57 protein-coding genes and 1 tRNA gene (2 of these 58 only partly in view) are annotated in these 57,671 nt (G+C 33.0%); 7 read left to right on the forward strand and 51 right to left on the reverse strand.

Going from position 1 to position 57,671, the window contains the following annotated elements; all coding sequences use genetic code 11:
- The 12 genes from AC23MC_RS00725 to xrtF all read right to left on the reverse strand — a co-directional run.
- Positions 1 to 724, reverse strand: partial view of a fibrobacter succinogenes major paralogous domain-containing protein gene (locus AC23MC_RS00725; protein ID WP_487566462.1) — the 5' portion only. It extends 32 nt beyond the left edge of the window; 724 of the gene's 756 nt are visible here — the first part of the coding sequence; the start codon lies at positions 722 to 724; its stop codon lies beyond the left edge, outside the window.
- A gap of 379 nt (positions 725 to 1,103) precedes the next feature.
- Entirely contained in the window at positions 1,104 to 1,823 is a 720-nt protein-coding gene (locus tag AC23MC_RS00730) for a hypothetical protein (RefSeq protein ID WP_487566461.1), read from the reverse strand.
- 15 nt (positions 1,824 to 1,838) lie between these two features.
- Complete coding sequence (locus tag AC23MC_RS00735; RefSeq protein ID WP_487566460.1) at positions 1,839 to 3,242, reverse strand: peptidoglycan DD-metalloendopeptidase family protein; 1,404 nt, start codon at positions 3,240 to 3,242, stop codon at positions 1,839 to 1,841.
- Between the two features lie 14 nt (positions 3,243 to 3,256).
- Complete coding sequence (locus tag AC23MC_RS00740) at positions 3,257 to 4,786, reverse strand: T9SS type A sorting domain-containing protein (RefSeq protein WP_487566459.1); 1,530 nt, start codon at positions 4,784 to 4,786, stop codon at positions 3,257 to 3,259.
- A 130-nt stretch (positions 4,787 to 4,916) separates the two neighbouring features.
- Positions 4,917 to 5,681, reverse strand: coding sequence for a DUF2490 domain-containing protein (locus tag AC23MC_RS00745; protein ID WP_487566458.1), 765 nt, complete (start codon positions 5,679 to 5,681; stop codon positions 4,917 to 4,919).
- A 107-nt stretch (positions 5,682 to 5,788) separates the two neighbouring features.
- Positions 5,789 to 6,133, reverse strand: a complete 345-nt coding sequence (locus AC23MC_RS00750) for a heavy-metal-associated domain-containing protein (RefSeq protein ID WP_487566457.1) — start codon at positions 6,131 to 6,133, stop codon at positions 5,789 to 5,791.
- A gap of 48 nt (positions 6,134 to 6,181) precedes the next feature.
- Positions 6,182 to 8,416, reverse strand: a complete 2,235-nt coding sequence (locus AC23MC_RS00755) for a TonB-dependent receptor (protein WP_487566456.1) — start codon at positions 8,414 to 8,416, stop codon at positions 6,182 to 6,184.
- Positions 8,417 to 8,478: 62 nt separating this feature from the next.
- The gene (locus tag AC23MC_RS00760) at positions 8,479 to 8,895 is read right to left on the reverse strand and encodes an HYC_CC_PP family protein (protein WP_487566455.1); all 417 of its coding nucleotides are present in this window, start codon (positions 8,893 to 8,895) and stop codon (positions 8,479 to 8,481) included.
- A 54-nt stretch (positions 8,896 to 8,949) separates the two neighbouring features.
- Positions 8,950 to 10,305: an MBL fold metallo-hydrolase RNA specificity domain-containing protein gene (locus tag AC23MC_RS00765; protein WP_487566454.1), complete on the reverse strand. Its 1,356-nt coding sequence runs from the start codon at positions 10,303 to 10,305 to the stop codon at positions 8,950 to 8,952.
- Between the two features lie 4 nt (positions 10,306 to 10,309).
- Positions 10,310 to 11,143, reverse strand: a complete 834-nt coding sequence (locus AC23MC_RS00770) for a restriction endonuclease (protein WP_487566453.1) — start codon at positions 11,141 to 11,143, stop codon at positions 10,310 to 10,312.
- Positions 11,144 to 11,182: 39 nt separating this feature from the next.
- Complete coding sequence (locus AC23MC_RS00775) at positions 11,183 to 11,626, reverse strand: exosortase F system-associated membrane protein (RefSeq protein ID WP_487566452.1); 444 nt, start codon at positions 11,624 to 11,626, stop codon at positions 11,183 to 11,185.
- Entirely contained in the window at positions 11,604 to 12,158 is a 555-nt protein-coding gene (xrtF, locus tag AC23MC_RS00780) for an exosortase family protein XrtF (protein ID WP_487566451.1), read from the reverse strand. The genes AC23MC_RS00775 and xrtF overlap by 23 nt, the downstream gene beginning before the upstream one ends.
- A gap of 71 nt (positions 12,159 to 12,229) precedes the next feature.
- Here xrtF and AC23MC_RS00785 point away from each other — a divergent pair, with 71 nt between their 5' ends.
- The 6 genes from AC23MC_RS00785 to rpe all read left to right on the forward strand — a co-directional run bounded on the left by AC23MC_RS00785 (position 12,230) and on the right by rpe (position 19,828).
- The gene (locus AC23MC_RS00785; RefSeq protein WP_487566450.1) at positions 12,230 to 12,685 is read left to right on the forward strand and encodes a GAF domain-containing protein; all 456 of its coding nucleotides are present in this window, start codon (positions 12,230 to 12,232) and stop codon (positions 12,683 to 12,685) included.
- 92 nt (positions 12,686 to 12,777) lie between these two features.
- Positions 12,778 to 13,047, forward strand: a complete 270-nt coding sequence (rpsO, locus tag AC23MC_RS00790) for a 30S ribosomal protein S15 (protein WP_487566449.1) — start codon at positions 12,778 to 12,780, stop codon at positions 13,045 to 13,047.
- A 167-nt stretch (positions 13,048 to 13,214) separates the two neighbouring features.
- On the forward strand, positions 13,215 to 15,377 hold the full coding sequence (locus tag AC23MC_RS00795; protein ID WP_487566448.1) for a polyribonucleotide nucleotidyltransferase: 2,163 nt from the start codon (positions 13,215 to 13,217) through the stop codon (positions 15,375 to 15,377).
- Between the two features lie 138 nt (positions 15,378 to 15,515).
- On the forward strand, positions 15,516 to 17,933 hold the full coding sequence (locus tag AC23MC_RS00800; RefSeq protein WP_487566447.1) for a TonB-dependent receptor domain-containing protein: 2,418 nt from the start codon (positions 15,516 to 15,518) through the stop codon (positions 17,931 to 17,933).
- A 78-nt stretch (positions 17,934 to 18,011) separates the two neighbouring features.
- Positions 18,012 to 18,875: a sigma-70 family RNA polymerase sigma factor gene (locus AC23MC_RS00805; protein WP_026711939.1), complete on the forward strand. Its 864-nt coding sequence runs from the start codon at positions 18,012 to 18,014 to the stop codon at positions 18,873 to 18,875.
- Positions 18,876 to 19,159: 284 nt separating this feature from the next.
- Complete coding sequence (gene rpe, locus AC23MC_RS00810) at positions 19,160 to 19,828, forward strand: ribulose-phosphate 3-epimerase (RefSeq protein WP_487566446.1); 669 nt, start codon at positions 19,160 to 19,162, stop codon at positions 19,826 to 19,828.
- Here the strand turns inward: rpe and AC23MC_RS00815 are convergent.
- From AC23MC_RS00815 to flxA, 35 genes are all read right to left on the reverse strand, one after another.
- On the reverse strand, positions 19,825 to 20,244 hold the full coding sequence (locus AC23MC_RS00815) for a CBS domain-containing protein (protein WP_487566445.1): 420 nt from the start codon (positions 20,242 to 20,244) through the stop codon (positions 19,825 to 19,827). The genes rpe and AC23MC_RS00815 overlap by 4 nt on opposite strands.
- Positions 20,245 to 20,344: 100 nt before the next feature.
- Positions 20,345 to 21,148 (reverse strand): zinc-dependent peptidase, encoded by an 804-nt coding sequence (locus AC23MC_RS00820; protein WP_487566444.1) that lies wholly within the window; start codon positions 21,146 to 21,148, stop codon positions 20,345 to 20,347.
- Between the two features lie 33 nt (positions 21,149 to 21,181).
- Positions 21,182 to 22,474 carry a flexirubin biosynthesis putative acyl-CoA ligase FlxY gene (flxY, locus tag AC23MC_RS00825; protein WP_487566443.1) on the reverse strand — a complete coding sequence of 431 codons (1,293 nt, stop codon included), beginning with the start codon at positions 22,472 to 22,474 and terminating at the stop codon, positions 21,182 to 21,184.
- Between the two features lie 5 nt (positions 22,475 to 22,479).
- Positions 22,480 to 24,135: a C45 family autoproteolytic acyltransferase/hydrolase gene (locus tag AC23MC_RS00830; RefSeq protein ID WP_487566442.1), complete on the reverse strand. Its 1,656-nt coding sequence runs from the start codon at positions 24,133 to 24,135 to the stop codon at positions 22,480 to 22,482.
- Complete coding sequence (locus AC23MC_RS00835; RefSeq protein WP_487566441.1) at positions 24,132 to 25,658, reverse strand: phytoene desaturase family protein; 1,527 nt, start codon at positions 25,656 to 25,658, stop codon at positions 24,132 to 24,134. The genes AC23MC_RS00830 and AC23MC_RS00835 overlap by 4 nt, the downstream gene beginning before the upstream one ends.
- Positions 25,659 to 25,660: 2 nt before the next feature.
- Positions 25,661 to 29,332: a 1-acyl-sn-glycerol-3-phosphate acyltransferase gene (locus AC23MC_RS00840; RefSeq protein ID WP_487566440.1), complete on the reverse strand. Its 3,672-nt coding sequence runs from the start codon at positions 29,330 to 29,332 to the stop codon at positions 25,661 to 25,663.
- Between the two features lie 8 nt (positions 29,333 to 29,340).
- Complete coding sequence (locus tag AC23MC_RS00845) at positions 29,341 to 30,513, reverse strand: DUF2062 domain-containing protein (RefSeq protein WP_487566439.1); 1,173 nt, start codon at positions 30,511 to 30,513, stop codon at positions 29,341 to 29,343.
- A gap of 10 nt (positions 30,514 to 30,523) precedes the next feature.
- Complete coding sequence (locus tag AC23MC_RS00850) at positions 30,524 to 31,009, reverse strand: hypothetical protein (RefSeq protein ID WP_487566438.1); 486 nt, start codon at positions 31,007 to 31,009, stop codon at positions 30,524 to 30,526.
- Position 31,010: 1 nt separating this feature from the next.
- Positions 31,011 to 31,382 (reverse strand): ApeI family dehydratase, encoded by a 372-nt coding sequence (locus AC23MC_RS00855; RefSeq protein WP_487566437.1) that lies wholly within the window; start codon positions 31,380 to 31,382, stop codon positions 31,011 to 31,013.
- A 30-nt stretch (positions 31,383 to 31,412) separates the two neighbouring features.
- Positions 31,413 to 31,997, reverse strand: a complete 585-nt coding sequence (locus AC23MC_RS00860) for an outer membrane beta-barrel protein (protein WP_487566436.1) — start codon at positions 31,995 to 31,997, stop codon at positions 31,413 to 31,415.
- A 19-nt stretch (positions 31,998 to 32,016) separates the two neighbouring features.
- The gene (locus AC23MC_RS00865; RefSeq protein ID WP_487566435.1) at positions 32,017 to 32,631 is read right to left on the reverse strand and encodes an outer membrane beta-barrel protein; all 615 of its coding nucleotides are present in this window, start codon (positions 32,629 to 32,631) and stop codon (positions 32,017 to 32,019) included.
- A 7-nt stretch (positions 32,632 to 32,638) separates the two neighbouring features.
- Positions 32,639 to 33,271, reverse strand: coding sequence for a flexirubin biosynthesis protein LolB2 (gene lolB2 / locus AC23MC_RS00870; RefSeq protein ID WP_487566434.1), 633 nt, complete (start codon positions 33,269 to 33,271; stop codon positions 32,639 to 32,641).
- On the reverse strand, positions 33,237 to 33,863 hold the full coding sequence (gene lolA2 / locus AC23MC_RS00875) for a flexirubin biosynthesis/transport protein LolA2 (RefSeq protein ID WP_487566433.1): 627 nt from the start codon (positions 33,861 to 33,863) through the stop codon (positions 33,237 to 33,239). The genes lolB2 and lolA2 overlap by 35 nt, the downstream gene beginning before the upstream one ends.
- Positions 33,853 to 34,629 (reverse strand): polysaccharide deacetylase family protein, encoded by a 777-nt coding sequence (locus AC23MC_RS00880; protein ID WP_487566432.1) that lies wholly within the window; start codon positions 34,627 to 34,629, stop codon positions 33,853 to 33,855. The genes lolA2 and AC23MC_RS00880 overlap by 11 nt, the downstream gene beginning before the upstream one ends.
- The gene (locus AC23MC_RS00885) at positions 34,623 to 35,684 is read right to left on the reverse strand and encodes a beta-ketoacyl synthase N-terminal-like domain-containing protein (RefSeq protein ID WP_487566431.1); all 1,062 of its coding nucleotides are present in this window, start codon (positions 35,682 to 35,684) and stop codon (positions 34,623 to 34,625) included. Before AC23MC_RS00885 ends, AC23MC_RS00880 begins: the two co-directional genes overlap by 7 nt.
- On the reverse strand, positions 35,681 to 36,880 hold the full coding sequence (locus AC23MC_RS00890; protein WP_487566430.1) for a beta-ketoacyl-[acyl-carrier-protein] synthase family protein: 1,200 nt from the start codon (positions 36,878 to 36,880) through the stop codon (positions 35,681 to 35,683). The genes AC23MC_RS00885 and AC23MC_RS00890 overlap by 4 nt, the downstream gene beginning before the upstream one ends.
- Positions 36,881 to 36,890: 10 nt before the next feature.
- A complete protein-coding gene (locus tag AC23MC_RS00895) occupies positions 36,891 to 37,172 on the reverse strand; it encodes a phosphopantetheine-binding protein (protein ID WP_291092231.1) in 282 nt (93 codons plus the stop codon).
- Positions 37,172 to 37,732: a 3-oxoacyl-ACP synthase gene (locus AC23MC_RS00900; RefSeq protein ID WP_487566429.1), complete on the reverse strand. Its 561-nt coding sequence runs from the start codon at positions 37,730 to 37,732 to the stop codon at positions 37,172 to 37,174. Before AC23MC_RS00900 ends, AC23MC_RS00895 begins: the two co-directional genes overlap by 1 nt.
- Position 37,733: 1 nt before the next feature.
- Positions 37,734 to 38,888, reverse strand: coding sequence for a beta-ketoacyl synthase N-terminal-like domain-containing protein (locus AC23MC_RS00905; RefSeq protein ID WP_487566428.1), 1,155 nt, complete (start codon positions 38,886 to 38,888; stop codon positions 37,734 to 37,736).
- Between the two features lie 6 nt (positions 38,889 to 38,894).
- Positions 38,895 to 39,344: an acyl-CoA thioesterase gene (locus AC23MC_RS00910; protein ID WP_248435443.1), complete on the reverse strand. Its 450-nt coding sequence runs from the start codon at positions 39,342 to 39,344 to the stop codon at positions 38,895 to 38,897.
- Positions 39,319 to 40,605, reverse strand: coding sequence for an ABC transporter permease (locus tag AC23MC_RS00915; protein ID WP_487566427.1), 1,287 nt, complete (start codon positions 40,603 to 40,605; stop codon positions 39,319 to 39,321). The genes AC23MC_RS00910 and AC23MC_RS00915 overlap by 26 nt, the downstream gene beginning before the upstream one ends.
- Positions 40,595 to 41,350: an ABC transporter ATP-binding protein gene (locus AC23MC_RS00920; protein WP_487566426.1), complete on the reverse strand. Its 756-nt coding sequence runs from the start codon at positions 41,348 to 41,350 to the stop codon at positions 40,595 to 40,597. The genes AC23MC_RS00915 and AC23MC_RS00920 overlap by 11 nt, the downstream gene beginning before the upstream one ends.
- Before the next feature lie 6 nt (positions 41,351 to 41,356).
- On the reverse strand, positions 41,357 to 42,352 hold the full coding sequence (gene darH, locus AC23MC_RS00925; RefSeq protein ID WP_487566425.1) for a BtrH-related acyltransferase DarH: 996 nt from the start codon (positions 42,350 to 42,352) through the stop codon (positions 41,357 to 41,359).
- The gene (gene DarG, locus AC23MC_RS00930; protein ID WP_487566424.1) at positions 42,352 to 42,756 is read right to left on the reverse strand and encodes a flexirubin biosynthesis protein DarG; all 405 of its coding nucleotides are present in this window, start codon (positions 42,754 to 42,756) and stop codon (positions 42,352 to 42,354) included. Before DarG ends, darH begins: the two co-directional genes overlap by 1 nt.
- Entirely contained in the window at positions 42,756 to 43,217 is a 462-nt protein-coding gene (locus tag AC23MC_RS00935; protein ID WP_487566423.1) for a hotdog family protein, read from the reverse strand. Before AC23MC_RS00935 ends, DarG begins: the two co-directional genes overlap by 1 nt.
- 3 nt (positions 43,218 to 43,220) lie before the next feature.
- Entirely contained in the window at positions 43,221 to 43,658 is a 438-nt protein-coding gene (locus AC23MC_RS00940) for a hotdog family protein (protein WP_487566422.1), read from the reverse strand.
- Entirely contained in the window at positions 43,659 to 44,792 is a 1,134-nt protein-coding gene (gene darB, locus AC23MC_RS00945) for a dialkylresorcinol biosynthesis protein DarB (RefSeq protein ID WP_487566421.1), read from the reverse strand.
- Between the two features lie 16 nt (positions 44,793 to 44,808).
- Positions 44,809 to 45,711: an NADPH-dependent FMN reductase family protein gene (locus AC23MC_RS00950; protein WP_487566420.1), complete on the reverse strand. Its 903-nt coding sequence runs from the start codon at positions 45,709 to 45,711 to the stop codon at positions 44,809 to 44,811.
- Between the two features lie 58 nt (positions 45,712 to 45,769).
- Complete coding sequence (locus AC23MC_RS00955; RefSeq protein WP_487566419.1) at positions 45,770 to 47,419, reverse strand: phytoene desaturase family protein; 1,650 nt, start codon at positions 47,417 to 47,419, stop codon at positions 45,770 to 45,772.
- A gap of 48 nt (positions 47,420 to 47,467) precedes the next feature.
- Complete coding sequence (locus AC23MC_RS00960) at positions 47,468 to 48,352, reverse strand: lysophospholipid acyltransferase family protein (RefSeq protein ID WP_487566418.1); 885 nt, start codon at positions 48,350 to 48,352, stop codon at positions 47,468 to 47,470.
- Between the two features lie 5 nt (positions 48,353 to 48,357).
- Positions 48,358 to 48,615 carry an acyl carrier protein gene (locus AC23MC_RS00965; protein ID WP_248435461.1) on the reverse strand — a complete coding sequence of 86 codons (258 nt, stop codon included), beginning with the start codon at positions 48,613 to 48,615 and terminating at the stop codon, positions 48,358 to 48,360.
- Positions 48,616 to 48,624: 9 nt separating this feature from the next.
- Complete coding sequence (locus AC23MC_RS00970) at positions 48,625 to 49,845, reverse strand: beta-ketoacyl-[acyl-carrier-protein] synthase family protein (protein ID WP_487566417.1); 1,221 nt, start codon at positions 49,843 to 49,845, stop codon at positions 48,625 to 48,627.
- Between the two features lie 11 nt (positions 49,846 to 49,856).
- Positions 49,857 to 50,588 carry a flexirubin biosynthesis SDR family reductase FlxB gene (flxB, locus tag AC23MC_RS00975; RefSeq protein ID WP_487566416.1) on the reverse strand — a complete coding sequence of 244 codons (732 nt, stop codon included), beginning with the start codon at positions 50,586 to 50,588 and terminating at the stop codon, positions 49,857 to 49,859.
- Positions 50,589 to 50,615: 27 nt separating this feature from the next.
- A complete protein-coding gene (locus tag AC23MC_RS00980) occupies positions 50,616 to 51,725 on the reverse strand; it encodes a WG repeat-containing protein (RefSeq protein WP_487566415.1) in 1,110 nt (369 codons plus the stop codon).
- A 28-nt stretch (positions 51,726 to 51,753) separates the two neighbouring features.
- The gene (gene flxA / locus AC23MC_RS00985) at positions 51,754 to 53,274 is read right to left on the reverse strand and encodes a flexirubin biosynthesis tyrosine ammonia-lyase FlxA (protein ID WP_487566414.1); all 1,521 of its coding nucleotides are present in this window, start codon (positions 53,272 to 53,274) and stop codon (positions 51,754 to 51,756) included.
- A gap of 113 nt (positions 53,275 to 53,387) precedes the next feature.
- Between flxA and AC23MC_RS00990 the strand changes: the two genes are divergently transcribed.
- Entirely contained in the window at positions 53,388 to 54,626 is a 1,239-nt protein-coding gene (locus AC23MC_RS00990) for an NAD(P)/FAD-dependent oxidoreductase (protein ID WP_487566413.1), read from the forward strand.
- Positions 54,627 to 54,699: 73 nt separating this feature from the next.
- Here AC23MC_RS00990 and AC23MC_RS00995 read toward each other — a convergent pair whose 3' ends face one another.
- The 4 genes from AC23MC_RS00995 to ftsZ all read right to left on the reverse strand — a co-directional run.
- Positions 54,700 to 55,305 carry a hypothetical protein gene (locus AC23MC_RS00995; protein ID WP_487566412.1) on the reverse strand — a complete coding sequence of 202 codons (606 nt, stop codon included), beginning with the start codon at positions 55,303 to 55,305 and terminating at the stop codon, positions 54,700 to 54,702.
- A 417-nt stretch (positions 55,306 to 55,722) separates the two neighbouring features.
- Positions 55,723 to 55,796: transfer RNA gene (locus AC23MC_RS01000), tRNA-Arg, on the reverse strand.
- A 37-nt stretch (positions 55,797 to 55,833) separates the two neighbouring features.
- Positions 55,834 to 56,283, reverse strand: coding sequence for a GatB/YqeY domain-containing protein (locus AC23MC_RS01005; protein WP_487566411.1), 450 nt, complete (start codon positions 56,281 to 56,283; stop codon positions 55,834 to 55,836).
- Between the two features lie 117 nt (positions 56,284 to 56,400).
- Positions 56,401 to 57,671, reverse strand: partial view of a cell division protein FtsZ gene (ftsZ, locus tag AC23MC_RS01010; protein ID WP_487566410.1) — the 3' portion only. It continues 661 nt past the right edge of the window; 1,271 of the gene's 1,932 nt are visible here — the last part of the coding sequence; the start codon falls outside the window, past its right edge; its stop codon occupies positions 56,401 to 56,403.

Here is a 57,671-nt window from a genome sequence, read left to right on the forward strand (position 1 = left end):
CGGTAAGATAACTACTATCGTAAGAAGCTTGAACTAAATCATCATTATTATTATACAAATAACGTGAGTATGAAAAATTTAAAACATCATAAGTACTGCTCCACCACATACCTCGCTCTTCAAAAGAAACAAATGTCCCTGTACTACTACTTCGAGCACCACCAGGCAATGCTGTAAAACCAGTTTCATTAGTTGCTCCTTCATTATAAGTTTTCCAATGTTGTACACCACCTTCTTTTAATTTTCCTCCGGCAATATCATTTCCTCCTAGATAATTTGCAAGTGTTGTCCATTCTGCATCACTTGGCATATGCCAACCGGTTGGAGCAAGTTTATTTAAATCGACGGCATACCAATTGTATAATCGTCCGTAGGTTGCTATTTTTACTGCATCGGTAGTATTATTATAATTGCAATAAGCTCCTGTTGTTAAATCGGTCCATTCTTCATTATCGATAACATGATCAATAGCCGACCCATCGTTATACTTTGTGGTTCTAAGATTTTCTGCCATCCAAGTTTGTGTACCAATAGTAACTGTCTTGTAAATATTCCCATCTTGATCAGTCATTGTTCCATAAGTAATGGATGAATTAAAATTAGCTGTGGTTTTTCCGTTTAAAGAGTCGCTATCTATATCACTACTTGAATCACTGTCACTACTGCATGAATTCAAAAACACAAATAAAACAAACGATATAAATAAATTGAATATTAATTTCATATTTTTTTTCTTTTAAAGGTTATTAAGCAAAAGTAATATCACATAAAAAGACAAAAGGGTTAATTTTTTACTTTTTGAAATAATCCGAACCAATTTTAAATAAAAAAAACGCCTCAAAAAATTGAGACGTTTTTTACAATTCTGCTACTATCTTTTTTTTAATAATTTTACAGTATTAACTTTAACTCAAAGCTAAAATTGTTTTGAAGCATCACATAAAACTCTTAATAGTCCTTCACGATAAATGGAGATAATTTAAGAAAACAATGCTAAATTGACTAAAAAGTTAATCATTAAATAAACTTTTAATTTGAATACCAACAAAAAAAGGTTCGATAGTTATCGAACCTTTTTTAATTAACTAACTCTCCATCTTAAATTATGTATGTGCTAACCTTGGATCATCAAATAAATCATTCACTTGATTTGGGTTCGTATGATCTAAACTACCCAAATCAACACGTTCTATTACTTTGTTTCCTAGTTCGTTTTCGGTATAGGTATTAAAAAAATAAAGCATATTTCCAACTACTTCATAAGTACTTGTTTCGCCATCAGCTTCGTTAGCATCTAGATTATCAGCAATGTATTGATTAACTCCGCTGTATTCAACTTCATTTGTTACTAAATTAATATGATGCACTATCGCACCATCGTATATAGTAATTGAAGTAAAATAATCTGCCCATGTAAAAACATTACTACCTGAAGAAACACAAGTAATCTTTAATCCGTTGGGATGAAGTATAGTTCGGTTTAATCCTAGTCTATCTTTAATATGTTTACCATTAAGGTTTTCATGACTGCCATATAAATAACTGTTATCCGTTTCATCACTTCCCCAAAATTGAATTGTAAAATCATTTGAAAATGTTGAAGCATCAGTATAAGTCACAACGCCATGTGAATTAATCTTAATTGTAACACCCGAAGCAGAAACATATTCGTACAATCCACATTCTTCTGCTGCTGACAATCCATTTCCAACAGAAATTAATTGACATTCTTCTACTTCGGTACTATCGTCATCATTACTACAACTAAATAACATTAAGCAAAAGCAAATACTTATATATTTAAAAAAATAATTTGTTTTCATATTTATTGGTTTAAGTTAATTTTTTACAATTTTTATTGTCTTCGATTGGTTATTCTCTGATTCTAAAACTAGAAAGTACATTCCTTTTGAAATGTTTAGAAGATTTATAGTTTCAATTCCTTCGGAAAAATTTTGTTGATTATAAATTATTTTTCCTAACATATCTACAATTGTTGCTTTTTTGATAATTTGTTCAGATGAAATAGTCAATTTGTCATTAAACGGATTTGGATATACTGAAACTGAATTTAAATCATTATCATCAACACTTAAGTTTCCAATAGTAAACGGATGAACAACGGTTTGTCCTTGATACGTAACTTCCCACTTCCATTCTCCTTGAATTGTAAAGTTATTATTATTCCAATACCAATAAGCACTATTATAATTTTGAGTAAGATTAAAATTCCAACTCTCAAATATTGTATTATCAGGTCTTCTGATTTTAAGGTTTAAAACAGTACCTGCTAATTGATCTCTTAAGAACACTGTAAAATAGACCATTTGTCCAGGATTAAATTGATTGCTTTCGTTAGTAATTTCTGCTTGAGGACAAGCAGGAAAAACTGGAGGTGCAGTATGCGTTAAAGCTGCATTTACATTTGGATTATTATAAGGTTTTTGATTTTGCCATTTTGTTGAAGTGTTTAAACTATTACAATTTCCTGCATAAGGATCGATTAATTGTGTTAATGTAGCATTACTATACACTTCAAAGTGCAAATGTGGTCCGGTTGAATTGCCTGAACTACCAACTATTCCTAAATATTCACCTTCTTCCACAAAATCGCCAATCTGTTTTGTAGTTACAGAACCGTTCTTCATGTGACCATACCAAGCTATACTACCATCGGCATGTTGTATATAAACTGCATTCCAAACATTATTATTAAATTGACAACTTCTGTCAAATTCATCATCTCCTTTATTGATAATTTGACCTGCTGCTGCTGCCACAATTTCAGCTTTATTGTTGTCCATTTGATGCCAAGAAAAAGGCCATAAAAAAATATCAACTCCTGCATGATTATATCCTGCCGCAGTATCGTAGGTTCGCGTTCCACAATTGTAGTCTAACAACTGATTTGGATAAGCCGAATTATGATCTACATAGCCAGAGATTCCCCAAACATCATTATAGGTTACACCTGTTGCTTTTTGAACTGGCCAATTGAATAAAACACTTGATCCACGATTTTCAGAATTATCAGAATATAATAATTTGTTTTCACTTTTTAATTTTTCAATATTAAAGCGAAGTTCTTGCTTAATCAATTCTCTTTGAGTATCTGTCAGACAAGTTGTTTTATTTTCTAATTTGAATTCTCCTCCATTTACTGTTTCCGAAGTTTTTTGAGAAAACAAATTCAAATTAAATAATAAGATTGTACCGATTATAAATGTAATTTTATTATCCATATTCTTTATTTTTTTTAGTTAATTATAATTTTTTTAGATACAATAGTACCTTCTGTTGTTTTCCCTTTTAGTAGATAATTCCCTTTTTGTAAATCATTAACTTCTATAAAATCAATCATTTCAAGTGTCGATTTAACTCTTCTTCCTAAATAATCATAAATCTCAACATTCTTCAACAATTCTGAAAAATGGATTTTATGATTAGATGGATTAGGGTACAAACCAATAGTTGAATTAAATTCAGGAATACCTAAAGCATCACTTTCTAGCTTAACAACATAATAATCATAAAGACCATTTGTGGTTACATTATCTGTTGCAAAAGTACTACCGGCAATAATATAACCACCATCTGTTGTTTGTTGAATTGCACTAGAGCTATCTGCGTTAATTCTACCAACACATTTTTGCCATAATAGATTGCCTAAATCATCAATTTTAACAATCCAAACATCAGCAAAACCATTAGCATTAGCTCCAGAGACATCTCCATTGTTACCATTAACTTCTCCAGTTAACACATAATTACCATCTGATGTTTTTGCTATTGACCGTCCGATATCGCTATAAGAACTACCAAAACATTTTTGCCAAATAATGTTGCCTGATGTATTTATTTTAACCACCCAAATATCCTGACCTCCATTGCTTCCGCTAACATCATTATTATTTGAACCCGCTGTACCCACAAAAATATAATTCCCATCATTTGTAGTAATTATTTTTTGTCCAGAATCTGCAGAAGTTCCACCATAACATTTACTCCACTCAACTGTTCCGCTTGAATTAAGTTTAACAACCAAAACATCATTATTACCATGATTACCAACAGCATTATTATCAACTGAATTTGTATACCCTACAACAATACAACCTCCATCAGCTGTTGTTAGAACATCTCGAATAGCATCTGTTCCTGTTCCTCCTAAACACTTTTGCCATAATAACTCTCCATTCTCGTCAAGTTTTATTACCCAACCATCAGTTACACCGCCAAAATTTCCACTTACATCGTTATTGATAGAAGCTGTAGCACCAACAACATAATACCCATTATCAGAAGCTTGTTTAACGCCATAAGCCCATTCATAGGAAGTTCCTCCATAACACTTTTGCCAAAGTATGGTTCCTGTGGCATTAAATTTTACAACCCAAAAATCATTACTCCCATTTCCTCCGCTTACATCATTATTATTCGATGAAGCTGAACCTGCAAAGACATAATTTCCATCATTCGTAGAAATAATTGAAAAACCTTGCTCTGATCCTGTTCCTCCAAAACATTTTTGCCAAAGTAAATCTCCTGAGCTATCCAATTTTATCAACCAAGCATCATCACTAGTGCTGTGATTACCGCTAACGTCTATATTATTTGAAGGCGTTTGTCCAATAACAAAAAAACCATTATCAGAAGTTTGTAGAACTGCATTGGCATATTCTGAAGCTGTTCCTCCAAAATTGTTTTGCCATTCTATGTTTGGAGCTTGAGCATTTGTATTTAAAGTAAAACACAATGTGAAAATAGTAAGTAATAATTTTTTCATAATTAGTTTGATTAAAATTGACATTACAAATCAAACTTTTATAAAATAAAAAAGATACCAAATATTTACATTTTCAAAATATCCGAACATGTTTACTATTCAGAAATTAATTCAGGTTCTTATTTTTTTACTATGGCTTTGTCCAATCAAAATTAGTGATATAAGTTAGCCTAACTGTTGGACTACTTTCTAAAAGTGTGTTGGAAAAATTCCAAATATGTTGATGAATGTAATTGAGTTGAATTTGATGGTTTTTATTAAAATTATAGCCCAAACCACCTATGATTCGATTCTGATTTAAGAATGTTTTACCCGCATTAGAACCTATATTCAGAAAAATTTCATCTCCTAAAACTGCAAATAATTTTGTAGATTCTTCCTTTTTCAACAATGGATAATTTAATAAAATCATATACCGCAGTCTGTTTCTGTAATCGTAATCATCAATAGAATATTCTCCATCATTATTTAACTTAGCAATACCAACAAATCGAAACTCATCTCGCAAACGATGGGTAATTTTTAAATCCTTTTTAGTGTGCAGAAAAGTTCCTTGAATCCAAACATGATCCTCGGGAATACTAGTTCTATTCATGGCCGGATTTCCATATGAATAGGTATTGTAATGACTGTAGCCAATTGTTCCCATAAACCGCTTAGTGAACTGATAATCTACCGATGGACGCACAAAATATTGTTGCTTCTCTGAAACCCCATTAGCATAACGCATCGTTGCTTCAAAAGAAAACGATAATTTACTTGAAACCATGTTTTTACCATAATAATGAAACCAAACATTCGTATTTGCTGATTCTTCTTGTGCCTGAATTTTTTGAATTCCAATAAATACAATTATTAAAAAACAAAGTAAAAGTGGTTTAATTAACTTCTTCATATTTAACAATTTTAAATAATTAAACAGAGAACTAAAAATAGTTCAAAATATATTCTTACAACCAAATGATAAAAAAAATTCCGATAACGATATCGGAACTTTTAAATTTATTGTTTTCTTTCAAACTGACAACAGCTATGTAAATCATTATAAGCTTCATCTGTTGCTTTTATTTTTTCTGTATCGTGACCAACTTTTGCAACTGCTTCATGAACTTGATCTATCGTTGTTTTATTTTCATCCAAAACTAAATGCAAATCTTGATGATCAATGTGCCAAACGGCAGACTTTACACCTTTTACAGACAAGGCAGCTTTTTCGATACGTTTTTTACACATATCACAATTACCATTTACTTCGATGTCATATTTCGCATTTTTGTTCTTCTTTTCTTGAGCTTGAACTGAAATTCCCATTAAAGAAATCATCAGTACTAAAATTAACTTTTTCATTTTATTATTGTTTTTTGTTATTGATTTTGATTTTTTTAATTGTATTTGTTACTGAATTTTAAAACGTAAACCTGTGTAAAACATTGCTCCAAAAACCGGAGCATACACCATTGAACTATCAAAATATGAGCCAAAAGGATCATTACTTCCTAAAATCGCATTTTCTTGTTGATAATTTCCAAGGTTTTCTGCACCAAGATAAATTTCAAATGTTTTCGAAAATGTTCTGGTAATTTGAGCATTCATCACCGAAAACGGGTTGGTAAACTCCTGCAAACGATATTCTTCCGGATTCGACTGTGTTCTTGGCAAACGTTGTTTCCCTAACCAATTGTAGGTGAAATCAAATTTCCATTGTTGTCCTTTTTCCTTGACGTGCGTTTCATAAGCGATGTTTGTAAAAAAACGATGTTTAGCTTGCAAAGGTCTTTCTACTAAACCAATTGTATAATCAGTTTGCACATCATAATATTTGTAGGCTGTTCTTACATTGAAATGAGTTGAAATTTCATAACTCAAATCCACTTGTAAACTATTAGCAAATGATTTTCCGTCAAGGTTATAAAAAAGTACTTCTTGCGGACTAAAATCAACATCTACAATGGCTTGATTTTGAAAATCGGTTCGGTAAAAATCAACTGAAAATTCGGCTTCTTTTCCAAATATTTTAAATCCTTGTAAATAACTCACACCATAATTCCAAGCAATTTCTGCATCCAAACCATAAATTTCTCCGCCTGTATCTAAAATTTGAAATTGACGTGATGAAGCAAAAAGTTGTTGATTTTCTGCAAAAATATTGGCACTTCTTTTTCCTCTTCCGGCAGAAATTCTGAAAGTGGTTTTTTCAAAAGGTTTGTATCGTAAATGTGCTCTTGGCGTCACAAAAACTCCTAAACGATTGTGGTAATCAATTCGACCGCCCAAAACATAACTCAAATCGTCATCATTGCAATACGTATATTCAAAAAACGCACCAACCGAATTGTCAATTCTGCTGAAATCGGAGACATTCACCACTTCATCAAACTGATCGTAAGTAAAATTTAAACCGGTTGCAAATTTGTGTAACGTATTGCTTATAATCGAATTATAAATCAAATTAGAATAAAAACTTCGTTGCGTAATATCATATTGATTTAAACCGAAATATGAATTTTGTTTATGGTAATTGAATGCATTTTGAAACCCAAAACTTCGCCACGGAACTTCGGTTGAAACCCGACCTATTTTTGAAGAAATATCTAACTTTTCTGTATTGATTTCTGAACCCCAAAAATTGGTTGTTCCTCTATCTCTATCGGGATCAAAATCAACTTGACCGGTTTGTTTTTCATCATTCATATACCGAAAATTGATAAAACTCACCCAGCCATTCTCCGCATCGGTATATTGCCAACGGTTTATCATATTGATTTGTTGACCAATTGGATTATCCAAAAAACTATCGTCGTTCATATCGTTCTTTGAAACTCTGGCATTTCCGTGAAGGAACAAACTGGTTGCCCATTTATCGTTCAATTTTTTATTAAAATGCGTATTCAATTCAAATCGCGAATCAGTTGAACCATACGCATTCAAAAAGAACGGAATATCATCTTGTGGTTTGATCATTTCATAATTGATTTGACCCGATATACTTTCAAATCCATTAACCACAGAACCTGCTCCTTTAGTAATTTGAATGCTTTCAACCCAAGTTCCCGGAACAAAAGATAGTCCATACGCTTGCGAAGCACCACGAATAGCCGGAATATTTTCTTCTGTCATCAAAATGTATGGACTTGTTAATCCCAACATTCTAATTTGACGACTTCCGGAAACTGCATCCGAAAAATTGACGTCAATCGACGGATTGGTTTCAAAACTTTCGGATAAATTACAACAAGCTGCTTTGAGCAATTCCTTACTTGTCATCGTTTGCACGTTGGCCGCAGCCATATAATTCTTTTGAAGAGATTTTCTGACTTTGGTCAACGTAACTTCATCTAAAGTAGTGTCAAATTCTAAATTTTGAGTAATTGATTTAGGTTCAGTAATCGTTAAGGTAACCGTTTTAAAACCTACATAACTAATTACCAAAACCGAATTTTCGGCAGTAAAAGGAATCGAAAAATTTCCTTTATCATCGGAAACAGCTCCGATTTCTGTATTTTGCCAATAAACATTGGCTCCCGAAAGAGGCTGATTATTATCGAAAGTAATTTTTCCTGTTACATTTTCTTGTGAAAAAAGCATCGAAGAAAACAATAAAAATAATGAAATTAAAAGTTGTTTTTTCATTAAAAATGATTTTAAATTAAACGTAATTTTTTCACTAAAGTGAAATTCAGTTTAATCTAAAATCAGGCGTAAAAAACAAATTGAGAATACAATTGATAGAGTGGCGGAGCATTCGCATCACAATAATAATCAAACAATTGCTCGTTGATTAACTCTACTCTATTGGTATAAAATGAAAATTCTACTGTTGGTAAAACCGAAACATAATCGAAGTCAAATTGCAGTTGCTTGATCACTACATCATCAAAATCGGCTTGAATTGTTTCATCGGAACAACAACCGTCATGGCTGTCTGAAGAAGCTGTACAACACGCTTTTTCTTCCGGATGAATTTCCATTTCACAAGGTTCTTCGTTAGAAAAAACAGAAGAAACAGAAGCAATCGTATCACCACAATAATGCACATTAAAAGCCAATCCGCTGGAAGAAATCAGCAGATAAAAAGCCATAATTATACTCGTGCACTTTTTGAAATTCATACTGCAAAGGTAATTTTTTTTGATTACCAGCTTCAAAAAAATCTGTTAATTGAATTAAATTTCAACCACTTGACCCAAAAGTGGAACAGTTGCTTCAAATCCATATGTATCAAAAATCTTTGTTCGTAAAGTGTCTGCAGCTTCATTTTCACCGTGAACTAAAAATATTTTTTGAGGTTTTTGTTTTAATTCGCTCAACCAATTAAGTAAGTCTTGTTGGTCGCCGTGTGCGGATAGTCCTTCTACCAACACTACTTCAGCTTCAACCGGATAATATTTTCCGTAAAATTTAACTTCTTTGGCTCCTTCTACTAATTTTCTTCCGCGAGTTCCTTCGGCCTGGTACCCAACCAGCATTACGGTATTTTCGGGTTTAACAATATAGCGTTCCAAATAAGACAAAACTCGTCCGCCGGTTATCATTCCGCTTGCTGCAATAACCACTTTTGGTCTTTTGTCATAAATGGCATTGATGGTTTCTTCAAAATCGGAAATCATCGAAAACATACTGCACATTTCCTCACATTGATTTGGATTTAATTTGTGCCATTTCGGATTATCATTAAAAACATCCAACACTTTTATACCCATCGGCGTATCGATAATATATGGAATATCCGGAATTCTATTTTGCATACGCAATTGCCAAAGAAGAAACATAATTGTTTGTGCTCGTTCAACGGCAAAACTTGGAATCACCACATTTCCACCACGGTTGATGGTTGTGTTAATAATCATTTCCAAATCCAACAGCACATCATATTGTGGATGAAGACGATTGCCGTAAGTGCTTTCTAAAAACACATAATCGGCTTTTTGCGGTTTTTTGGGCGGATACATGAGCACATCATCATCTTGACCTACATCGCCGGAAAAAACTAAAACTTTTTCATTTATATTTAATTGGATTGAACAAGCTCCTAAAATATGTCCGGATTGAAAAAAGGTAAACCAACTTTCGTCTGTTAAACGAATTTCAATATCTTTTTCAACCACTTTAAAAAAAGATGTTACTCGTTCGGCATCAGCTACAGTATATAAAGGTTCGGCCGGATTGTGTTTGGAAAAATGTTCTTGATTTGCTTTGGATGCTTCCTCTTCCTGAATTTTTGCACTATCGGCAAGGATAAGTTTAGCGATTTGTTTGGTTGGAGCAGTACAAAATATTTTTCCTTTAAATCCATTTTTTACCAATAACGGCAACCAACCGCAATGATCTAGATGACCGTGTGTTAGCAAAACAAAATCAATTGTAGAAGGTTCGATTGCCAACGGTTGCCAGTTTAAATCGCGTAATGATTTGATTCCTTGAAACAGACCACAATCAATTAGAATGCGGGTTTCATTATGTTCGATCACTGTTTTTGATCCTGTCACGGTTCCTGTTCCTCCTAAAAAATGAATTTTCATGATTTTAATGAATTACATTACACAATTGATTTGCTTCTTTTAGAATATTTTTGATTCTGTTTTTACTCAACCCGATTTTTGAAAGCCATTCCGATTTATTAATCAAATCTTTCACGGTGATGAGTTCTTGCATTAATAATTTATCTTTTTCAAGTTGCGTTAAAGTTGTCAAGCAAGTCACAGGATAAATTTGAGCAACATCTATTTTGTTTCGTAAACTGTTGCCTTTTGGATAATCCCAACTTAACAAATTCAAGTTTGAACAAATTGAAAATTTTATGGCATCATCGGTAAATCGATTATTGGTTACAATCCAACAATGATTTATTTGATAATTTGATCCGAAAACCGAAAAATCTTTCTCTTTTAAATCATTAAATCGAGACAAAATGTAGAGTGGTACTTTCACATCGGATTTGGCGTCTTGGTTTCCATGAAATTTGCATTCAATCATTGAAACTACATTTTCTTTTTTGAGCAAAACATCAACTTCATGCGAAATGCATTTTCCGTCTAAAATCAAATTGGTTTGTGTTTGAAATCCTTCTATCTCAAATAATCTTGCGATAAATTTTTCAAAGTAAAAACCTGCGGGACCAAGAGCTTGAACAGCCGATCTCAAATTATAACGAGCCGCATGAGCATTGGAAAAATTTTTAAGTAATTGAAAAGCGAGTTTATAAATTTTTTTGGTTGGAATTCCTTCATATAATTGCTTATCAATTTCATGCATCACTTGAAATACAGCATTTTCATCAGCTCCTGATTTTCGCAAAGAATATTGAAGTTTTTCTTTATCGAATAAAACTAGTTCGCCTGAAAATTTGGTGACTTTCATAACGCTAAAATTTATACTATAAAGTTACGAAAAAACGATTTAAGAATGCTTTTTTTGAATATAAAATGCAGGTACAAAAAGTACTAAAAATAAAGGTTGAACGATGAATCTTCGGACATAGAAAAGTATGAAATTACTTTTTTCATCAAAAAACAAAACAATACCAAAAAACATCAAAATCAGAATTAAAAATAATACCAAATAAAGTACCGAAGCAAATTTGGTAAGTGATATATCTTTAAACAAAAAATAAATCACAGCAATTGACAGAGAAGCATTCAAAACATAGCGAAAAAGTAGACTAAAAAAAAGTCCTATTCCATTAAAACTGGGAAAAGACAAATTGAGGTAGTCGTTTTTAAAATACTTTAAAAAAGGATCATAAAACAATGTTTCTTCAAAAAAACGAATGAATGCTAAAGTAAGTACACACAATGCAACCAAAAGAAAATCAACTATTTTAGGCTTTTTTTTGTATTGCATAAACTGAAAATTTACTTACCCAAATAACCCATAATAAAAATACAACTCCATAAATAAACAACGGAAAAACTACACCGTGCAAAAGGTGTTCATGTTGCGGATAATGATATAAAGCAATAGCAATTAATGCTATTCTAATTACATTAAGCAAATAAATAAGAATTGAACCCGCCAAAACGAACATTACTGTTCTTTTCCAAGTTCCTTTAAATGCAATTACAAAAGCGATAAAAAGAATAATTACACTTATGGCATTACAGCCTTCCACTACTCTGGCTACATTTTTTCCTTCTACAAAAAGCATGTTCGAATTTTGTTTAGGATGAGGCTCTACATGCGAGTTATAATTAAAAAGTTCAATCGTTTGTTGCGTTTGAACACTAACAATTTCGGTAATTGTATCTACTTTTAAGGGAGAACTATCAAACGAATTCAAATAAATTTGATATAAAAACGTTAAAATAAGGTAACTCAAGAAGAATTTTAATAAAAAAATTAGAAATGGCTTATATTGAATGATGTACTTTTTCAAAACGTAATTTTTAACAAAAATATATAAATTAATGCAGTTTTGAAGTTTTAACTTTGTAAAAAATTTAACCTATGAATTTGGACGCCCTAAAACCAAAAGTAAGTGAAATTTCAACGTTGTTTGACCTTTCACGAGAAGAAAAACTACAAAAAATTTGTCAGTTACTTCATGACGAAGTGGATTATTATAATTGGGTCGGATTTTATTTTGCCAATCACGAAGCCCAAACGCTACATTTAGGACCCTATGTTGGTGCAGAAACTGATCATACCGTTATTCCGTTTGGAAAAGGAATTTGCGGACAAGTCGCTGTTTCTAACAAAAATTTTGTTGTACCGGATGTTTCTGCCCAAGACAATTATATCGCTTGTAGTTTTACCGTAAAGTCTGAAATTGTCGTTCCGCTTTTTGTAAACGGAAAAAACATTGGTCAAATCGATATCGACAGTCATGTGCTGGATCCGTTCACTAAAAAAGATGAAAAATTTCTGGAATTTGTAAACGAGGAAGTTGCAAAGTTGTTTTAGAAAAACTTGTCCATTAAAAAAATAAAATTACCTTTGCAACCGAATTAGGAAACGCCTACTTCATACATAATAATCATTTAAATAATATTGGAATGTATTTAACTAAAGAAACAAAAGCTGAAATCTTCGCAAAACACGGAGGAAAAGCTGAAAACACTGGTTCTACAGAAGGACAAATTGCCCTTTTTACTTTTAGAATCGCTCACTTAACTGAGCATTTGAAAAAAAATCGTCACGATTACAACACTGAACGTTCATTAGTACTTTTGGTAGGTAAAAGAAGAAGTCTTCTTGACTACTTAAAGAAAAAAGATGTTGTGAAATATCGTGAGTTAATTAAAGAATTAGGAATTAGAAAATAATCAACTAAGGGGCTTTGTGCCCCTTTTTGTTTTATATATTTTAAAGTAAAAATACCCGATTGCATTTTGGGTAGGGAATAAAAAAGTTTGGTTTTTCATTGGGTTACACAACAACTACACACAACAACACAACTAAACCTAATAATTAATACCAAATTAGAATTTTTATGATTCCAAATGTAACAAAAGAGGTTATCGATTTAGGAGATGGACGCACCATTTCAATCGAAACCGGGAAATTAGCGAAACAAGCAGACGGTTCTGTGGTGGTTCGTTTAGGCGATTGTATGCTTTTAGCTACAGCTGTTTCGGCCAGAACAGCAAATCCAAATGTTGATTTTTTACCTTTAACGGTAGATTATCGTGAAAAATTTGCCGCTGCAGGAAGATTTCCGGGTGGTTTTTTCAAAAGAGAAGCCCGTCCAAGCGACAGTGAAGTATTAACCATGCGATTAGTAGACCGTGTTTTACGTCCACTTTTCCCGGATGATTATCACGCAGAAACACAAGTAATGATTCAATTAATGAGTCATGACGAAAATGTTATGCCAGATGCTCTTGCCGGATTGGCTGCTTCTGCTGCGTTAGCTGTTTCTGATATTCCTTTTTACAATTTAATTTCTGAAGTTCGAGTTGCTCGAGTGGATGGAAAATTCATCATTAACCCAAGTAGAACTCAATTAGAACAATCAGACATCGATATGATGATTGGTGCTTCTTTGGATTCTGTAGCGATGGTTGAAGGTGAAATGAAAGAAATTTCAGAAAAAGAAATGGTGGAAGCCATTAAATTTGCTCACGAAGCAATTAAAGTTCAAATTCATGCTCAATTGCGTTTGCAAGAAGCTTTTGGAAAAAAAGAAATTAGAACTTACGAAGGTGAACCAGAAGATGAAGCAGTTTATGCCAAAGTAAAAGCAGCAGCGTATGACAAATGTTATGCAATTGCTCAAGCAGCTTCAGGAAAAAGCGAAAGAAGCGAAAAATTTGCTTTAGTGAAAGAAGAGTGTAAAGCTTTATTTACTGAAGAAGAATATGCTGAAAATTCAGACTTAGCCGGTTTAGTTGGAAAATATTACTACAAAACAAACAAAGAAGCTGTTCGAAATGTAATTCTTGAAAAAGGAATTCGTTTAGACGGAAGAAAAACAACTGAAATCAGACCAATTTGGTGCGAAATCGATTATTTGCCATCTGTTCACGGTTCATCTTTATTTACACGTGGTGAAACGCAAGCTTTAGCTACAGTAACATTAGGAACGTCAAGAGAAGCAAATCAAATTGACTCTCCATCAGAACAAGGAGAAGAAAAATTCTACTTGCATTATAACTTCCCTCCTTTTTCAACCGGTGAAGCAAAACCGTTAAGAGGAACATCAAGAAGAGAAGTTGGTCACGGAAACTTGGCTCAACGTGCTTTAAAAAATATGATTCCTGCAGAATGTCCTTACACAATCAGAATTGTTTCTGAAGTTTTAGAATCAAACGGTTCTTCTTCTATGGCAACAGTTTGTGCAGGAACAATGGCCTTGATGGATGCCGGAGTTCAAATGGTAAAACCTGTTTCAGGTATTGCGATGGGATTAATTACAGACGGTCAAAAATTTGCAGTTCTTTCAGATATTTTAGGTGATGAAGATCATTTAGGTGATATGGACTTTAAAGTAACCGGAACGGCAGACGGAATTACCGCTTGTCAAATGGATATTAAAATCGACGGATTGCGTTATGACATCATGGAGCAAGCGTTAGATCAAGCTCGTGAAGGTCGTTTACATATTTTAGGTAAATTGGTTGAAACAATTGCTACGCCAAGACCAGACGTTAAGAAACACGCTCCAAAAATCATCATGCGTACCATTCCAGGTGCTTTCATTGGTGCATTAATTGGACCTGGAGGAAAAGTAATTCAAGAATTACAAAAAGCTACCGGAACAACTATTGTTATTAATGAAGTAGATGAGCAAGGTGTTGTGGAAATCTTAGGAACAGATCCGGATGGAATTGCTGCAGTTTTGGCAAAAATCGACAGTATTATTTTTAAACCAGTAATGGGCGAAGCTTACGAAGTAAAAGTAATCAAAATGTTAGATTTTGGAGCAGTTGTAGAATACACACAAGCTCCAGGAAACGAAGTTTTATTACACGTATCTGAATTAGCTTGGGAAAGAACAGAAAATGTTGGAGACGTTGTAAAAATGGGCGATGTTTTTCAAGTGAAATACTTAGGAATCGATCCAAAAACAAGAAAAGAGAAAGTGTCAAGAAAAGCTCTTTTGCCAAGACCTCCAAGATCAGAAGAAAATAAAATTACTCCAAATAAGGATTAACTTTAATTGACCTATAGATATCAACCCGATTCGATTATGAATCGGGTTTTTTATTGATTTATTTTGTAATTCGACTACTACATTTGTGAATATATTAACAATTATTATATATTTGCATTAACGAGCCACAAAAAAAACATGATATCTTCAATACAAAAAACAATACTTCTTCTTCATTTACTATGTCTAACAACCGTTTTGGGTCAGGAATTCGCCATTACAGGTAAAATTATCGACGAGAACAAAATAGGAATTGAAGGAACTGAGATTCTATTGTTGAACAATGGAAATATCATTAATTCAGCCATAACTGATAGTAATGGTAACTTTTCAATAAAAAATAAACCCGGTATTTATTCTCTTCGTTTTTACTTTGTTGGAACAGTTATTTATCAAACCGATTTTAACCTCGACAAAAATATCGATTTAGGCACATTAGAATCATTCGACAATTCTACACAATTGAGAGAAGTTGAAGTTACCTCCAAAAAACGGGTTATTGAAAACAAAGTTGACAGAACTGTTTTTAATGTAGAAAATAGTATCCGTTCTACAGGCACAGATGGTTTTGAATTATTAAAAGCAACACCCGGCGTTTTTGTATCAGGAAGTCAAATTGGTATTGTTGGAAAAAGTACCGTTAGTATAATGATTGACGACAAAATCGTTAATTTATCCGGGAATGAATTAATTAACTATTTACGTGGAATTAGCTCAGAAAACATCAAAAACATTGAAGTTATCACAACACCACCTGCAAAATATGATGCCCAAGGAAACAGCGGTTTAATCAACATCAAATTAAAAAAAATACAAGAAGATTCCTGGGCAGTTAATCTTCGTAATTATTACATGCAAAATTCGTACCCTTCCTATTTGGGCGGAGTCAGTTTTACTTTTAATAAAAATAAATTAAGCCTTTTTACAGATTACATAAGACAATCTGGCCACGATAGATATTGGGAAAACATATCTAACCAATTTGAAACAGAAAGTTGGGAAGGAAGCACCAAAAGAAAAGACACCCGCGATATCAATCGACTAGCCTTTACATTAGATTATAAAATTTCTGAAAAAGCCAGTATTGGAACAAAATACATCGGATTACTCGACAATCCGGATACGGCAGACAGAAATATAACTGCTGTTAGAGATAATTCCTCCAACAATATCACATCAACTTTTTTTACAAATGGTTTTAATAAAAACGAAAGTTCAAATCACACGTTAAACGTTTACTATGTTCAAAAACTTGACACATTAGGCAAACAAATTTCAGTTGATTTTGATTATTTCAATTATACAGAAGATCAAAACAGAGTTTTTACAACAAATGAATTTTCTCCTGAAAATGTTCAAATCGGGTCAAGTTTTATCGCTAACAATTCTAGTTTACAAGACATCTTAAATTACAGTGGAAAAGTAGATTTCGATTTGCCAACCAAATGGGCAACTTATGGTTTTGGTGGAAAAGTAAGCTTTGTTGAAAACAAGAGCAATATTGCTTTTTTTAATCTTTCCAGCGGAATACCCGTTTTAGACATCAATCAAACAAACGATTTTGATTATTCTGAAAACACGCAATCTGCCTATGTGAATTTTAAAAAATCACTCAGTGCAAAATGGCAAACCCAAGTAGGTTTCCGCTATGAAAACACAATTGTGGAAGGCACAACTACTTCGTTAGATGTTACTCAAAATCAAGTAAATAATTTCAGCTACAGTAAACTATTTCCAACGATGTATCTCACTTATACACCGAACGAAAACCATAATTTTTCAGTCAATTACAGTAAACGAATTGGCCGCCCTATTTTCTGGCATTTGAATCCATTTAGAGTTTATTTGAATTCATTTACCTACGCAGAAGGTAATCCCTTCCTACAACCTTCTTTCACAGATAATTATGAGATAAATTACAACTTCAAAGAAAACCTAAGTTTCAAAATTTATTATTCCAATACAATTGACGGAAGTATGCAACTACCTATAGTTGAAACAAACAATAACGAAACAACATTACGCTATATTAGAGATAATTATGTAGATAGATACCAATTTGGTGGCACTATCACTTACTATTTTGATAAAATTACTTGGTGGGAAAGCTCAAACACAATTAACGGCTACAACAATGTAACAGCCTTTATCAAAGATGTTCCCACAGAAGCAAGAAATGGTTTTCAATATCATTTTTACACTTACAATACATTCAACTTAAACAAAAGCAAATCGCTAAAAGCCGAGGTAAACTATGAATTTCATAGTGCTCGAAGAGATTATTATTTTTCTGCCACACAATACAATAAACTCGATCTTGGACTTCGTTATTCCATCAAAGAAAAAGGATTGAATTTTATTTTAATGGCTTCCGATGTTTTCCGAAGTTACCAAGCTGATTTTACTAGTGTTGTAAATAATATTGGACAGCTTAACAACAGCTATTATGACGAAAGAAAAATTTTATTGGGTGTAACTTATAAATTTGGAAATAAAAAACTTACAGCAAACCAACGAGAAACCGGCAACGAAGAAATAAAAGATCGACTAAAATAATTTTTTTTTAAATTTTTGTAACTTTTATATATCTCTTTACGTATAACTACATGAAACTATTATTCAAGTAGAAAATAAATGAGACAGTTAAAAATAACCAAGCAGGTAACTAATCGTGAAACTGCTTCCCTAGACAAATACCTACAAGAAATTGGAAAGGTTGATTTAATTACAGCCGATGAAGAGGTAGAGTTAGCTCAACGCATCAAAGCCGGCGATCAACGTGCTTTGGAAAAGTTGACCAAAGCTAATTTACGTTTCGTAGTATCTGTTGCTAAACAATATCAAAATCAAGGACTTACACTTCCAGATTTAATTAACGAAGGAAACTTAGGACTCATAAAAGCCGCACAACGTTTTGATGAAACGCGTGGATTCAAATTCATTTCTTACGCAGTATGGTGGATTCGTCAATCGATTCTTCAAGCATTGGCAGAACAATCTCGTATCGTTCGTTTGCCATTGAACAAAATTGGTTCTATCAACAAAATCAACAAAATGTATGCCTTGTTGGAGCAATCTAATGAACGTGCTCCTTCGGCAGAAGAAATCGCCAAAGAATTAGACATGACCGTTAATGACGTTAAGGAAAGTATGAAAAACTCCGGTCGTCACTTATCCATGGATGCTCCTTTAGTAGAAGGTGAAGATTCAAATTTATATGACGTTTTACGTTCAGGTGAGTCACCAAATCCTGACAGAGAATTGATTCACGAATCACTTCGCACAGAAATCGAACGTTCATTAGAAACCTTAACTCCAAGAGAAGCAGACGTAGTTCGTTTGTATTTTGGTTTAGGTGATCAACACCCAATGACCCTAGAAGAAATCGGAGAAACCTTCGATTTAACCCGCGAACGTGTTCGTCAAATTAAAGAAAAAGCAATTCGTAGATTAAAACACACCTCAAGAAGTAAAATATTAAAAACTTATTTAGGATAAATTTTTTCTATACCAATTGCCTTTGATTTATAAAAGTAATTCGTATTTTGCGAGTCTAAATAGACACGCTTAGTCCAAAAATAGTAAAATTACAAACAGTTTAAACTGTTCGTTTTTTGATTGATGATTGAAACTCCGGCTGATTACCGGAGTTTTGCTTTTTTACTAAGCTAACGAAACTTTTAAACTTTTAAACTTTTAAACTTTTAAACTTTTAAACTTTTAAACTTTTAAACTTTTAAACTAAAATCTATCTTTGCACAAACAACAACTACAACAACACAATGAAAAAAACGTTAATTGCTCCTTCAGTCTTAGCAGCCGATTTTGCCAACCTACAACGCGATATTGAAATGATTAATGCCAGTGAAGCCGATTGGTTTCACATCGATATTATGGACGGCGTTTTTGTACCCAACATTTCGTTTGGAATGCCGGTTTTAGAAGCTATTACAAAACATGCAAAAAAAACAATCGACGTTCATTTAATGATTATCGACCCTGATCGCTATATCAAAACATTTGCTCAGTTAGGCTCAACCAACCTGACTGTGCATTATGAAGCTTGCACACATTTGCATCGCACACTTCAAGCTATCAAAGCCGAAGGAATGAATGCTGGAGTTGCTTTGAACCCGCATACACCGGTTAGTTTATTAGAAGACATTATTAACGATATTGACTTAGTTTGTTTAATGAGTGTAAACCCAGGTTTTGGAGGACAATCATTCATTGAAAAAACATATAAAAAAGTAAAAGAATTAAAAGAAATCATCACTAGAAACAACGCTTCGACTTTAATTGAAATTGATGGCGGTGTAACCAACAAAAACGCCAAACAACTAGCCGAAGCCGGAGCCGATGTGTTAGTGGCAGGCAACTTTGTTTTTAAAGCAGAAAATCCGACTCAGACGATATCGGATTTGAAAAAAATGTTAGAAACTTTAGACTAATACTGTTCCAACAAATACTTAATAATATCCGTAGTTGTCACAATTCCAACCAACAAATCACCTTCTACAACAGGAAGTGCATGAAATTCTCTTGAAGATAAAATTTCAGCTACTTCTTTGATGGTGGTTTCCGGTGAAACAGTGACGAGTTTTTTTGCCATTACTTGCTCAACGGTAAACATATTATAAACTGTTACGTCAACCACTTCGTCATCGTCGTCAACTGCATCTACAAATGAAATTCGCAGTAAATCGGTATAACTCAACATTCCGATAATTTTATTGCTATTGACAACCGGAATGTGTCGAATATGATACTTTTTAAACAGCATTTCTGCTTTAGTCAAATCATCCGTTAAATTGAGTTTGATAACATTTTTTGTCATTATGGTCGAAACCGGAACCTGCTTTTTCATCTTAATCTACTTTAATTCTAAACAAATTTCAGCATTAAATGACCACACACAAATGACAGATATCATAGTTTAATTGAGACTTTTTTTGTATCTTATTAAACTAAAAATTTATCATTTTTCTTACTTTTTCATACAATTCCGGAAACTCTCTTCTAAAATCATCCGGTGTTTCAAAAAAATGTTCCAACAAAACGGCAATGAATTCAAAACTGTTTGAAAAAGCATAAATTCGAAAATAATTAGAATCTATTAATTTCTTAGCCACCTGTTTTTGAGCTGTATAATCTAAAATAGCATTATAATTTCTGGCAAAAAGAATTGAGCTCTTGTCGGTTCGTTTCAACCCGTGAAAATGAATTGCATGAGCAAATTCATGTAAACCCAAATTCAGATTGTCATTGTGGTATTCATATCCTTCCAAAAAATCTTTCCACGAAAAAACAATGGCTTTCATTCTTGGGTTAAATTCTCCTTTGTGCCAAGCATCATTAGAAGTGGAATAATAAGGCTCAGGGTAAATTATGATTTTATCAAAAACATCGATCAAATACTTTCGCATGCCAAAAGTTAACTTGACAGCTGTAGCAGAAATGAAAACTTTTATTTCCTCATTCAAAACCAATTCTTCTTTGGCAATAAATTGATAATTGGCCATAAAAGTAGCCAAACGATGCTCAAAATATTTCTTCTTTTTATCTGAAAGTCGGTTGTAAAAAGTAATTTTTTCTCTTAGAATTCGCAGTTGTTGTTCCGTTAAAGACTTTTGCGACAAATACAAATGCACAAAAATTGGTTTGTGAAATAGTTTGGCATAAAAATACTCTACCACATAAAAAACAACAATTGAAATTAAGACAAATCCTAATAATAAAACAACCAAAATAAAAACGTTCATGTCATCCATCACTATGCTTTTTGTGGTTATTTTATCAATTTACTAATTCGTTCTTTTATCAATCAGCGTAGTTGGTTTTCTGTTTTCAGGAGAAAAAATAATCGGTAATAAATCTTCTTTTGTCACCACTTCTAATTTTGGAGTGACTCTCAATTTTGCTTTAAAATGATTTTTCACTTCATGAATAAATTCCTCCGAATTATTCGTAGTAACAATCTTAATTAAAATTTCATCTGTTCCTAAATCGTTAGTGAAAATTTCGATCACATGGTTTTCAATTGTTTCAAAAGAAGTAAGCAAATCATGCATCGCCGGCGGATACAAAGTAGTTCCTTTATACTTTATCATGTGTTGTTTTCTGCCAACCACCGGACCCAAACGCAATGAATTTCTTCCGCATTGGCAAGCATCGGTGTGCAACTGAACAATATCACCGGTTTTAAATCGCAAAAGCGGCATGGCTTCTACTCCTAATGTGGTAATGACCAATTCTCCTGTTTCGCCTTGTTTAACGGGTTTATTTTCATTGTCTAAAACTTCCACAATAATTAATTCCGGATGATGATGACCGCCTTGAAAATTTTCACATTCGGTGAAAGCCGTACTCATTTCGGTAGAAGCATACGATGAATACAATTGTACTGGCCATTTTTGGGTAATTTTATTTGAAAGTAATGTTGGATTAAAATCCTGATCACGCAAGGCTTCGCCAATGCAAATAACCCCTTTTACACTTGATGATTTATAATCAATGTGATGATTTTCGGCATATTCAATCAATTTCAACAAAAAAGAAGGTACTGAAATTAAATAGGCCGGTTTATATTTTAAAATAGAATCCCACTGCAATTCCGGAATTCCGGAACCAACGCGAATGACACCAGCTCCTAGTTTTCGTAAACCTAAAAAATAAGCTAATCCGGCCATAAATCGACGATCCATCGTGGTCATCAACTGAACTACATCACCTTTTTGAATTCCGGCACATTGAAAGGAAATCGATTCGTTATACGCTAATCTTTCCAAATCATTATCAGTTAAACCAATAGTTACCGGACTTCCGAGTGTTCCCGAAGTGGTGACATAATCAATAATTTTGTCTCGGGTAACACAAAAAAAGTCGTCATTAAATTCCTGTAAATCCGTTTTCGTGGTCACCGGAATTTGCTGCAAATCTTCCAGTGATTGAATGGAATTAACATCAATTTTATGTTGAGAAAATAATCGTTTGTAAAAAGGTGAATTTTGGTTCAAATAAACTAACAATTCCTTGAGCTTTTCACTTTGAAATGCATAAATTTCTTCAACCGAAGCCTTTTCTATCACTGGAATCATTCTGTTTATTTATTAATTTTCTTTAAATAATTTTCAATCTTTTTTCTATCAGGAACGGTTGTGATTTCTTTTTCGAGAGCTTTTTTAAATTCAATTTCTGCTGCTTTATACCATCCTTTTTGAAAATAATATTCGCCTATTTTGGAATAAACCAACCAAAAATCAGGATTCAAATTTTGATATTCCTTAGCAAACCCTGTTTCCAAAGTTAACTTTTCTTTTAAAACCTTATCTAACTTTCGATCTAAAATTCTAAACTTTTCATAATCGGCATATTCTTTTGTATGTAAAAAATCATCTTTTGGAATAATTGCGGATTCTTTCACAGAAACTGTAAAATCGCCATCCATTTTTCCAAAAACTTCATTCAAATCATACGCTACAAATTCGCCCAATTGATAGGGATTGGAAGAAACCCAAACCATTAATTGCTCCGGTTTAAAAATCACCGCATGATGAGCCCGAAGCTGATTGAGAGCTTTTTCATTTCCAAAACCAATTTTGAGTTCGGCAAGACCCTCTTTATTTCTGAGAATTTCGGCCATTTTTTGTGGATTCATTTTTTCCTTTTCATCCAACAGTTCATTCATTCGGTCAAAACGGTATTGCGAGTGACTTTCTTTAATATGTTCCACATTTCGCTCATCCGAATGATACGCTTTACTTTGAAAATGATTGGAACAAACCAGTTGATTGGAATTTTCAACTTCATATACATCAAAATTATCGGGAGCCATTTCAATCAAAACTGCCTTTTTGTCTTTCGCACTTCCCACCATAATTGATTCTGAAACAAAAACTTCATTTTTTTTGGCTATCGCAATTGCTTCATCAATAGTAGAAGCATACTGCAAAATTTCTCGGGTTACAATTGATATTGGTGTTTTTGCAACCAACGGAATATCCGATTTTCCGGCATTGATAGTTACGGTCAAGCCTTCTGCATTCATTCCGGAAAGCACGCCAATCATTCCGCCCCAAGTAACATTCATAAACGGAATTCCTTTTTCGGGTTTAACGAACAGAATGATTTTATCTTTTGCAAAATCGTCTCCGGCATAAAAATCAAAATTTCTTCCGATGAGTAGTGAACCATCTTCTGATTTATCGCCCCAAACCGCCATGGAAGAACAGCCAACCAAAGCCAAATCCTGCAAGGCATGACCAATATCGTGTGCTCCGTGAAGGTAAAGACTTCTGAGGTATTTGGGTGCAATGGAATTAAAATCGTTGGAAGCATATTCTGAAATTCCGTAGATTTCGGTTTTAAATTCTTCCGGAATATGTAGATAAAGTTTTCGGTTATACCATTTTAGAAATTGCCGTAATACTTTTTGTTTGAAAGTTGACGGAACCATTTCCTGTATTTTCGAAAAAAAAATACGTTCTTGGTTTAAAAATAAATCTTCGGATAAACCTCCAATTAATAATCCTCTTTGCAATTCATCTCCCGACACATGGAGTTCCCAGATTTGTTGTTTGTTTTTTATTATAAAATTCTCACCATATACAAAAAGAGAATCATTTCGTTTTTCGATGAGTGGTTTCTCAAATTGAGACGAAGCTAATTGTGGTTTATCTTGAAGCGATTTGGAAATTCCACAAGACAAAAAAGTGGTTCCAATAAAAAGGAAAAGTAGTATTTTGAATACAATTTTCATTCCTTCGCTTTGAGTTCGCTGTTTATTTTATTGACCAAATATTCTTTTCCAAGAATCTCCGAACAGGTTACAACTGCTCCGATAGTTACTCCCAAAACGCCATGCATACTAATGCTTTGACCTGTAAGAAAAAGATTTTCGATCTTAGTTTTTGGGGAAATAAAAGTTACCATTGGGTTGTTTGAATCTTTTACATAACCATATAAATTCCCGTTGTGACCGCCAATATAATCTCTGTAAGAAAGTGGCGTAGAAGCATGAACTGATTTAATGCATTCTCTAATATTCGGGATTTTCTTTTCTATTTCTTTTAGAAAAATTTCAATTTTATCGTTCTTGAATTTTTCATATTCTTCTCCCCTATCTTCTTTATTAGCAACTGTATTCTTGGTGTTTTCCCATTGTTGTACTTCGTCAAAACGCATGTAGGTTATGGCGGTTAAACTTTCTGCCCAAACCTGATTTTCCTCTGAGACATTCATCGAAATCATGTAACATTCCGGCCACGATTCTTGCGTATATTCGGCTGCTTTCCAAATTCGAGTGGCATCTTTTACGTGGTAATTATTATAATTTCGATAAAGTAAACTTTCCGGTTTTAGCACAATATAAATGCTAAACGGAGCAATAATTGCTTCTAAATTTTGTATTCTGTCGTAATACGCTTTTCTGAATTTATCTTTCCCTATTAATTTTAAAGTAGTTTTGGGTTCGATATTAGAAATAAATAAGTCGCCAAAGTATTCGTTTCCATTTTTCGTTTTGGCAGAAACCAACTTCCCTTCTTCATAACCAAAACCAATTACTTCATTGTGTTTATAGGTCTCCCCACCATGTTTTTTCAGCTGTTTGATAAGTTGTTTTGTAATTTGACTTCCGCCATTTAAACATCGCCAAGAGCTTTGAATATAGGAGTTGACAGAAAGAGCATGCACATAAAATGGCGTTCTGTAATCGTCGCCAGCATATAAAAAATTAGATCCAGCCAACACTGCTTTTAATTTTTCATTAGAAGTTAATTCATCCAAAAGAGTTTTAGCATTGATGGAAAGCACTTCATTTTGATAACCACCTTCATTTTTAAGATTATAAAGCGGAAATGAATCGCAGGCATAAACTAATTTTTCGCAATATTCTCTGAGAACTTTTTCTTCATCCGGAAAAAATTTCAACAATTGCTGCACAAAATTTTCATAGCCTTGAGCATGCGGATATTGGTTAGAATCTCCTTCAAAAGTGATAACATCATAAGCATCCTCATCCATCTTTTTTAATTTAAGATGTTCCATAATGCCGATGTATGAAAAATAGCTGTTTAAATTTTGACCTTCAGACAATCCGCCGATGTAGTGAATTCCGGTATCAAAAATTGTTTTATCGCGAACAAAGGTTTGCAGATTGCCTCCAAATTGGTTGTTTTTTTCTAAGACGCAGACGCTTTTTCCTTCTTTTGCTAGAATAATGGCTGAAACTAATCCGCCAAGACCGCTTCCCACAATGACAACATCATATTTCTTTTTCAAATTCACGGTTTTATAAAAACTAGTTTAGTTGGTTCTTCTTTTAAAGTGTTGAATCCTGCTTTTAGAATGACATCTTTCAATTCAAAATGATTTAGCAAAATGATTTTATTGGACTTGCTAATATAATCAGTTAAAATTGATTCTTCTGTAATTGAAGAAATTAATAAAGTATCAAAATTACCAATTTCTGTCAATTCCTCAACATAACAAATATCACGTTTTTTGACTAAATAACTAGTTCTTGCTACACTTCTTTTTTCTTCGTCAAGAATATAACTTTGAATCTTTCTTTTGGCTTGTTGCAAGGTGAGCAAAACATCTAATTGACCATAATCATTCGCAAAATGAAGAATTTTTGCAGACGAAGAAATATCATCATTAAGATTGAAATATTCGCTTTTATTCTTTTCAAAATCAGCTTTTACTGCTTTAATAATTTCTGATTCTTTGTAGAGAAAACTTAAAAATAGTTTGTTTTTAAAATAGTTTTCGTCTTCTTTTTCACTTCTAATTTTAGCAAATTCTTGTCTGAAAAGTTTATTAATCGACTTAGTTCTTTCGGAATAATTTGTTCCAAAAGAAGTGGTAGAAGGTTCAATTCGTTTGCCAATTATAACAGTAATATTTTCATCATAAATAATATGATCTCCTTTGGGAAGCGATTCTGCATTTCCGTGAATATAAATCGGCAAAATATCCAAATTAAATTGTTCTGCCAGATAGAATGCTCCTTTATGGAAACGCTTAATTTCGTTATCTTCCGAACGAGTTCCTTCCGGAAAAACCATTAACAAATACCCACTATCCACCCTTTCTCTCAAATGTTCTTCACCGCCTTCTAAACCTTGAGAAACAGGATAATAACCAGCTAATTTTACAACTCCACCAAAAACAGGCGATTTATAAACCCAGTCATTCACTAAATAAATGATGCGGTGCGTTACCATTCCTGTTGCCAGAGTATCTAAAAAAGAAGTGTGATTAGCAATAACAATGGCCGGCTTGTCGAATTTTTCGTTGTGAAAATTTATGATTTTTTTCTTTACAAACGGATTAGAATACAAAACCGATTTCATGAACTTTGAAATAATTTTTCTGAACCAACTCGTTCTTATTTTGGCATTTACAGGCAATAAATACAAAATTATTCTCCCAAAAAAGGAAAAAAATACTCCACCCATTCCATAATATAAAAAAGATAATGAGGAATGCAAAAACAATCTGAGAGAAATTGGTGAATTGCCTCGTTTAGGTCGATTGACAATGCAAATAGTGAACAATATTGGATAAAAAACAAAAGTGATAATTAATGCCGAAAAAATACCGATTAGCGATATAGCTGAAATAGATTTTAGAGCAGGATGTTTAGCAAAAATCAAGGCTCCTATTGCTAAAACAGTGGTTATTGCTGCCATTAAAATTGACGCTCGATAAGTAGGCAGTACGCTTTTACCATAGGTATATTCCTTTTGTAACGCACTTGTCATGAATATACTGAAATCTACTCCAAGTCCAAAAATCATTGTACACACAATTGTACTGAAAATATTTAGTTGCAAACCGAATAAATTCATTAATCCACCTGTTACAATTCCGGTAATTATAATTGGAATTGCACTTAAAATCACTAATTCTATTCTTTTGAAAAAGACAAAAAGAATCAGCAAAACGGCAATTAGTGAATAATTAATCAAATTAGTAAAATCATCACGCAATTGACCTAAAAAGGTTTCATTCATGTGTTTTCGGTCGATTACAACTAAATTTTCTTGCTTTGAAATAGCTTTAACAAATTGCTCTCTTTCATCCAAATTCAATTTCACCAAAGAAGAAATAGTATAAAAACCTTCTTTTTTGGAAACAAATTCTTTTAAAAACAAGGCTTTCACTGCTTCATAATCGCTGAATTGTATTGTTGAAAAATCTTCATTCAATAAAGTAAAAAATTGTTGATGCGTTTCTTTTTTAAAGCCAACTGATTCACCGTTTGCAATCAAACTTTTTTGGAGAAAATCTTTCTTTTCGGGAGTCCAAAACGTCTTCCATTTTTCAATCTTTTGTTTTTGATCGTTTTCAGACAAAACCAAACCACCTATGGAACTAAAAGTTAAAATTTCTTTATTTTCTTTTCGTTTTAGAAGATCTTTATAAATTGTGTTGGAATGTGCCAATGCTTCGTCAATCGAATTCCCATATGAAGTTAGATAAATCGATTTTGAAGTTAGATTCGTTGCGTTTTCTAATTTACTCTCAGCTAACTTGATTTCTTCGGGAACATAATTAAGCTCTGACAAATTGTTGTTGAAGGTTACATTTCTGAATGTAAACAAGCTTACAACAATAACTATCAGACATGAAAAGATTAAAAATTTGTTTTTATGATAGGAAAAAAAGGCAATTTTATCTAACGCTGTCGTGGATTTTTCGTCTGAAACTTCCTTTGGCTTATATAAATGCGGAATAATTAATAGCGAAAAAATTGCAGAAACCATGACACAAACAGCGGCAAAAATCCCTAAATCTTTCAAGGCTTCAGAGTGAACAAAGAGTAAACATAAAAAAGCAATTGCTGTTGTACTACTACTCATTAGTAAAGGTTTCACTATGTCCTTAAACAGTGTTTCTACATTGTTATTATGTTTATAATGTGTGAGAATATGTAACGAATAATCAATCGTGACACCCAATAAAACAGCACCAACACTCAACGAAATTGCCGAAATACTGTCTTTTATAAAATATAAAAATGCCATCGCTGTCACAACTCCGAAAACGGTTGGAATAAAAATAATAATTGGCACTAAAATATTACGGTAAAAAAACACTAGTACCAAGACCAAAAGACTCAATGAGACAAACACAGTGGTCATGATATCTTGTTTAATTTGCTTGGCGTTTGCGACAGCTATAAAGGAAGATCCAAAATAGGACAAATTAGTTTTATCTTTGAAATCTAGATTGAGCTCTTGTTGAATTTCTTGTAGTTTTTCAACAAATAATTGACTTTTTTCGGTTTCAGTTCCGGCTAATTTCGGGCTAATAAATAGCAATAATTTGGAATTGTCTTTAGTAATTAAAAAACCATCTTTCAATTGAAAATCGTCACCACTATTGAGTTCCTGTAATTTTTTTAAACCCAAAAATGAAATGCCTAGCGGATCATTTAGAATGAAATCTTTAGCTACAATTCCGGTTGGCGAAATCAGTGTTTTGTAATTTTTTTCAACTTGAACAGAAATACTATCGTTGTTGAGTTTTAGATCAATTAATGCATAATCAGGATCATCTAAAAAGAGCGGTAAATTATTATACACAAATTCAATCGTTTGTTGAATGTTATCATCATCCACTTTTCCTTGAATTTCTTCAATATACTGATTTAGTGAAGCGGTTTTATCTAAAAAAGCAGTTGCTGTTTCAATCAAATCATCCTCAGAACCATTTTTATCTTTTTCGATAATGACAGTTATTTTATCTGAAAAATTAATCTGCTGAAGCACTTTTGCTGTTACATCCGATTTTTCACTTTTTGGAATAATCCGAGTAATATCTTCTTCAAACTGAATTTGAGCTGCGAAAAACCCAAAAAAGCACAACAATGCAACAGCTATTGCAATAGCAAAGAGTTTTTTTCGCTCAACGAAGCGATAAATTGCAATAAAAAATTGTTGCATGTTCCTTTTTATTTAATCGATTTTTTGGTCAGCGAAAGTAACAAATAACTTCCAACTCCAAAAACAATTGCGGCTACAGTTGCCAATACAAAACTTCCCACAAGATATTGTGTTAAATTGGATTTTACAACATCAAATGTGATAGAATTATCAAATCGAAGCGGTTTTGTATTTCCCACAAAAAAAGAACCAATTTCTAATGATCCGAAAATTATAAACGGAATCATTGGCGGAAAGCTTATGTTTGAGAAAGCAAAGGATAATGCTTTGTTTAACCTAAATAATATTGCTAAAGATATGGACAATATGGTTTGAAAACCCCAAAAAGGAGCAATTCCGATAAAAACACCCAAAGCAATAGAAGTTGCTTTTTTGATGTTTGAATCTGAACTGGCTAAAACATCTTCGCGAATGAAATCTTTAAACTTTTTTTTTACCAATTTTTGAAAAAAATCTCTTGGTTTGATGTAAAGTAGTGTGATGATTACCAAAACCGTATTCAACACACTAATTCGGCTAAAATCATGAAACGGACGGAAGTGTGAAACTCGTTCGTTTGGATCATATAAAATATTAATGGGGATATTTTTTACCGGAATACTTTTCCATGATGTTCGAACAATTACTTCAATTTCAAATTCAAATTTTCGGGTAAAAAATTTCTTCGGGATTGAATTTAGTGGATACAACCGAAAACCCGATTGCGTATCGTCAAGTTTAATACCGGTTTCAAACCAAAACCAAAAGTTAGAAAACTTGTTTCCAAAACTGCTTTTCTTTGGCACTCCGTCTTGGTTCATGTTTCGGCTTCCGATGAGTAATACATCTCGCTTTTCTTCTTCCAAAGCTTTCCAAAAAAGTGGAATATCGTTTGGAAAATGTTGCCCGTCAGAATCAATCGTAATGGCAAAAGTGTAGTTTAATTGTTTTGCTTTTTTAAAACCTTCACGCAAAGCAACTCCTTTTCCTTTATTTTCAGGAAAATGAATTTGTGTGAGTTGAGGATATTTTTGCAAGATGGATGACGTTTCATCGGTTGAACCATCGTTTACGATAATGATGTTTTGTGTATAATTTAAAACACCATCAACAACCCGTTGAAGTGTTTTTTGATTGTTGTAGGTTGGAATAATAACGCACGTTTCCGCTTTAATTTTACTATTGATATTGGTTTCATTCATAAAATTAGGGTTAGTTTTTCAATAACTCCTTTTCTTGTGCGGTAAACGATTTTGATTGGTTGATAAAAGTTAACAAATGTTCTTTTAAGGATTTGTTTTGTTTATCAAATGTAGTTAAAATAAGTTGTTTATCCTCTTGAATGTTTCCTTTGTAATTAAGGATTTTGGGTGTGTTTTCCTGAATGCTTAACCTGATTAATCTAATTTCGGCATTGTTTGGATCTGCTTTCAATGCTTTTTCAAGAATTTGAATTCCTTTTGTAAAAAGGTCCTTTTTTGTTTTTCTGTCGGATGCAAATTTTGCTTTCAATGCGATTGAAGCACCTTTGTAGGCCAACATTGTTTTATTATCGCCTATATAATTTGCCATTGCATCACTAAATTCATCAGCTTTTTCTTTTGATTTGGAAGCTTGAATATAATTTTCTCTCACGGTTGAAATATCCTGACTACCGGAGAAAAAAAATAGAAATACTATGGAAAATAAAAACTTCAAATTATGCTTTTTTGTAGGTGTTGGATAATTTTAACGCAACGGTTTCATCAAAAAAGGTAGTATTTTTTACTTTTATTTCTGAATCTAAATCTCCGCTAACATCTAATTCCAGTCGTAATGTTGGGTTTACTTCAGGATTAATTAAAGCCATAAATTTGACATTGGATGAGCTTTTTAAAATCAAAGAACTTCCCAGGATTTCTTGAGAAAGTTCTTTGATAATTTGCATCATACAAACACCCGGCGTTACTGGATTTCCGGGAAAATGACCTTTGAAAATGGCATGTTCTTTATTTAAAAAAACAGTGACATTGTATTTTTCATCTGAAATTTTCTCGATATTTTCAACTGTATAGAAATCCTTTAACAACATGGGTTTATTTTTATATGAAATGTACGTTTTTTATTTTAAATCAAAAGAATACGATACGCCAATTTGAAATAACTGATTAAGTTTCACTTCATCAATATTTCCATTACCATTTTCGTCGTTGTATTCGTTGTAATTATCTCCAAATATATCAACTAAACCTTGTTTAAATCTAGCATCAACAGCCACACCATTTTTAAAAGTATAGCCAATTCCGCCCATTAAAGCGAAGTCAAAACCAATTAATTCATTACTGTAAATGTTTGGTAAATTATCTCCTACTTTAATATCAATTGTAGGTCCCACCAAAACATTGAATCCACCGCCAAAAGTAAATTTATTTGTTACTCCTATAGACAAATAATCTATTGAATAATTGTCATTGTTGGCTTTAAAGCCTTGTCTAGAATAAGTTAGCTCCGGCTGAAGAGAATACAAATCAACAAACTTTAACTCGAATTGTCCCCCAACAAAAAAATCGGTTTTTGAATCTACTTCAAAGTTTGTAACTTTTGCAATATTAACTCCGCCTCGCACACCAGGTTTAAACTCAAATTGTGCATTTGAAACCAAAGTTCCTGCAAAAATAAAAACGAAAATTGCTAAACACTTCTTCATGATTAAAAATATTTAAAGTTTATTTTACATCAAAAGTATAAGTTGCTCCTAGAGAAAATACTACATTGGTATGGCTATCATTTAAATCTAAAACAGGTACAATTCCTTTTTTAATTCTACCTTCAATACCAAAGTTTTTATTAAAGTTATAGCCAGCTCCAATTAAAAAGGTAAAATCAACCTCGTTATATGTACTAAAACTTTCTTCTACAACAAAATCGATTGTTGGACCTACGTGAAAATTAAAATTATTGAACGTAAACTTATTAACGATAGCAATCGATAAATAGGAAACATCTAAATCTCTTTTAAACTCTCTCATTAAATTCTCATCGTAATAAGTGTATTTTGATCCTTGACGTGAATAATCTACTTCTGGTTGTAAAGCATAAAACTTAGACAATTGTAATGTACCAAAAATACCTACATAAAAATCGGTTTTTGAGGAAAATTGATCTTCATTTCTTATTTCAATATAATTGCCATTGTTGTCATAATAATAATCATAATAAACATCTCCTTTTGTAAAATGGGAGAAATTTACACCGGCTCTCACTCCAGGTCTAAAAGTAACTTGTGCACTTACTGCATTGTATAAAAACAAACATACAACTGATAACAAAAATTTTTTCATGATAATTTTAATTAGTGATTTGATTTAATTCTATGTTTAACTTGATATTTTTATGTTCAATGTTAATTTTTTTGGCAAAAGTAGTGTTTTTTCCTTCAAAGCGAATAACAACTTTTTCTTTTGTTTTAGTTGTATGAATAAGTTGTGTTAGCATTTGATCAGATTTATTTTCGGATAAATAATTAAACCGCTTTCCGTCTTTTACTTTGTAAACTGTATGTGATTGATTTTCAAAAGCTTCTTCTACAAAATAATTTTGTCTGAATACTAATCGAAAATCATCTTTTAATGTGTTCAATACGATTTTCTTATTCAATTCATCCACACAATAAATCACTTTAAAACTATTTTCCGAAACTTCAAAATCAAGTAATGTGTTTCCAAAATCAGTTGTTAAAACAGCTCGATGAATGCTGTCATTTATTTTTTTTGCAACAAAAATTCCGCCTAATTGTTTTCCGTAAACATCAATGCTAGCTTTGTAAACATAATCTTTTTCAGAATCGGAAAAATAAAGGTTTTGAACTTTTTTTTGGCTACTTTCTATCTTAGTTGCGTTGGGAATTTCATATGTTTTGCACGAAACAAAAAGCAAGAATAAGCCACTACTGATTAAAAACCGCATCATCAAATTTGGCATTTAGCTGTTTATTTTTAAATACAATTTTGGTAAAATCGTTCGATGGTTCAATTAATCTTACTTGTGAAACAGTTGACTCTCCAATTGGAAAATATAATTCCACTAATTTGATATATTTTTTTATTGTAGCCGTTTTAGGAGTTAATTTGGTGATATAAAATTCTTTGTTTTTGACATATTCAATTGAAAATTCTTGGTCGTCAAACAGGTTTCCGCTCACGCTTCCTACAATCAATTTATTTATTTTTTCAAACATTTTGCTGTTTCCGGCATTAATGCTACTTTTTTTTCCTTGATCGTTGATGTAAACTTTATTATTTTTAAAAATAATACTGTACTGATACGGATTGGTATATTGCCAATTCAATAAACTAGGCGATTTAAAATACATTTTACCCGAAGTTTCAATGTCTTTTGATAAAAAACTGAGGTGTTTATATTGAATAAAATCGGTTTTTAATGATTTTATGGTTTTTGTTTCTTTTTCAACAGAATTTTTAAATGAAGAAATTTCAGTTGCAGACATTTTCTGTTCTTGAGCAAAAACAGAGAAATTCATACATAAAACAAAAAGCAATATCTTAATTTTCATAAGCCGAAAGATTTAAAAGTTTATCCACAGAAACGATGGAATAATTTTCTGATTTCAAAAATAGCAATAACCGTTCCAATACATTGACAGATTTTTGAGAAGTATCGTGCAAAAGTATAATTCCGCCCGGTTTAATTTTACTTTTCACTCGTTCAAAAATAGTGTTTTCGTTTTCATAAACTGTATCGAGCGAACGGATATTCCAACCAATAACATGATGCTTTGATGTAGAAATTGCTTTGGCAATCATCGGATTTGTTACACCAAACGGTGGACGAAAAAAATTCATTTTAAGTCCTGACAATTGATGAACTAATTTAGTTGTTTTTGTAATTTCATCTAATACTTTTTGAGAAGAAAAAAATCCGAAATTTTCAGAATGAGAATAACTGTGATTTCCAACTAAATGACCATCGGTGATAATTCTTTTAAAAAGTTCGGGATTATTTTCGATTTGTTTTCCAATGCAAAAAAATGTGGCTTTCACGTCGAATTGATTTAGCAAATCAAGCACTTTTTCGGTCATTTCGTGGGGACCATCATCAAATGTCAATGCAATTTCCTTTGAAGTAGAATTTGGTTTGGATGAATACGCTTTGGTAAAATAATTCAAACGAATATCAAACGATCCCCACGTGGTTAATCCCAACCAAACTAAAAAAAGCAACAAAAAAAATGTCCAATGAACTGCTGTAAAAAAGGTGAGAGTAAACAAAACCAATACAACAGTAACACAAAAAAGAACTATTTTTTTATGTTTTAGCATTTTTTGAGTAAGGTTAAACTATGGTCTTTTCCTCGGTATTGATTGTAAAGCAAAACGGTTTGATAATTTCCTTTTTCAGCAGAATTCATTTTGACATCCGAAGGAATAGTTTGCAATTTCAACATATTCAGTGCCATCCAAAGTCCGAATCCCGAAGCAGTGTAAAATTCACCACTTAAATGTTTGTAATAAGCTTGAGGAGTTGTGTTCAATAAATCGCTAACTTGATTAAAATATACATCAAATTCCACATCACCATTATTGCCAAGTACAACTAAATCTATATCGTTTGGATTGATTTTATTATCACTTAAAAATGTTTTTACATAATCCTGAACTTCATCAACTTCCAATGAATTTAGGATGGAAATAGCTTCCAACGTTGCATAAGAACTTTCCTTTTGCTGATTCTCAAGCACAAAAAAACTTGCTCCTTCGCTCAAAATCATTCCTTTAGAAGTTGGATTTAAAACTGAAAACGGTGCATCTTCTTGCTTTTTGATTTTTCCGGCAATACGTTGTACATCAATATTGTGTTGAGCCGTTTCATCAATTCCGCCTACTAAAACCGAATTGGCTTCGTCTGTTTCAATTTGAAGTTTAGCATCTAACAATGCTGTTTCAAAAGAAACTGCTCCATTCACATACGTAAAATTATATCCTTTGCACTGTAACCCAAGAGCAATTTGTCCTGCGACAGTATTGTGAGTAGATTGTATGAACGAAGTTGGCGTTAAAAACTGTTCGTTATTATCTAAAATTGCTTTCAAAAATTTTTCAGAATCTTCCAAACAACCCAATCCGGTTCCGGTTATAATGGCATCGGGAACAGCAAGATTTGCTTCTTTTAAGGCTTGCGTGGATGTAAAGATTCCCATTTTTACACCTTTTGCCATTCTTCTGATGAAAGAAGGCGAAATAACTTCGGTATAAGAAGGTTGCTTTGCATTCAACACTGTTTCTGTTGTATTGATTTCAATTTCTGATAAAAAATTGGAATCAACTACTTTTTGAGCCGAAATGCATCCTACACCATTGATATAACTCTTTTTCATTTGTTTTTAGAAAATAGAACGGTTGAACAATTTCCTCCAAAACCAAACGAATTCGACAGCACATGATTGATCGATTTCTCTTTCAATGTGGTTTGTGGAATCAAATTAAATTCTTCCATTGGTTTTTTAAAATTCATATTCGGAAAAACCAAATTATGCTGTAAAGCCAAGACACTATAGACTGCTTCGATTGCTGCAGCAGCTGCTAATGTGTGACCTGTAAATGCTTTTGTGGAGCTAAAATCCGGCACATTATCTGTAAACATTCTCAAAATGGCTCTTCCTTCAGACAAGTCGTTGTTGGGTGTTGCCGTTCCGTGAGCGTTGATGTAATCAATATCTTCCGGTTTTAAATCTGCTAATTTGAATGCTTTTTGCATGGCTAAAAATGCTCCTTCACCATTTTCTGATGAAGCAGTTTGATGAAAAGCATCGTTGGCATTGCCAAAACCGCTGACATAAGCCAATACTTTTTTATTGTTTTTTTGTACAATTTCATCGGATTCTAGCACTAAAAAAGCGGCTGCTTCACCCAGATTTAAACCTTTTCGGTCATTATCAAAAGGTGTGTTATACGTATCAGACAAAATCATCAACGTTTTAAATCCATTGATGGTGAATTTCGCTAAAGCATCGGTTCCGCCCACAATCACTCGGTCTAATTGCCCGGATTGAATTAATCTGCAACCTAACATAATGGCGTTGGCAGCAGAAGAACAAGCAGTACTAACAGTTGTTACCATTCCTTTCAGACCAATATAATCGGCTATTTGATGAGAAGAATCGCCGGCATCATGACTATTGAGGAATCGTCTGACTGATTCATCTTGATAATAATCATAAAAATATTTTTCGTTCAAATCCATTCCGCCAACGCTTGTGGCAGAAATAAATCCGCTACGGCAATCGTTTATATTGCTGATATTGGCATTTTCAAGAGCTTCGCAAACAGCAATTGCTCCTAATAAAGTTGTTCGTGAAAAATTGTTGTCTTCAGACAAATTAAGTTTTTGAGCTAATTGTTGGTTGGATAATTTAATTTCGCCCACCATAATTACCTCTTTGTGAATTGTTTCTAAATTTTCGATAGTAGAAATTCCGGTTTTACCGTTTTTTAACGATTGAAAGTTTTCTTCAACAGAATTTCCTATTGAAGAAATGATTCCCATTCCGGTTATTGCAACTCTTTTATTCATTAACAATTATTTATTTTGTACGATTTGCAGCGATATAATTAGCCATTGTTTCAACCGATTGAAAGATGGTTTTTCCTTCTTTTGGATCAGTTAATTTAATACCGTAATCTTTATCTAACAAAACGATTAATTCGAGAGCATCAATTGAATCTAAACCAATTCCGTCTCCAAATAATGTTTCGTTGTCATCAAATTCTTCAACAGAAATGTGTTCTAAATTTAATGCTGCAATAATTTTTGCTTTTAATTCTTGCTTTAATGCTTCCATATTATTATTTGTTCTTTGTTTTATTATTCTACTAAAAATAGTTTTGCTAAATACTTTTCTTCAAAATATTCTACCCATCCGCAAAGCACTTTTGATGCTTTTTTACTTTGTAAAAGTGATTTGGCATATTGCGTCAAAAATACTTCATTATTTTCTTCAAAAACAAAAAAAGCATTTTCAGATTTCAACTGATGTTTAATACTTATTTCTCCTACACAAATGTTTGGTAATGTGTAAACAAAAACGGCAGGACTTGGAAAATAATTTCCCTTGTCATCAATGGAATGCTGGTACTTTACATCGGTGTCTAAACTAGATGATTGGTTAGCAAAAACCAAAGCAATATTGTTTTCTGATTCGGCAACTATTTGTTCATTTAAGACCATTTCTGATGCTAAAAATGCTAATTTACTCAAATTGTCCATTTTAAAAAATTTTGGATAATTAATTCCGAAATTTTTATAAGCAGACTTAGCAAATTCTGCAAATGAATCTACCTCTGATTCAAATACTTTTTCATCATTGATAAAAATTGCATTTGCTTCAATTTTGCAGGAAGTTGTTATGGTAAATTTACGTTCCAAATTAGTTTATCTTTTCAAAAATTACTGCTGTGTTGCACCCTCCAAAACCAGAGGCAGTTTTTAAAAAACAATTGATTTCAGCCGTTTTATTATCTTTAATCACAGCAATAGATTGGGTTGTTCCGTCATTCTGAAATCCTTTTGATACAATCAATTGATTTCGCTTGGCACTTTCTATTGCGATAACTGTTTCTAACAAACCGGAAGCTCCCAACGTGTGACCGTAAAATCCTTTGAGGCTGTTTACCGGAACGTTTTGCAAATGTAATCTATTGAATGCAATTGCTTCCATTTCATCGTTGTATAAAGTAGCGGTTCCGTGTGCGGAAATATAATCGATTTCTTCGGCTTTAATATTTGCTTCCGTTAGAGCACTTTCAATACTTCTGAACAATCCTTCGCCGGTTCTTGATGGCCCAGAAATGTGATTGGCATCGTTTATTGCTCCATCTCCACAAATTTTTATATCATTTGAAGTAATTTTATCTTTATCCGAAGTCAAATAAACTGCCGCAGTTGCTTCACCTAAAGTTACTCCATTTCGTTCTGAATCATACGGTTTGCAAGGCAATTCACTCATGGCTTGAAAGGAACTGAATCCGGATAACACAAATTCTGTAACCTCATCACCTGCTAAAACAAAAGCATCATCATAAACACCTACTTGAATCATTCGTTTAGCGACTGCAATTGCCAAAACTCCTGAAACACATGCATTTGAAAGCACAATTGGTTCTGTTGTAAAACCAAATAATGAGCTTATTTTTTTGGCTAAGAAAGCTAATTGAGCTTCTTTCATCGGATTTGATTCTAATTCCAACGAGCTAATATTTCCTTTTGTCGTTGAAAAAACAAAAGCTGTTCGTTTAGAAATTTGATGTTTTTCAACCAAAGGCAATAAAGCCAAAAGCAACATTTTTTCTAATTTGGTAAACTTTTTATCTGAAACAGAAAAAGGAAAAACAGTTTTATTGAAAACCTCATCTAACTGAGAAGTTGAAACAATAGAAGCATAAAACTGCTCTAAATTCCCAACATTTTTGTGGAGTTGAATGCCACTTTTTTCTTTTTGAAGTGCATCCCAATTCGAATTCACATCAAAACCTAACGGAGTGATGCAATTAGTTTGGGTAATATAGACACTTTTATTGTTCATTAAAAATTATTTTAAAAGCCCTACTTTTCGTTTCCATTCTTCATAAAATGGCGGATTATTAAGTGATAAATTTCCGTTTACATCCACAAAAACCTGAATTGTTTCGCCGGTACAGGCAATTTCATTATTGGCATCAAAAATTTTATATCTAAAAATCATTTTAGCTGCCGGAGTGTCAACAATAGTAGTTTCAATTCTGGCAACATCGCCGTAACGTAAAGAAAGTTTGTGCTCACAAACCGATTTTACAATTGGAGTAGTAAAACCATATTTATGCACATCGAGATAGGAAATTCCGTGTTCGCGACCAAAGGCCTCTCTCCCATCTTCAAAATAAGTGATATAATATCCGTGCCAAACAATTCCTAGTGGATCAGTTTCGTTGAATCGCACCCTGATATCTTTGGAAATGGTTAACTGCGAAGCTTCATCATACTGCTCTTTTCTTTTTGTCATAAGCGATTGCAATGGTTACTGTGATTATAAAAAACAAAAGTAATAAACTTATTTCAGGCAAAATTTCTAAAATACCGCCATTTCTGAGCAAAACATCATAAAACGCATTCAATCCCCAATTCATTGGCGAAATGTGTGCGATGAATTGCATCACTTTTGGCATGGCAAAAACCGGAATCCAAACACCACCCATCGCTGCTAAAATCACCACCGAAGTTGCTCCAAATGGTGCAGATTGTTCTTGGGTTTTGGCTAATGTTCCCAACAAAATTCCGAAACCAACCGCTGCTAATCCGGCAAAAATGGCTACGATACTCATTAAAAATAATTTCCCGCTCACATCTAAAGCAGGTAAGCCGATGTGCGGAAAAAGATAAATTCCAACAGCAACCATCAAATAGAATTGAATCATACAAATCACTAAATAGGTTGCTGTTTTTCCTGCAATAACCACAGCATAAGGAACAGGATTTGTGATTAAACGAACAAGAGTTCCTTGGCTTTTTTCTTTAACAATATTGATGGAAAGCGGTACTACGATGAAAAAAATGGCAAACAACGTCCAAGCCGGCACATTGTGCTGAACTGAGTTAGGTAAAATTTCTTTGTTATCGATAGTTGGCACAATTTCTTTGAAGGAAATAAAACTTTCCTGTTCAAAAACGGGTTCGTCGCCTTCGCCCAATTGTTCTTGAAAAGTGGTATAAATGGAACTCGTTTCAATTTGAGAAATCATTTTGTCAATGGCGTTTTTCACTCCATTTTTAAACGACAATTGCGTTGCCGGATCAAAATATAATTTTATTTCTTTAGGTTCTATTTTCTGATTTTCAACTTCGGAAGAAATGGAATCGGTTAGCCCAAACGAGCTTACAATTCGATCCACATTTTGATTTACTTTTAGTTGCAAATCGGAACTTAATTTTTCCGGAATTATAATTGCTAATTGATATTTCCCTTTAAAAACAGCATCTTGAGCAACTTCTTCCGTAATATCTTTACCGTTTAATTGGGTTAGCACTTCAAACGAACCGCTTTCATTCAAGTTTTGACGAACTGTTTTTGAAATCGTATCATTATCATTATCCACCAACAAAATAGGAATTTTTACATCCGACATCGATTTATAAGTACCATCTTGAATGAGTGTGATTGTTATAATAAGAATTAGTGGCATTACAAAAAGTATTACCAAACCACCAAAATCTCTTTTGAGCAGAAGCATTTCTTTGTAAACCGACATGAAAAACTTATATAACATCGCGAAGTTCTTTTCCGGTTAATGATATAAAAACATCTTCTAAATTAGAAGCATTTTCTGTTTCGGCAATCAATTGCTTTGGTGTTCCTTGAGCAAAAATTTTACCTCGGTCGATTATGGCAATTTGCGTACAGAAATCTTGAGCTTCCACTAAATGATGAGAAGTATAAATGATGGTTGTTCCTTTGGAATTGAGTTCTTTCAAATAATCAATAATTACATTTTTCGATTGAACATCTACTCCAACGGTTGGTTCATCTAAAAATAAAATTAACGGATTGTGCAAAATTCCGGCAATTAGGTTTACTCGTCTTTTCATCCCTCCGGAGAACGTTTCAACTTTTTTATCGGCAAATTTCAATAAGCCTAAATGGTCTAACGATTGCTCCACTTTTGACTTTAATTCTTTTCCTTTCAAACCATACATACTTCCAAAATATAACAAATTTTCTCTTGCTGTTAGTGTTGGATATAAGGCATATTCTTGTGGAACAACGCCCATTAATTTTTTAATTTCTGTTGCATTTTTTTGATAGGTTAATTCGTTGATGGAAAATTTCCCTGAAGTAGGTTTGATTAATCCGCAAAGAATAGAAAGTAACGTTGTTTTTCCTGCACCATTTGGCCCCAATAATCCAAAGATCTCCTTTTCTTCAATAGCTAAATTTAGATTATTTATAGAAAAATCATCGGCATCTTTATACTTTTTAAAAAGTTGTTCGATATGAATTATGGGTTGTTTCATGAAAGCCTAAATTGCTTTTTTGAGCGTTTTAAAGAAATTCTCTTCTAAATCGGCAATGTGCAAAAGTTCTTTTGAAAGACTGTTGTAAACATCGGTTTGACTACTTCTGTTTTTATAAACTCGGGAAGCGTTCACCGCAAAATCTCTCCACAAATCCCCAATTCTGGTCATTTCTTTGGAAAGTTCATATAGTTTTTCATTTTTTAGAATTGGGGCAGCTTCTTGTAAAAATGCAGCATAAATAAATCGGAAGCCTCCACCTCCTGTGCCAATTTCTTCTTGCATGCGAACCATTTGAGCAAGGTAATGGTTGGCTATTTTATTTCCTTTTTTATCGGCCCATTTCGGTATACTTCTGGCGACCATTCGGATTCCTTTTACACCCACAATTGGAATTGGTGCCAACATTTCACGGCACGTATTTTTGATTCCTTTTTTAATTGCTCCCTCCCAATCAATTTCTTTCGGAATATGAATGGGATAATACATTTGTCCTTTTGGAGCTAACGCACCTTTGGCAAAACGAACTTTTTCCAGTTCAGCTTCTGTTAATGTGGTTACCGTTTCCATTACAGGATCACTAATTAAAAAGTGATTGTCCTTTTTGCCATAAACCACTAAATTATGAGCATTGAAATGAAAACGATATTCGTCAGGAAAATAAGTTAAGTTATAAACCCCAACTTGAAGTCCGGTAGGAATATTATTTTTTAAATTTTCTTCTAATGCATTTTGAGCACTTTTTTCATTTGAAAACTTAATGCGTTTTACTTTAATTCCGAGTCTTTTTGCAGCTCTGTTAAAAATAAAACCGGGCATTGGTCTATAACTAATTGCCGGAGCATGATTGACTTTTAAAATTGGAAGATAGAAAAACAAGATTCCGGAACCAATTCCAAAAACCATTGGTTCGCTAATATTAATTCCCTGATGCTTCAAGAGATTGGAAGCAACACCATTTTCGCAGTGAGCGGATTGATGATGAATAAAATTTGTTTCCATTATTCTCCTTTAAAGTTTTTTAGCTCTTCGACAGAAATCTCAAAAGCTTCGGCATATTTTGATAAGACTTTATTACTTAATCGTTTAAAAACGGATGGTTTTCTGTGTCTTTTTATTCTCCAAATCCACATTCCCACATAAGAAGATAAAACAACCCAATCCATTTTATGCACTTCCATGAAGTACACAATTGGACTCGAAATGCCATTTTTTACATCTTGTTTTGCCGTTTCAATTCGTTCGTTTATATCTTGAAGCGAATTTTGCAAAGCGATGGTTTTGGGCTCCCAACCAGTACTTAACGCAGTGGTATAATTGCCGTTTTCATCGGTTGCATAACACAATTCTTTGATGTTATTTTTGGACAAATTGCCCTTATCCTGAGGTACTTCTTCCTTTTTCATTAATTCGTTTTCTGGATAAAGAGGTTTAATTCGGCTTCAAAAAGTAATTCGGCTTCAAAATAAGTGGTACATTTCATACTACATATTTTGTATTCGTCGGCATCAAATCGTGAAATTAAAGCAGCTTTGGTCTGAATTGTGTTCCCAACCTGTGGTAGAGAATAAACTTGCAATTTTTTAATTCCGCTGATAAAACCTACTACACTAACATCTTCTTTTTCATTGTGATTATCATCAATAAAATAGGATTTTGCTACTATTGATGAACAGGTTTGAGCCGCATTTTCAATTAATCCTATTTCTGAAAAAAATAAATTTTCCACAAAAAGATTATCATTTTTAATTTCAAAAACTGTAATTACCTCATCTTCATTAAACTCAACAATATAATCAACCATTAACATCGGAGCACGATGTGGAAGATAATTTTGTATTTCGATTAAATTTTCCAGAGGCTGCATACTTTAATTTGCTAAAACAGTTTTCATTTGACCTTTGGCAATTTCAACTCCGTTTAATTTAGATGAAATATCTACCAAAGTGACACCCATAAATTCATGTAGAACCGTTACGATTGTTTCGATTTCTTCATTTAATTTTGGTAATTGATTGATTTCGATACTTTTTATTGAACCAATATAACCCACCGGAGCAGGTTGTTGTTTCAAATAAAACTGATATCCTGTGTATAATGCCACTGACTGAGCCATGTGTTCAATTAAACCTGATTCTTGAAAAACAGCATCTTTTACAAAAATGTTGTTTTCAGGAACTGTCAAACCCACCACAATTTCATTTTCCTTAAAATCAATTAGCTTATCCACCATGACAAATGGAAATTTTTGTGGAATTAAATTTTCCACAAAGTTTTTATCTAAAATAGGTAAAACCGCATTTTTCATTTAGCAAACAGTTAAATAGGCATAAGCATACGAAAAACGACCACTTTCTGGTACTGAAAGCAATAATTTATCTCCTTTTTTCAATTTTCCGGAATTCATGATTTCTTCCACCATCAAATAAATGGAAGCCGAGCCGACATTTCCTACATCTTTCAAATTCATAAACCATTTTTCCATCGGAATTTCAACTCCTCTTTCAGCTAACGATTTTGCAAGTTTATCTACAAAATAATGCGAAGAAACGTGTGGAAGAAAATAGGTTATTTCATCCGGATTGATATTGTTTTTGTCTAAAGCAGCTTTCATACTTTCTGCTCCTTTTTCCAAAATATATTTGTCTAATAATTTTACATCTTGTTTGATGGCAAAAATCGATTGTTCTAACCATTCATTTGAATGAAAATCACTCCACGGTTTGATTTCGCCATTTTCTAATTTATCGCCACCAGCATACATACATGCTTCCAATTCATGAGCATACGAAAACGCTTCCATCCATTCAATTTTTAATGGATTTTCGCCTTTTGGTTCATTTTCCAATAAGAATGCCGCAGCTCCATCGGATAACATCCAACGAAGAAAATCTTTTTTGAATGCTAAAATTGGATGTTCTTCGATACTTTGTTCATGAACAATTTCTGCTTCATATTTATCGGCAAGTAACCATGTTGAAACTCTTTCTGAACCTGTGCAAACCGCATTTTTTGAATTTCCGGATTTAACTGAAAGGAAACCAAACTTTAATGAATTCATACCGGCATTACATACGCCTGAAGATGAATTTAATTCTACAGATTTATTTTTCATTAAACCGTGAACCATAGCCGCATGAGATGGCAATAAGTTATCCGGAGTAGATGTTCCGCAAGAAAGCACTTCTACATCTGTTGATTTAAACGAATTATCATACAGTGTTTCTATTGCTAAATTAGTTAATTCTGCGTTTGTGTGCGTTGGAATACTATTTTCATCTAAAGCATAATATCTTGAAACAATTCCGTTTTTACGAAGAATTATTTTTCTTGCTTTTGAAGCGGAATTATTAATTAAACCCAAAAAAGATTCCATTTCGTCATTAGAAACAGCTTTGTTTGGCAAAAATTTCCCTGATTTTGTTATGTAAACTTCAAACATATATTCAGTTGTCAGATCAAACTCCTTTGTAGTAAGTTTTTTCTTTCTTTATTTGGTTAGTTTTAAAAGGAATTGAAAAAAGGTGCAATATATATACAATTGGTGAAATTATCCATATTGCTACAAACAAATATAAGTTAAAGAATTTTAACCATGTTGGTCTTGAATTCCTTTTTTTTATGATAAAATTGGCCCACTTAGTGAACATTTTGTTGGCTTTTTTATCCATTTCAATCAAAAAAGGTCTTATTTCTACGGCATTTTTGGCAACTAATTCATTTTGTAAAGTATCAAACTGATTTGTTTTTAAATGCTTTAAAATAATTTCGCCAAATTTTGAAGAATTAGAAATTTCATCTGCAGCCACTCCAGGCTTTGGAAAAAAACCTAAATATTTTGTTTGTTTGCCGGTAAACATCCAATGTACAATTGTGATAACACTTATATGGTTGATATGTCTGTCTACTAAAGCAATATTACCAACTAATTTGGCATTAGCATTTTTGAGGACATTTTTCATTTTTTCCTGAGCCATTATCCACATATTTCGGGCTCCAATAACTGTAACAACAGGCGTGTTTTTGATAATTTGCTGACCAAAATCACTTTTTAAAAATGAATTAATTGGAATAGAAGGTGTTAAATACCAAACTTGATACGCTAGAATAACCAAATCATATTTTTTACCTAAAATTTCCTGAGAAGGTTGATGAATTGGTGCCGGAATTTGCAAAAATGATTCAGGAAAAGCATCAAAAAAATCGGCTTTTTGCCACGGAAAAGGAAACGGTTTTTCCATTTCAATGTTATAAAAAGTAACCGAAATCTCTTCGTCATTCAAGAGTGGTTTGGCTATATTTTGGGCAATTTTTTCTAATTGACCGGATTGAGTGTAATAGATTACAATAACGTTTTTCATTACTTCATTGTTCCTTTCGTTGGTTTTTAAAGATATTAAAAAAATTAAATCAAATAAATTAAATTTTTACTTCTTTAAAAGTTCTGATTTTATCTTCTCGTTTGGCTAAAACAAAATTGCTCCAAGTGGAGGAATCTTCGGCATCAAAAATGGTTATTTTTTGCGATTCATCTTCTATGAGAAAATCCGTTGATTTGCAATTTAATATTCTGGCCGCGGCTTCCAAACCTGAATAACTTGCTCCTGTCACACCGTGTGATAAAGTACTAGCTCCGCACAAATAGAGATTTTCAAATTCTGTTTGATTTTTATAGGCAAATGGGCCGATTTGTCGTAAGGTTTTCTCAGTTCCATAAACATTTCCTCTGGTGCTATTGATGTAAAATTGGTTTGTTTTAGGAGTTCCTAATTCGGCTTGAACGATATGTTGACGAACAGGAGGAATTAATTTTTCGACCGTATTTAAAAATTTTTCAATTATTTTATTTTTAAACACTTCATATTCTTGTGTGTGATAATCAACTTGGTTAAACTGCTTAAAACTATCAAAATCAACATAGGAAACGATTTCAAAATTGTGGTATCTTCCGTTAAAGCTAACAGGATCTTTGAGTGTTGTGCAACTCATAAACAAAGCAGGAAATTCTTCTCCTTCGGTAATGTTACCTTTGGTAAGAATATCAAAATGACCATCAATATCTTCATTTTTAAATTTCCATATATTTCCGGAATCAATGCCAAACAATGTTACATCAATATCTAATGTTAAAAATAAAATTAAAGAAGTTACCGAGTATTTAGTTTTTTCGAGCCTTTTAACTAATTTTTTGCTGCAATTATCTTTTCCAATAAGTTTTAAAAAAGTAATAGAAGGATCTGCATTTGAAATAATGTTTTTAGCATAAATACGTTTTCCGTCAAGCATTTCAACCCCAATAGCTTTTTTGTTTTCAAGTAGAATCTTACTAACTTTTTGTTGTGTTTTAACCACTCCTCCTAAACTTTTAATTTTGGTTGTCATGGCTTTTACGATTCCGCCACCGCCACCCATTGGATAATAACCACCTTCAAAATAATGATTCATCACGGAACAATGAACCGGAAAACTTGCTCGATTGGGTGGAAGTCCGTGATCGCCACATTGAGCATTTAAAATTGCTTTAACTAATGGATCTTTGATGTGCCAACCAATTACTCGCTTTAATGAAAATAAAGCAAATTTTCCAAAATGTTTCGTACGAAAAGGAACAGTTATTTTTTGCCAAAGTCCTTTTAATTTTGGAATCAGCTGAAGCTCATAATTGACTTTTTCAATTAAAGAAAGGTATTCTTTGATATTTTTTGCTTCGTGAGGAAATTCAGTAGCGAGTTTATTTTTTAGGTTTTCGATACCTGCAGGATAATCAAATTGATAATCACCAAAGTAGCAATGATCATAACCGTTTTTATTCATTCTAAAAAATATAAGGTCATTGGCAATGCCTAAACTTTTATAGAGTTGGTTGGTAGATTGTCCTTCTGCCAACAAGCCGATGTAATGAACTCCTGGGCTAAAACGTTGACCATTTAAGGTAAAACTATGGCACCATCCGCCGGGAACATCGTGTTGTTCTAACACTAAAACTTTTTGTCCGGAACGAGCTAAACAAAGAGCAGTTGTTAAACCGCCGGCTCCTGAACCAATAATGATTGAATCAAATTCTTCCATACTTTATGTTGGTATTTAGCTAAATAAAATTTGATTAGCTATCATTAATTAGTTAGTTTTTATATCATCCCAAAAATCAAAATAATTGAACCATTGCAACGGATACTTTTTTAGCATAGATTCCACGCTTTCAATGTATGTTTTGAGCAATCCTTTTTCGTCTCGGTATTTTGTGTGTGCTTCTCTGGCATAAAGGTGATAATGCAGGTTATTTTCTTTCATTACATAAACAAAAACTACAGGAACTTTCAATCTAGATGCGATTAAAAATGGTCCTGCCGGAAAATTTGCTTCTTTGCCAAGAATCTCTTCTGTTAAACATTTTGTTCCTTGAAAATAGCGATCGCCGGTGAAACAAATTAACTCATTATTAGCCAAAGCATTATTTATATCAAAGATATGCGACATATCCTCTTTGACAAATATAAATTTTATAGAAGATTTTTGAGCAATACTTTCCAAATAATCTTTGATGATTGTATGCTCTAAGTCGGTGGTAACCAAATTTATTTGACAATCTAAGTCAATGTCTGCAAAAAAATGTTCTGCTATTTCAAAGTTTCCAATGTGAGCACTAATGAGAACTCCACCTTTTTTTTGGGCTAATAGATTTTTAAGCACATCAATTCCATCAAATTCATAGGTAAATCGATTACGAAGTCCAACTGAAATAGCTGTCTTATCGATAATTGTTTGACCAAAAGTGAAATAACTTTTAAAAACAGCGATTTTGGTTTTAAAGTTCGAATAACCTAATCTGTTTTTGAAATAATAACCAATTGCTTGATTACTTTTCTTTAGAAATAGAAAATAGTAAGAAGCTACGAAGTAAAGCACAAAATAAGATGCTTTAATTCCTAACTTCTTTATACAAAAAACAAAAATTTTATAACCCAGTAGTGTTCCTCTCGATTTTCCGTCCCACTTGCTCATGACGGTTATACTTTTTCTTTTACTTTAATCTTATTTTCAATTAAATCATAAAAGTTTTGAAAGGTAGCAATTCCCACAAAGTCTGCTTCGCCTAGCTTTACACCAAAATTAGATTCGATAGTAACCACTAAATCAACATAATCCAAACTATCTAATCCAAGTGTGTCTTTTAAATTAGCTTCGGGAGAAATTGTATCTCCATCTACCTCAAACTCCTCTACTAAGAAACCATTGATAGTTTCAATAATATCTGCTTTATTCATTTTTTAAAATTATACTTTTTTTACTACAAGTGCTGAATTTGTTCCCCCGAATCCGAAGGAATTCGACAAAAATATATTAATTTTTGAATTTATTGTACTTTTCACAATATTTAATTTTGCAGAATCTTCATCAGGATTTTCAAAATTGATATTTGGGGCAATAAAAGAATGTTGCATCATGAGGATAGAATAGATTACTTCACTAGCTCCAGCCATCCAACATTCGTGGCCTGTCATTGATTTTGTAGAACTAACCGGGGTGTTATTTTCTCCAAAAATTTCAAAAATTGCTTTGGCTTCATTTCCATCACCAACGGGTGTAGAAGTAGCGTGAGCATTGATGTAATCAATTTGATCCGGTGTAACGTTTGCTTGTTCCATCGCACGTTTCATTGCTGTGGAAGGTCCTTCAACATTAGGAGTTGAAATATGACCTCCATTGGATGAAAATCCGTAACCAATTACTTCGGCAATGATTGGAGCACCACGTTTTACGGCAGACTCATAACTTTCTAATATTAAAGTTGCACCTCCACCACTTGGCACTAAACCATCGCGAGAAGCATCAAATGGTCTGGATGCTTTGGTTGGATTTGCTTCGTCAAGAGAAAAAACACCTAATCCATCAAAACTCGACATAGCATATTTATTTATTTCTTGAGCTCCACCGCAAATAATTGTGTCTTGTAAACCACTTTTTATTAAGTGATAACCTAATCCAATTGAATGCGAACCGCTTGCACAAGCTGCACTTACGGTTAAATTGATTCCACGCAATCTAAAAATCGTTGATAAATTCATCGTTACTGTAGAATTCATCGATTTAAAAATTGCACCTGAACCAATTAAAGTAGTGTCTTTTTTTTCTCGAATAATATCGGTTGCTTCAATAATTGCCATTGAAACACTATCGTTTCCGTAGAGAATTCCTACTTCGTTTGTATCAAAAAAGCTATCATCAATATTTGCATTTCGCAAGGCTTCGATGGTTGCCATGTAGGCATATTCGGTTTCTTCACCTATGCTGATTCGCTGTCTTCGCGTGAGCAAAGCTTTCAAGTCTGGTCTTGGCACTTTTCCGGTTAAGGCTGAACGAAATCCAAAATCTTTTCTTTCTTGATCAAAAACAATTCCTGATTTGCCTTCATAGAGTGATTGTTTCACTTCGTCTAACGAAGTTCCAATGCAGGAATAAATTCCCATTCCGGTAATAACTACTCTTCTATCCATTCTTATTTTAGTTAAGAATATATCCCACCATTAATATTAATTACTTCACCTGTAATGTATCCTGCTTTTTTAGAAACTAAAAAACTCACTAAATCGGCCACTTCTTCTGCTTCACCAAAACGATTGGCTGGAACTAATTTTATTAATTCACTTTCGTCAAGCGAACTTGTCATATCAGTTCGAATGAATCCAGGAGCTACTGCATTTACGGTGATATTTCGTTTAGCAACTTCCTGAGCTAATGCTTTTGTAGCGGCAACGATTGCTCCTTTTGCGGCAGAATAATTGGTTTGTCCGGCAGTTCCTTTTACACCGGAAACTGATGCCATATTTACAATTCGACCATATTTATTGCGAAGCATTTTTTGGATAAAGAAGTTCGTAACATTGAAAAACCCGTTTAAACTAGTGTTTACCACATTGCTCCAATCGTCGTGTGTCATCCACATAAAAAGACCATCTTTTGTGATTCCGGCATTGTTTACGATAACTTCTACGATGGCTTCCGAATTTTTTTCCTGCCAATCTGATAAAGCAGCGGTAACTGCTTGAGCATCGGAAACATTAAATTGAATAATTTCTCCGGTTGCTCCTTTGTTGATTACTTCCTGAAGCGTTTTTTCGGCAGCTTCTTTATTACTTTGGTAATTGATGAGAATGTGGTAATTACTTTCTTCTGCTAATTTTTGACAAATAGCACTTCCAATTCCTCTTGAACCACCGGTTACTAATGCACACTTCATATTATAATTGTAATTGTTTATTCTATTTTATTTTTGAAAAAGTTCGGCGTTATCAAAATATTGATTTCCTAAAATTGAACCATCCGATTTTAGAAAACACCATTTTTTGTTTGCTTTTACTCTTGCCAATCCGTTTACGAATCCCTTGTCATCACTATTAAACATACTAAAACCAACAGCGGTTATTTGATAATTTGTTGGAATTACTAATTTTCCGGTTGTATCAATGAAACCCCAATCTTTTGATTTTACAGCAGCTAAACCATCGGCGGAAAAAACTTCGGCATCATCATAAATTGGTTGAACAATATAATCGCCTTTTGCATTGATAAATCCCCATTTTTTTCCGTCAAAAACAGGAGCTAATGATTTTGAAAAAGCTCTAACTTTCTCAAATTTTGGTTCGATAACCCAATTACCATCCAAATTAATAAAACCCATTTTTTTATTTTTTCTGGCGTAGGTTAAATCATCAGAATGGAAATCCCAAATTTTATCGGCTCCTTCCACTTGTTTGAATGTATTTACTTTCACTAATCCAAACGCTTCGCCTTTTCTGGCCCAAGTTGTGTTTTTGTGATAATTTCCAATTTCGTCATATTCTGCATTTACAACTTCTTTGCCGGATTTATCAATAATTCCCCATTTTTCGTTGTTCTTCACTCGGGCGTAGTTTCCTTCGAAAGATTTAATCACTTGGTATTTTGGTTGTAAAATCACTTCACCTTTTGGATTAATCAAACCTACATTTTCACCTTGACGGATGAATGCTACACCGTCTTCAAAATCATATAATTTTTCTGAAGCAGGCATTTGTACTTCTTTACCGGTTTTATCGATATAGAACCATCTTTTTTCCTTTTCAACCAAACACAAACCACTGTTAAAATACTTTACTTTTGTGAAAGTAGCCGGAATTACCCAATCTCCTTTTGAATTGATAAAACCCCAATTCCCGTTGTCTAAAGCGGCAGCCAATCCATCTGAAAAATTTTTGGCGTCTTTAAATTTTGGTAATATAGCATATTCTCCGGTTTTGGAAATATAACCGAATTTGTCACCTTGTTTTACTAAGGCAAATTCTTGTGCTGTTACGAACTGAACAAACAACACTACTAAAAGAGTAAGCTTTTTCATGTTTATAAATGTTTTGGTTAGTACTAACTTATATTGACATTAAATATTCTTTCACTTTTTGAATGTACGGATACATCACTTGATCTTCCTTGAATTCCGGTATAATTTCACGCACATCATCATATAATTTCTTTGTAATCGAAGAAACTTTATCATCATATCCCAACGCATCAATTGCCTGAACAATCGTTATGATTTCGATGGCTAACACTTCAAATGCATTTTCAATTACTTTGCCAGTAATCACCGCTGCATTGGTTCCCATACTAACAATATCCTGATTATCATTATTATTAGGAATACTGTGCACATACATTGGATTAGACAACATTTGGTTTTCTGCTGTTGTTGATGTGGCTGTAAATTGAACTCCCTGCATTCCGAAATTGAAGCCTAAGGTACCTAAATTTACGAAAGGAGGCAAAATTTCGTTTAATTTTGAATTCAAAAGATAATTTAATTGTCTTTCAGACAGCATTGTTAATTTCGTAATTACAAGTTTTAACTTATCCATTTCAAGGGAAATATAATCGCCATGAAAATTACCACCATGATAAACATGCTTGTTTTTTACATCAACAATCGGGTTATCATTGGCAGAATTTATTTCTTTTTCTAAGACAGAAGCAACAGATTTTACGGTATCTAAAACCGGACCTAAAATTTGCGGCACACAACGTAATGAATAATATTCTTGTACTTTTTCTTTAAAAACATCTTCATTATTTTCACCCGAATACAAATGATCTTCTCTTTTTCGGATGAGTTGACTATCTTTTAGGTTATTTCGCATTATTTTGGCAATTTCCTGTTGACCAAAATGAAGTTTAGTTTCATTTAATTCGGCAGACAAATGATCATCATACGCAGAAACAATTTCATTAATTGCACATGAACATTTTACAGCCCAATCGATTAATTTTTGAGCGTGAAAAACATTCACAACGCCAATTCCTGTCATCACCGAAGTTCCGTTCATTAACGCTAATCCCTCGCGAATTTCAACTTGAATGGGTTGAAGATTTTCAATTTTAAAAACCTCTTGCGTTGCCATTCTTTCGCCTTTGTAAAACACTTCGCCTTCACCAATTAAAACCAACGCCAAATGTGCTAATTGGACTAAATCGCCACTTGCTCCAACGCCACCATGTTCAAAAATCAAGGGTGTTATATCGCGGTTGATAAATTCTTTCATCAAATGAATTACAGAAGGATGAACACCTGAATTTCCTAATGAAAGTGTATTTAGCCTGGCTAAAATAGCTGATTTTACAAAAAATGGATTTAAGGGTTTTCCAATACCGGAAGAGTGACTTCTAATCAAATTATATTGCAACTGAATTTGATCTTCTTTTTTAATACGGTATTGAGCCATTGGTCCAAAACCTGTATTTACGCCATAAATCACTTTATTTTGAGCAAACTCTTTTAAAAAACTATAACTTTCTTTTACTCTTTCTAAAACTTTTTCACTTATTTCAGCTTTATCATTTTTAAAAACGATGGACACAAATTGTTCCAAGTCTAAATACTCTCCAATGACACTCATTATAGTTATTTTAATTTACTAATTTTTTTATGAATTTATTTTTAATTTAATGGGAATGTAATTACATTTGAACGACAAAGATACTATATTCTAAAATACAAAAAAAAGAAATAATGACAACAGAATCAGTAGATGTTTTGGTAATTGGAGCTGGACCGTCGGGGTGTGTTTCGGCCTCCTATCTATATAATAATGGTGTTTCGGTGAAAGTTGTTGAAAAAACAAAATTTCCCCGATTAGTTGTTGGTGAAAGTTTGATTCCCAGAGTGATGGACCATTTTGATGAAGTTGGATTATTTCCTGCTTTAGACGCCATGAATTTTGAAAAAAAATTAGGAGCTCGTTTTATTCGTGGTGAAGAAATTTGTGTATTTGATTTTAGTGAAAAGTATTCTGAAGGTTGGGATTGGACTTGGCAAGTACCTAGAGCAGATTTTGACAATACTTTGGCACAAGAAGTCCTTAAAAAAGGGATTGATTTAGAATTTGAAAGTGAAGTGATTTCTGTTTCATTTGAAGGAAAAAATTCAACAACAGTTATCAAAGATAAAGATGGAAATTTAAAAGAAATAAAAGCAAAATTCATTATTGATTCTAGTGGTTACGGAAGAGTTTTACCAAGATTATTAGACTTGGATACTCCGTCGAAATTAGACCCTCATTCTTCTATTTTTACACATGTGAAAGATGTGAATCGTCCGGAAGGCGAAGAAGGAACATTGATTTCTTTTGATATTTTAGAAACGGAAGTTTGGTTGTGGGTAATTCCGTTTTCGAATGGAAATACGAGTCTTGGTGTAGTTGGTCCAACTTCATTCGTTAACTCTTTATCCGATAAAAGTAATGCTGAAGCTTTGCGAAATGCCATTCAATTATCTGACTATTACATCAAACGTTTTGGAAATGTAGATTTCTTGTTTGAACCAGTAAAATTGGAAAACTATTCACGTTCAGTAAAAAAAATGTACGGTGATGGTTTTGCATTAACCGGCAATAGTTCTGAATTTTTAGATCCTGTTTTTTCTTCGGGAGTTGCTTTTGCTACAGAATCCGGTATTTTGGCTGCAAAATTAATTCACAAAGAATTTAAAGGTGAAACCGTTGATTGGGAAACTGAATTCACAGGATATATGAAAAAAGGTATCGGAGTATTTACTACTTATGTGAAAGAATGGTACACTGGTAATTTGCAAACTTTATTCTTCCATCAACCGGAAAACCCGGATGTGAAAAGAAAAATATGTGCTGTTTTGGCGGGATATGTTTGGGATGAAACCAACCCGTTTGTTAAAAAACATGATAATGTGATTAAGAATATGGCTCACATGATTAATATGGAGAGGGAAGCTTAAGAAGAAATTTATAAAACGAAAAAAGCCGTTGAAACAAAAATTTCAACGGCTTTTTAATTTCAACTTTTTTTACTTATATTTTTTTAAGAATCATTTTTGCTACAGATTTTCCTGTTTTAGCAAAACCTTCTCCAATTCTACTTTCGTTACTAAAATTGCTTCCCCATTGATCTCCAGGAGCTTCCTTGCTTGATAATTCAAGTAAAACATTTGATTTATTATCTGTTTCAACTAACTTTATCAAGGTAGTTACTTTTGCAGGTTTTTTCATCATCGCTACATCCCATCCTGGGTAAATCCATACCGCTTCTACAATTAATGTATATTTTGTAGAAGTTAATCCTTCTTGAAAAGTTAAATCTTTTTTGTCTTTAGAAAGTACAACATTTATTAATTCTAAAAATTTTGGTTTCCAAATCAATTCTTTACTTGATTCCCATTTCTTTTTCCAAATATCACCAACTCCTTTGTTTTTTTCATTCAAATCCTTAGCACGTTCTTCAACATATTGTGCCTCTGACATCTCTTCTTTCATTAAGGTTAACTTAGAAAAGTCGAATTCAACATTTACTTCTTTTTGTCCTTTCAAAACTCCGAAATCTCCTTTGATAACTTTCATGTCCTGTGCATTGAGCATAGTAGAAACAAAGATTGCGGCTACGATAATAACTTTTTTCATTTTGTTTATTGTTTTATTTATGATTAGTGTAGTAAAAATATACATTTAAATGATTCAGAAATAATTATCTTAAAAAAATTTATAAAAAAAGAGATAATCAAAGTTTGATTGGATTAAATTTTATGTTTATTGTAATTTCCTTAGATAGGATTTATTTCGACTTTCATGACGAAGTTCCACTTTGAAAATACCGACTAAAAAAAATACGCTCAAGTGAACGCACGATTCAGGATTGACTACGTCCATCCTTGCAAAGCTCCGCTTTGAGAATACAACCAATAAAAAAATACGCTCAAGGAACGCACGAATCAGGATTGACTACGTCCATCCTGACAAAGCTCCGCTTTGAGAATACAACCAATAAAAAAATACGCTCAAGTAAACTTGGCGTATTTTTTTATTGGTTGTATTCATTCGTGACCTCGACAGGATTCAAACCTGTAACCCTCAGAGCCGAAATCTGATATTCTATTCAGTTGAACTACGAGGCCGTTTTATTTTGAGAGTGCGAATCTACAATAAATTATGTTATGCTAAAAGCTTTTTTACAATTGTTGAAATTGTTTTTCCGTCTGCACTTCCTGCCAATTGTTTGGATGCGATTCCCATTAACTGACCCATAGAAGCCATTCCTGAAAATCCGTTGTCTGCAATGATTTGAGACACAACAGCTTCCACTTCTGCTTCAGATAATTGTTTTGGCAAAAACTTTTCGATAATAACTGCTTGTTGAACTTCTGGGTCCGCCAAATCCGGTCGTCCTTGTTCTACATAAATTGCTGCACTGTCTTTGCGTTGTTTAACCAATCGCTGTAATAATTTAATTTCATCATCTTGAGACAATTCATCTTTTGCACCACCTTCTGTTAATGCTAACAAAATAGCTGATTTTACGGCACGTAATGATTCTAAAGCGATTGTATCTTTGGCACGCATAGCGTTTTTAATTTCGTCATTGATTTGGCTTTGCAAACTCATATCTATCTATTTTTAAATTATCCTTTAAAATTAATTCTTAACGGCCTGCAAAGATAAAAAAAATAACCCGAAAACCATGTTCTGATTTTCGGGCTAAAAAGGATTTGTTTGAGTTAGTTAATCCACATTATCGTGCAGAAAAGAATTATTTGATCTCAATTGAGTATCGTTATTACTATCTGTTCCCAACGATGTTCTGGATTGATTATTTAAAGGTGAATTTGTTGGTAAATCCACTCCCATTCTTTTGTAAGCCGGCACTTTTTCCATCTCATCTAAACGAGAAGAATTGTTATGAAACTTATAATTGAATTCTTTTAATTTTTTTCTACGTTCATCGGCACGCATTTTCAACGTTTCTTCGATGGTTAATTCTGCTGTTGGATTGATTTCATCAAATGAAGGTGTGAATGCTGAAGGTGTTTCCACTTTTTTCATAGTAATATTCATTTCTTCATTAACCGGTTCTTCTACCACATTTACGATTGGTTTAGAATTCAGCAATTCCGATTCAACTTCCATATATTCTTCTAAGGAATAACGTACCACGCCGGTTTCATTCACTTCTGTCATTGGAATTACCTGTTTTGGTTCATTCACAATAATTTCGTTGGTAGCAATCGGATCCAATTCAAATAGAACTGTTTTTTCTACTTCTGCTTCAACCTTTTTTTCAATTGACAAGTCAAAAGATAAGGTTACTTGTTCTTTTTCAACAATCACAAATTCAGGCTCTTTTACGATAATTTCTCGAACTTCCGGTGTTGTAGCAAACAAATGGTTTTCTGAAAAAGGTGAAACGATTTCATACGCAACATCGATATTTTTGATTAAATCGGTTGTTGGAATTAATTCGGAAACCATTTTAGGTTCAACAACTTCTAATTCTTCAATTAATTCAAAAACAATTTTGTCTTCTGTAGTAGCTTTTGGTGTCTCTTTTTCAATGGCAACATCTAAAATCGGAGCCACAATTTTTTGACTCAAGTCGATCGTATTGGTTTGATTCTCTTCTAACGAATGAATTATTTTTTTAGGCTCAGCATTCACAATCTCTTTTTGCTGTTCCACATTAAAACCCGTAGCAATGATTGTCACGGCGATAGAATCTCCTAATGAATCATCTTCACCAACCCCCATGATGATATTGGCATTATGACCTGCTTCGTTTTGAATGTGGTCGTTAATTTCACCAATTTCGTCAATCGTAATTTCGGTTGAACCAGAAACGATAAGCAACAATACGTTTTTGGCTCCTGTAATTTTATTGTCATTTAATAACGGTGAATCCAACGCAGAAACGATAGCTTCTTTGGCTCTGTTTTCACCTTCGGCAACGGCAGAACCCATGATAGCCGTTCCACTGTTTGACAACACAGTTTTTGCAT

The sequence above is a fragment of the Flavobacterium sp. T50_26 genome (genome assembly GCF_057652995.1).

Bases quoted from the DNA above. Each gene is read 5' to 3' on its own strand.
- AC23MC_RS00730 (WP_487566461.1), bottom strand. From the start codon at position 1,823: ATGAAAACAAATTATTTTTTTAAATATATAAGTATTTGCTTTTGCTTA.
- AC23MC_RS00735 (WP_487566460.1), bottom strand. From the start codon at position 3,242: ATGGATAATAAAATTACATTTATAATCGGTACAATCTTATTATTTAAT.
- AC23MC_RS00740 (WP_487566459.1), bottom strand. From the start codon at position 4,786: ATGAAAAAATTATTACTTACTATTTTCACATTGTGTTTTACTTTAAAT.
- AC23MC_RS00745 (WP_487566458.1), bottom strand. From the start codon at position 5,681: ATGAAGAAGTTAATTAAACCACTTTTACTTTGTTTTTTAATAATTGTA.
- AC23MC_RS00750 (WP_487566457.1), bottom strand. From the start codon at position 6,133: ATGAAAAAGTTAATTTTAGTACTGATGATTTCTTTAATGGGAATTTCA.
- AC23MC_RS00755 (WP_487566456.1), bottom strand. From the start codon at position 8,416: ATGAAAAAACAACTTTTAATTTCATTATTTTTATTGTTTTCTTCGATG.
- AC23MC_RS00760 (WP_487566455.1), bottom strand. From the start codon at position 8,895: ATGAATTTCAAAAAGTGCACGAGTATAATTATGGCTTTTTATCTGCTG.
- AC23MC_RS00765 (WP_487566454.1), bottom strand. From the start codon at position 10,305: ATGAAAATTCATTTTTTAGGAGGAACAGGAACCGTGACAGGATCAAAA.
- AC23MC_RS00770 (WP_487566453.1), bottom strand. From the start codon at position 11,143: ATGAAAGTCACCAAATTTTCAGGCGAACTAGTTTTATTCGATAAAGAA.
- AC23MC_RS00775 (WP_487566452.1), bottom strand. From the start codon at position 11,626: ATGCAATACAAAAAAAAGCCTAAAATAGTTGATTTTCTTTTGGTTGCA.
- AC23MC_RS00785 (WP_487566450.1), top strand. From the start codon at position 12,230: ATGAATTTGGACGCCCTAAAACCAAAAGTAAGTGAAATTTCAACGTTG.
- rpsO (WP_487566449.1), top strand. From the start codon at position 12,778: ATGTATTTAACTAAAGAAACAAAAGCTGAAATCTTCGCAAAACACGGA.
- AC23MC_RS00795 (WP_487566448.1), top strand. From the start codon at position 13,215: ATGATTCCAAATGTAACAAAAGAGGTTATCGATTTAGGAGATGGACGC.
- AC23MC_RS00800 (WP_487566447.1), top strand. From the start codon at position 15,516: ATGATATCTTCAATACAAAAAACAATACTTCTTCTTCATTTACTATGT.
- AC23MC_RS00805 (WP_026711939.1), top strand. From the start codon at position 18,012: ATGAGACAGTTAAAAATAACCAAGCAGGTAACTAATCGTGAAACTGCT.
- rpe (WP_487566446.1), top strand. From the start codon at position 19,160: ATGAAAAAAACGTTAATTGCTCCTTCAGTCTTAGCAGCCGATTTTGCC.
- AC23MC_RS00815 (WP_487566445.1), bottom strand. From the start codon at position 20,244: ATGAAAAAGCAGGTTCCGGTTTCGACCATAATGACAAAAAATGTTATC.
- AC23MC_RS00820 (WP_487566444.1), bottom strand. From the start codon at position 21,148: ATGGATGACATGAACGTTTTTATTTTGGTTGTTTTATTATTAGGATTT.
- flxY (WP_487566443.1), bottom strand. From the start codon at position 22,474: ATGATTCCAGTGATAGAAAAGGCTTCGGTTGAAGAAATTTATGCATTT.
- AC23MC_RS00830 (WP_487566442.1), bottom strand. From the start codon at position 24,135: ATGAAAATTGTATTCAAAATACTACTTTTCCTTTTTATTGGAACCACT.
- AC23MC_RS00840 (WP_487566440.1), bottom strand. From the start codon at position 29,332: ATGCAACAATTTTTTATTGCAATTTATCGCTTCGTTGAGCGAAAAAAA.
- AC23MC_RS00845 (WP_487566439.1), bottom strand. From the start codon at position 30,513: ATGAATGAAACCAATATCAATAGTAAAATTAAAGCGGAAACGTGCGTT.
- AC23MC_RS00855 (WP_487566437.1), bottom strand. From the start codon at position 31,382: ATGTTGTTAAAGGATTTCTATACAGTTGAAAATATCGAGAAAATTTCA.
- AC23MC_RS00860 (WP_487566436.1), bottom strand. From the start codon at position 31,997: ATGAAGAAGTGTTTAGCAATTTTCGTTTTTATTTTTGCAGGAACTTTG.
- AC23MC_RS00865 (WP_487566435.1), bottom strand. From the start codon at position 32,631: ATGAAAAAATTTTTGTTATCAGTTGTATGTTTGTTTTTATACAATGCA.
- lolB2 (WP_487566434.1), bottom strand. From the start codon at position 33,271: ATGCCAAATTTGATGATGCGGTTTTTAATCAGTAGTGGCTTATTCTTG.
- lolA2 (WP_487566433.1), bottom strand. From the start codon at position 33,863: ATGAAAATTAAGATATTGCTTTTTGTTTTATGTATGAATTTCTCTGTT.
- AC23MC_RS00880 (WP_487566432.1), bottom strand. From the start codon at position 34,629: ATGCTAAAACATAAAAAAATAGTTCTTTTTTGTGTTACTGTTGTATTG.
- AC23MC_RS00885 (WP_487566431.1), bottom strand. From the start codon at position 35,684: ATGAAAAAGAGTTATATCAATGGTGTAGGATGCATTTCGGCTCAAAAA.
- AC23MC_RS00890 (WP_487566430.1), bottom strand. From the start codon at position 36,880: ATGAATAAAAGAGTTGCAATAACCGGAATGGGAATCATTTCTTCAATA.
- AC23MC_RS00905 (WP_487566428.1), bottom strand. From the start codon at position 38,888: ATGAACAATAAAAGTGTCTATATTACCCAAACTAATTGCATCACTCCG.
- AC23MC_RS00910 (WP_248435443.1), bottom strand. From the start codon at position 39,344: ATGACAAAAAGAAAAGAGCAGTATGATGAAGCTTCGCAGTTAACCATT.
- AC23MC_RS00915 (WP_487566427.1), bottom strand. From the start codon at position 40,605: ATGTTATATAAGTTTTTCATGTCGGTTTACAAAGAAATGCTTCTGCTC.
- AC23MC_RS00920 (WP_487566426.1), bottom strand. From the start codon at position 41,350: ATGAAACAACCCATAATTCATATCGAACAACTTTTTAAAAAGTATAAA.
- darH (WP_487566425.1), bottom strand. From the start codon at position 42,352: ATGGAAACAAATTTTATTCATCATCAATCCGCTCACTGCGAAAATGGT.
- DarG (WP_487566424.1), bottom strand. From the start codon at position 42,756: ATGAAAAAGGAAGAAGTACCTCAGGATAAGGGCAATTTGTCCAAAAAT.
- AC23MC_RS00935 (WP_487566423.1), bottom strand. From the start codon at position 43,217: ATGCAGCCTCTGGAAAATTTAATCGAAATACAAAATTATCTTCCACAT.
- AC23MC_RS00940 (WP_487566422.1), bottom strand. From the start codon at position 43,658: ATGAAAAATGCGGTTTTACCTATTTTAGATAAAAACTTTGTGGAAAAT.
- darB (WP_487566421.1), bottom strand. From the start codon at position 44,792: ATGTTTGAAGTTTACATAACAAAATCAGGGAAATTTTTGCCAAACAAA.
- AC23MC_RS00950 (WP_487566420.1), bottom strand. From the start codon at position 45,711: ATGAAAAACGTTATTGTAATCTATTACACTCAATCCGGTCAATTAGAA.
- AC23MC_RS00955 (WP_487566419.1), bottom strand. From the start codon at position 47,419: ATGGAAGAATTTGATTCAATCATTATTGGTTCAGGAGCCGGCGGTTTA.
- AC23MC_RS00960 (WP_487566418.1), bottom strand. From the start codon at position 48,352: ATGAGCAAGTGGGACGGAAAATCGAGAGGAACACTACTGGGTTATAAA.
- AC23MC_RS00965 (WP_248435461.1), bottom strand. From the start codon at position 48,615: ATGAATAAAGCAGATATTATTGAAACTATCAATGGTTTCTTAGTAGAG.
- AC23MC_RS00970 (WP_487566417.1), bottom strand. From the start codon at position 49,845: ATGGATAGAAGAGTAGTTATTACCGGAATGGGAATTTATTCCTGCATT.
- flxB (WP_487566416.1), bottom strand. From the start codon at position 50,588: ATGAAGTGTGCATTAGTAACCGGTGGTTCAAGAGGAATTGGAAGTGCT.
- AC23MC_RS00980 (WP_487566415.1), bottom strand. From the start codon at position 51,725: ATGAAAAAGCTTACTCTTTTAGTAGTGTTGTTTGTTCAGTTCGTAACA.
- flxA (WP_487566414.1), bottom strand. From the start codon at position 53,274: ATGAGTGTCATTGGAGAGTATTTAGACTTGGAACAATTTGTGTCCATC.
- AC23MC_RS00990 (WP_487566413.1), top strand. From the start codon at position 53,388: ATGACAACAGAATCAGTAGATGTTTTGGTAATTGGAGCTGGACCGTCG.
- AC23MC_RS00995 (WP_487566412.1), bottom strand. From the start codon at position 55,305: ATGAAAAAAGTTATTATCGTAGCCGCAATCTTTGTTTCTACTATGCTC.
- AC23MC_RS01005 (WP_487566411.1), bottom strand. From the start codon at position 56,283: ATGAGTTTGCAAAGCCAAATCAATGACGAAATTAAAAACGCTATGCGT.